We start from the raw sequence: 57,671 nt of genomic DNA, 5'->3' as shown, positions 1-57,671 counted from the left end.
GGCTGAAGTGACAACAATGCGGAAGATGGTTTGGAAGCGTCCACCTCCCAAAGCGGCTGAGGCGAGGCGCTGGTGGGTAGGAACCAGTTTTAAGGCTTCTTCTGTACTCAGAGCAATAATCGGCAGCATGATAACACCGAGAGCAAATCCACCTGCTAGAGCGGAAAACCCACCTGTTTGAATTTTGAAGTTTAAAAGGGGAATGGGAATAGTGATTTTGGTAAGAACGATGACAGCGTAGGCAAATACACCAACAACAATGGAAGGAACGCTGCTCAGAATGACGGTGAAAAAGCGAATTACATTTGCGATCGCAGAATTTTTGCCAATTTCCGCTAAGAAGATTCCCGTCATGACACCAAACGGAACACTAAATAGGCAGGCAACCCCCACCATCATTAGAGTTCCAACAATCGCATTAGCAAAACCATTAGCTCTGTCTTGTACTCCCTCTGGTGCTGGCAGGGAAACCAACACTTCCGGGAGCGGAACGGGTATTCCTAAAAGGCGCACCTCTTGCAGCTTCATCAGCGCTGGCAACCCTTGACGCAGAATCTCAAATAAAATTGCAAATAGGGGCACTAGTGCTGCTGCTGTGAGAAGGAGGGCAAGAACAGTCATGCCACCGCTAAACAACATTCGAGCAACTGGCAGTGGTTGATGAAGTTCTTTGCCTAAAGATTCGTCAAAAATAGTTTGGTTAGTCCTCATTATTCATATCCTTTGGGAAGTGAAAGCACTGACGCATCAGCCAAGCCGTGCCCCTCCACCATCACTCGCTGAGGATAAAGGACTAATCGCACTTTTATTACCTCGTCTGCCAATTAGCTGAACCAGCACTACGGCAACAATATTAACGACGAGTGTTATGGCAAACAAAATCAGGGCTAAGTACATCAATGCCCCGATGTGCAATTTATCCAAGGCTTCTGCGAATTGATTTGCCAAAATAGCGGGAATTGTGTATCCCGGCGCTAATACCGACGGGCTGATTTGGATGGAGTTACCAATCACCATCGTTACTGCCATTGTTTCCCCTAAGGCACGTCCCAAAGCCAGGATAATTGCTCCGATAATGCCTGAACTCCCAGCAGGAAGCAAAACTTTTCCAATCGTTTCCCAGCGTGTCGCGCCTAAAGACATGGAAGCACTCCGCAAATCTTGAGGAATGACCAGCAAGATTTCTCGACTAATAGCAGCAACCGTTGGGAGAATCATAATCGCTAGCACAATTCCAGCAACTAGCATTCCGGGACCATAGGGTTCAAAGCTAAACAAAGGAAACCAACCCAACTTGGTAAATAACCATTGTTGAAAGGGTAAAAGAAAGGGAATCAAGACAAAAATTCCCCACAAACCAATGATTACGCTGGGGATAGCGGCGATGAGTTCAACCAAAAATCCCAAAGGCGATCGCACCCAGATCGGTAAAAAGTCTTCGCTTGTAACAATTGCGACGGCAAGTCCAGTTGGAACCGCTAGCAAAAGTGCAACAAAGGAACTCACCAGCGTCCCATAGATGAAAGGCAGCGCCCCAAACTTTTCTTGCCCGACATTCCACGTTTGGCTCCATAAAAAACCGAGACCAAATTCTTCAACAGCGGGTCGAGCTTCTTTAAAAATGATCCACGATAACCAGAACAACACCCCGGCGGTTGTGATAGCCATCAGCCAAACTAAGCCAGTAAATCCGTACTCTAGCCAAACTCCTTCTCCCTTTGTGCTAGTCAGATCTGTGTCAAAATCTGCTGCGATGGGTAGCTGAGTCAAGTTATCAGCTTGTTTAGAGAAATCAGTCATCGGTCGCTTTACACTACTGCGTTACTAGCCATACAGAAAATGATGAAAGGACATCCCTCTACTGGAGATGCCCCCACAACTAAATCCGAGGTTCAATCTAGGGTTTGAAATAGGGGAAACCTAAAAAGATGTGAGATACTCTCTTTTTGCTTTAACCCTTCCCCTCTCGCACCAGAAAGTTTCAAGACTTACCTGTAAAAAGTGAGCTTATCGACACACTTCTATCGCGTCACAGCAACGTCACTAGATACGGCTTGGCTAGCGCGAGTCGCAACGTTTTGAGGAATCCGGGTATAACCTAAGTCGTCGTTGAGTTCTTGACCTTTCGTGAGAATCCACGAGACCATCCGTTTAACCGCATCAGCTTTGGCTGGGTCTTCGTACTGCTTCTTGATCAAAAGCCAAGTGACACCTGCGATTGGATAGCCATCAGCTGGATCTTCGGCACCTGTAACGTTGAATTCAGGGGTGAATGTGACAGCAGATAAGGCTTTGTTCGCTTCAGCTAGAGTTGGTGAAACGAATCGACCGGCTTTGTTTTGTATTTGTGCTTGCTGGAGGTTGTTCTGAGCCGCAAAAGCAGCTTCAACATAGCCGATAGAACCTGCGGTTTGTTGTACCAATGCAGCTACACCAGGATTTCCTTTTCCACTCAGAGGGTTTCCTAACCAAGTTGGTGCTGAACCTGGCTCAATTTTGCTTTTGAAGGCTGAACTAATCGCACCTAAATGTTTTGTGAAGATGCTAGTGGTACCGCTTCCATCTGAACGTACAGCCAATCGGATTGGCTGGTTGGGTAGATTTACGCCAGGGTTATCGGCTGCAATTTTTGCGTCGTTCCAGCGAGTAATTTCGCCCATAAATATTGCAGGCAATACCGAGCGAGATAGCTTGAGATTAGTAACACCAGGAAGATTGTAAACAACTGAGACAGCACCACCAGCGGTAGGAACAAAAATCACACCCTTGGTCATTTGGTCGCTATCTTCTTTCTTGGGATAGGCATCGCTACCTGCAAAGTCAACGGTGTTAGCAATGAATTGCTTGATACCGCCACCGCTACCAATTCCTTCGTAGTTAACTTGAATATTGGCTTCCCTTCTGAAAGCATCAAAGTAACGGTCATAAAGGGGTTTAGGGAACGTTGCCCCTGCCCCATTTAAAGTGACTGTCTGAGCAATTGCCGCACAGACAGAGCCGAATGAAAAAGCAATCGTTGCGGCTGAAACTGTAACAGCACGACGCAAAGTGGTCGAAGAGAGAACCATATTTCCTCGTTACTTAAGCAAAGACAGACCAGTAATTAAGCAATCAATGACTACACTACAACTGGAATAACTAAGCTTAGGTAATGATGAAAATAATTTAAGGTTAAATCCGGATTAATGAATAGTTAAACGCAAAAAAATGATTGGGGTTGATAATTCTCAGCTAGTATTTTTAGTAACTTCTAAATATTCCTAGCCTTCGTAATATCAAGTAGGTTTGAATTGTTAAACCTACCAATGGATAGAGTTTTGATTATTGCCTTGTTTAGTAAGCAGGTGAGAGTGTTTGGGGTTTCATCAAGCCTTAGCTGTCACAAAACCTAGTGATTTTTCACTCAATGCCCAATGCTCAACGGTGTATTGAGTAGTATTTGTTGGTTTTGAATTGAGTGCGATCGCGTTTTATTTGTCTAAATCGTATTTGCCATCCTCAGGAGCATTCTTGCAAGAGCCAAACCGATGAACCAGTCTTACTTCTTGAAAAACTTGCCTGCTCCCTTACAGCCTTGGGTACGTCCGATGCTGCTAATCTCAATTGCTTTGCACGGCTTGTTACTCGCTATCCCTATGCCACCCAAGCCAAAGCCTGAAGCCCCTAAAAAAGAACCAGAAAAGGTAAAAATTACCCAAATTCCAATAACACCACCAGCGCCAAAACCCTCTGTTCGTCCCTCACCGCGACCAACTCCTCTAGTACGTCAGTCACCTCGTCCCAAGCCTACACCGATTCGCCGACCATCAACGATACCCCCCATAACTCAAGCCAGGACTATTCCTCGACCTCAGCCGCAGCCATCTCCACAGCAAACGCCACAGCAAACACCATCACCAACGGCACAGCAGACACCACCGCCGCCAACACCAGAGCAAACACCCTCCCCAGTACCAGAACAATCACCCAATTCTGAAGTACAGAACCCCTTTGCCGATTTCCCCTTTCCCAATAATGCTGAGATTGGGTCATTAGGCTTACTGTCAGGAGAAACAGACAAATCTGCTCGAAATACAGCCGATGGCATTGATCAAGTCGTTTCTTTCTATAACAGCCAACTGCCACTAAAGAAATTTACTTCTTCATCTGTTACTGATGAACCTGAACTCAAGGTGTATCAAGTGAATAAAGAGGGGGGTGACTCTCAGTTCCTCCATTTAATTTCCAAACAAGGAAAGACAGTAATCGTGCTTGCTTCTCAGCCAATACCAAAAGAAGATTTAAAGAGTTTAAAAGATGCAGAAGCACGAAGCCCGGAAGAGATTGCCTTTTACGATATCATTAAACAACTAGAAAATAATGAAGATTTAGCTTTAGCGGCTGTTGAGCCTGGAGATATTACTAAGTTTCCTGAACCTGATAAATTTAATGACACTAGTAAGTTTGAGTTCCGAAGTAAAACAGTGTCATTTAAGCCAATGTCTCCTCAGGAACTTTTTGCCGAGGTTGAAGCTAGCCTCACAGGAAATGGATTTACACAGATTTCTCAGGAAGGCAATTATGGCGGCACTAATGTCCTGACTTACAAAGTGACGCAAGGGAGTTTTTCCAGATACCTGTATTTTGTACCGACTAGCGATAATCGAACAGTGATTATTTTGTCAAAGGATTCACCTTTCTAAACACCTAAGGGAGTAGAGCCATTTCTACCCGTTAAAATTAAGCAGGAGTCTTTGTTACTCAAACGCTTACGCTTACCATGACCTCACCCTCCCTAGTAGAATTTCAAGACGCTTTTGATGTCATTGTTGTCGGTGCCGGACACGCGGGTTGTGAAGCGGCGCTGGCGGCAGCACGGTTAGGCTGTCGCACCCTACTCTTAACGCTTAACCTTGACAAAATTGGTTGGCAACCGTGTAACCCAGCAGTAGGGGCACCCGCAAAGTCTCAATTGACTCATGAGGTGGATGCTTTGGGGGGAGAGATTGGCAAAATGGCCGATCACACTTACTTGCAAAAGCGGGTACTCAATTCCTCACGGGGCCCAGCGGTTTGGGCTTTACGGGCGCAGACGGATAAGCGGGAATATGCATCTCTAATGAAGGGGATTGTCGAAAACCAAGAAAACTTGTCAATCCGCGAAGCGATGGCGACAAATTTAGTCTTGGGTGCCAATGATGAGGTAATTGGTGTTGAAACCTACTTTGGTGTAGCCTTCCAAGCACCTGCTGTCGTTCTGACAACGGGTACCTTCCTCGGTGGGTGCATTTGGGTAGGGAATAAGTCGATGCCAGCCGGACGTGCTGGAGAATTTGCGGCGGTTGGTTTGACGGAAACCCTGAATCGGCTGGGATTTGAAACAGGACGGCTAAAGACAGGAACCCCAGCGCGAGTAGACAAGCGCTCAGTAGACTATAGCAATCTAGAACCTCAGCCAGGTGATGCAGAGGTGCGTTGGTTCAGTTTTGACCCTGAAGTGTGGGTGGAACGGGAGCAGATGAATTGCTATCTTACCCGCACTACAACTGAGACTCATCGGCTGATTCGAGAAAATCTGCACCTATCGCCTGTTTATGGGGGTTGGGTGGATGCTAAGGGACCGCGTTATTGTCCTAGTATTGAAGATAAGATTGTGCGCTTTGCGGATAAGGAAAGCCACCAGATTTTTATTGAGCCAGAAGGACGAGATATTCCTGAACTTTATATCCAGGGATTTTCAACAGGATTACCAGAGAATTTGCAGTTGCAGATGTTGCGATCGCTTCCTGGATTGGAAAACTGTACAATGCTACGTCCTGCCTATGCGGTGGAGTATGACTACTTACCCGCAACGCAGTGTTACCCTACCCTGATGACGAAGAAGGTTGAAGGACTCTTCTGTGCAGGGCAAATTAATGGCACCACGGGTTACGAAGAAGCAGCGGCTCAAGGTATTGTCGCAGGAATTAATGCTGTACGGTATGTACGGCATCAGGAAATGATTGTGCTTCCTCGCGAGGAGAGCTATATTGGCACGTTAATTGACGACCTGTGTACGAAGGATCTACGAGAACCTTACCGGATGCTCACAAGTCGTTCTGAGTATCGCCTGCTACTACGTTCAGATAATGCTGACAGGCGCTTGACTCCCTTAGGGCGAGAGTTGGGGCTAATTGATGACCGACGCTGGAATCTCTATACGCAAAAGCAAGCAAAGATTGCGGCAGAAAAAGAGCGATTGCAGGAAGTTCGCGTCAAGGAGCATGATGAGTTAGGAAAAGCGATCGCATCTGATACTCAGCAAAAAATTAAAGGTTCCATTACCTTAGCTGACTTGTTGCGGCGACCCGGCTTTCACTATGTCAATCTTGACCAGTATGGACTCGGTAACCCAACACTAAACCAAGCGGAACGCGAAGGTGCTGAAATTGACATTAAGTATTCAGGTTATCTCCAACGTCAGCAAAACCAAATTGATCTGGTTTCCCGCCAAGCGCACCGGCATCTACCGCCTGATTTAGATTATGCAACGATTGACACCCTATCGAAGGAGTCTCGTGAAAAGCTCACTAAGGTAAAACCTTTAACAATTGGTCAAGCCTCCCGAATTGGTGGTGTCAATCCAGCAGACATCAATGCTTTGCTGATTTATCTAGAAATGCGTACACGGACTGAGACTCCAACTAGCGTTCGGCAAGAACCCTCAGCAGAAGCAGGTGTTCCCGCCTAATGTTTCTAGCTATTAACGAGTGTTGCGCTTCTCCTCGGTCGAGTTAAGTTTAGTCCAACGCTGTGTTGCGATAAGTCTCACCCGATCTTTCCCACCCGAAATGTTATCACTGTGTAAACCTCTGTCTCATTTGTTCCCCTTTGATAGCGGTGTATTACGATGAGCGCAGTGGTTTTCCAGTGCTGCTACTTGATTAGATTCCGTGTGAAATACAACAAGATTGGTTACTGCAATTGTGGCAGCCAAAGGTGTTTTCTTGAATTCTTGAGAGTGGCAAACAATGTGCTAGTGAAGATGGTGCTGTCAGGACTTGTTTATGAGTAAGTTTCACGGACTTTAACCAAGATTCTTAATGGAGATTTAAGTTTTCTGACATCTTCAGTCATGGGAAGCGATCGCCCCTATTGTAGAAAGTGGCAAGTTTTAATGAAGGCACCTACGTCCCTCAACCTGTAGTCCAATGCAACTTATGAGCATTTTGCCTAACTTTCTCCGTTCCCTTGTACTAACCATCCTGCTGAGCTTTGTTGCTCCGATTTTACTGATGACAGTGTTGTTAGCCACTCTCTCAGTAATTGGCTGGGTTCCTGGCTTGGAAGCAATAGGTCAGGCTGGAACAACACAACTTCTTAAGTTTCTCGCTGTCTTTGGCAGTGGCAATCCCTTTGAGGGAATCACAGTCATTGGCTTCACCTGTAGCCTTGTCGGAGCCTTATTTGATGCTTACAGCTTTTACCGTTATCAAAACCTCAATGACCATTAAGTTAAATGTACGGTTATTAGCCTAATTCTTTGGTGCGGAACCGAACCCCTCGACTTTTGTGTCTTTGATACTTTAGTACCAGGTTCAGTAAATCAAAGTGGTTCATTAATAGATGACTCAGCTCTATCACTTTGAGATTGAACCAAAAAAAGTGATCTAAACCGTAAGGAAATTTCACTATCGGAGGGATAAATTATGGCACTCATTCGTTGGGAACCGTTCCGGGAAGTTGAAAGTTTACAACGAGAAATGAATCGGCTGTTTGAGAGCCTTGCCCCTACAGCAGAAGGTGGTAATAATGCCATTGCTTTCATGCCTGCCGCAGAAATGCATGAGACATCAAACACCATTGAATTGAGATTAGAAATTCCTGGCATGGAAGCCAAGGATATCGATATTCGAGTAACCGAGCAAGCCGTTGCCCTTACTGGAGAGCGTCAGTCTGAAACCAAGACAGAACAAAGTGGTATGACTCGCTCAGAATTCCGTTATGGTAAGTTTCAGCGAGTGATTCCTTTACCCGCGCGAGTTCAAAACGACCAGGTAAAGGCTGATTACAAGAATGGTGTTTTGAGCCTGAGTATGCCCAAGGCAGAAGACGAAAAGAATAAAGTCTTCAAAGTTAACCTTGACTAATCTTCTTGCTCATTTTCCTTGTTAGTTAGCCATTGAGCTACAGACTAAATCAACACCTTGTTGCTGATGGCTCAAACACTTAAGAACTTCTAAATCAAACCAACTAGGGTTGGCAGAAACATCCGAAGTAAACGGATTTCCTGACAACCCTTTTGTTTGTCATGATAAAAACCTCGCCTTCTCTATCCCCAGTCACTAATCTCTGCCCCTAACTAGCTAGTCCAACGCTCACTCTACTTGATAAAACGAAGCTTGCTGTTATGCTTGGCATAGATAAGATTGCCCAAACAAGTTTTGGAAAGAGAACACGCTATCGACCTGAATCCTGATGAATACCGAAAGAAGGCAAGAACAGACTCAGATTTTGGCAGGCTTTCGGGTAATGAGCAGTTTCAGGCTTTAATTCAGGGTGGAAGAGATTAATACTCATCCGGGTGCAGGATTTCCTCTCTTAGTGGCACAATAATAGTTTCCAATAATTTCCGGATGTCCAAGCACTTAGCCGAGTTCCCTTGTTGTGGAAGATTCTGGCAGTGAGCCAGTTAGCCAACGGCGAACCTCGTCAGGGTTAGTCATCTCCCTACGGGATAAAGCTTTGCAGCGTCGCGTCAAATTAATAGGCTCACTCTAAGAGCTTAGTTGTCAACCCAGCTGCAAGCACCTTCAGTGTCGGGGAGATTTTCCTTTTCGGTTGTCAGGTGTACATTTACTAATTTACGAAACACGACACACAACATAAAACCAGTATTTAAGCCTCAATCCCCAACCATGCAGACTACCGAAAAGACCGAACCGAAGCTTTCAGAACTCAAAACCCGCCTGAGTGAGATTAATGACATCGAAGCCGCTGCCTCGCTTTTGTACTGGGATCAGGCAACTTATATGCCTCCCGGTGGTGCAGCGGCGCGTGGACGACAACTGGCTACTTTACAACAAATATCTCATAGCAAATTTACTGAGCCGTTAATTGGTCAGTTATTAGAAGATTTACGTCCCTTAGAAGAAAGTCTTCCTTATGACTCAGATGAAGCTAGCCTGATCCGTATTACGAGGATAAAGTACGAGACAGCGGTGCGGGTGCCAGCGGAATTTATGGCAAAGTTCTCAATGCATCGGACTCAATCCTATGAAGCTTGGGCAATGGCGAGACCTCGCAATGACTTTGCGCTTGTGCAGCCTCATCTGGAAAAAACGCTTGACCTCAGCCGCGAACTGGCAAACTTTTTCCCTGGTTATGAGCATATCGCTGATCCCTTAATTGACTTTGCTGACTACGGCATGAAAGCTTCATTTTTGCGATCGCTTTTTGCCGAATTGCGTCAGGAACTGGTGCCAATTGTTGAAGCGATTACCTCCCAAAAACCCTTTGATGATGATAGCTTCTTATACCAGTTCTACCCAGAAGCTCAGCAACTCGAATTTAGCCTCAAACTAATTGAGCAACTAGGTTACGACTTCCATCGGGGACGGCAAGACAAAACTCACCACCCCTTCATGACCAATTTCTCGATCGGGGATGTGCGAATTACTACCCGTGTTTATGAGAATGACTTGAGTCAGGCACTCTTTAGCACGATCCATGAGATGGGTCATGCCTTATATGAACAGGGGATTAATCGGAACTATGAAGGCACACTTCTCGCCGCTGGTACCTCTTCAGGTGTCCACGAGAGCCAATCACGGCTTTGGGAAAACATGGTAGGACGAAGTCTCGGCTTCTGGAAATTCTTCTACTCCCAACTGCAAAGCACCTTCCCCAAGCAATTAGGTGATGTATCACTTAATACCTTATACCGAGCGATCAATAAAGTTGGGAAATCATTAATTCGTACCGATGCTGATGAGGTAACCTACAACCTCCACGTCATGATTCGCTTCGACTTGGAATTGCAAATGCTAGAAGGAAGTCTGGATGTAAAAGACCTCCCAGAAGCTTGGAACGAACGCTACCGCTCTGACTTGGGAATTGTTCCAGAAAGTGACACTGATGGTGTATTACAGGATGTTCATTGGTACACTGGTCAAATAGGGGGGATGTTCCAAGGCTACACCCTTGGTAACTTAATGAGCGCACAGTTTTTTGAAGCGGCACTCCAATCTCATTCAGAAATCTTAACAGAGATAGAGCAGGGACACTGTATTACACTACATAATTGGTTGAAAGATAAAATCTATCAACACGGTTGCAAATATACGGCAACTGAACTGATCAGGGGCGTCACTGGTGCTAATCTACGCATCGAGCCATTCATTCGTTACATCCGACAAAAATACGGGCAACTTTACACTTTGTAAGCGTTGTCCGCGTTGACGTGTGCCTATCTACACCTCAGGGAATAAATCTTCCTGACAACAGTTTCTAAAAATTGTTGTCAGTACCGTTCAATTTACTTTTTGGGAGTTGCAATGATCAATCTGATCCAGGATGTTATTGATAGTGACGAGAGAAGTGATTTACGGCAATTTGCCAGACAGTTACGCAACTCGGAAACCAAGTATCTACTGCGAAACGACATTATTACCGCTTTTTCTCAATACTGCACCAGCCACAATAAACCGGACTATTTTTATCAGTCGTCTCATCTAGGACAACTGGTGTATTACACCCAGGAAATCATTAAGGAGGACGAAACCCTCTACTTGATCATCCGACCCAAAATTGCCTCCCAGGAAGTTTTCCGAGTCTTAGAAGACTTGACAGTTGAGCCAGTGAGTGTGCAAGAACTGTTAGATTTACGCGATCGCTTGGTCAACCGTCACCATCCCAATGAAGGTGATCTCCTCGAACTTGATTTCCGTCCCTTTTACGACTACACCCCAACCATTCGCGACCCCAAAAATATCGGTAAAGGAGTCCGCTTCCTCAACCGCTTTCTCTCCAGTAAATTATTTCAAGACCCTCGCGAGTGGCTGGAGTCTTTGTATAACTTCTTAAGTCTCCATCAGTTTCACGGTACTCAGCTACTGATTAACGGGCGGATTAAGAACCAGCAGCAACTCTCAGATCAGGTAAAACGGGCTTTGGCGTTTGTCAGCGATCGCCCAGAACAGGAACCTTACGAAGAATTTCGCTACAAGCTTCAAGAAATGGGCTTTGAAGCAGGCTGGGGTAATACTGCCTATCGAGTCAGGGAAACTTTGGAAATTCTGGATGAACTGATCGACTCCCCTGCTGATGAGGGGCTTGAACGATTCATCTCCCGCATCCCGATGATCTTTCGGATTGTCCTCGTCTCAATCCACGGTTGGTTTGGGCAAGAAGGTGTCTTAGGGCGTCCGGATACGGGCGGCCAGGTTGTCTACGTCCTTGACCAAGCACGGAGTTTAGAAAAGCAACTGCAAGAGGACATTAAACTCGCGGGATTGGAAGGATTGGGCGTTGAACCCAAGGTTATTATCCTCAGCCGCCTCATTGCCAACAGTGATGGGACACGTTGTAACGAACGCCTGGAAAAAGTACACGGTACTGATAATGCTTGGATTTTGCGGGTACCATTTCGGGAATTTAATCCCAAAATGACCCAGGAGTGGATTTCACGATTTGAGATTTGGCCATATCTGGAAACCTACGCGATCGATGCGGAAAAAGAACTCCTAGCAGAATTCCAAGGTCAACCTGACTTAATTGTCGGTAACTATTCTGATGGCAACTTGGTTGCCTTCCTGCTTGCCCGACGATTGAAGGTGACCCAGTGTAATGTTGCCCATGCTTTGGAAAAATCCAAATACCTGTTCAGTAACCTCTACTGGCAAGATTTAGAAGACAAATACCACTTCTCGCTGCACTTCACCGCTGACTTGATTGCGATGAATGCAGCGAATTTCGTCATCAGCAGTACCTATCAAGAAATTGTCGGAACGCCGGACAGCATTGGTCAGTATGAGTCCTACAAGTGTTTCACAATGCCAGAGCTTTATCACGTTGTGGATGGGATTGAACTCTTCTCTCCCAAGTTCAACGTTGTGCCACCAGGAGTAAATGAGACTGTTTACTTCCCCTACACTCGTGAAGAAGATCGGATACCGGATGCTCGTGAACGGCTTGAAGAACTGCTCTTTACGTTAGAAGACCCATCTCAGGTTTATGGCACCCTCGATGATCCTAGCAAGCGCCCTATCTTCTCAATGGCGCGTCTTGACCGGATTAAGAACCTAACAGGTTTAGTAGAATGCTTTGGTAAGAGCGAAGCCTTGCAGGAGCGTTGTAACCTAATTATCGTCGCCGGGAAGTTACGTGTTGAGGAATCAACTGACAACGAAGAAAAAGACGAAATTGTCAAGCTCTATCGCTTGCTTGAACAATACGATCTAAATGGTAAATTCCGCTGGCTGGGTGTCCGTCTAGCTAAGAGTGATTCAGGCGAAATTTATCGCGTCATTGCTGACCATCAAGGTGTTTTCGTTCAACCCGCACTGTTTGAAGCGTTCGGTCTAACAATTTTGGAAGCAATGATTTCTGGTGTACCAACCTTCGGTACGCAGTTTGGTGGACCATTGGAAATTATTCAAGACAAGAAGAACGGCTTCTTAATCAACCCCACTCAGTTGGAAGAGATGGCTCAGAAGATTCTGGATTTTGTCTCCAAGTGTGACCAAAATCCGAGTTACTGGGAAGAAATTGCTCATCAGGGAATAGAGCGGGTCTACAGTACTTACACCTGGAAAATTCACACAACCCGGCTACTGTCGTTGGCGCGGATTTATGGATTCTGGAACTACAATTCCAAGGAAAACCGTGAGGACATCATGCGTTACATTGAGACGTTGTTCCATCTAATCTATAAGCCACGGGCACAGAAGATTCTGGAGGAACACGCACAGCGGTAAGTAGGTTTCGAGCGAAAGTGATGCGTCGGTGTAGCGCTTTCGCTCATTGCTGATGAAATGCGATCGCCTCTTACCCGTTCTACAGCAGAAGTTGCCTTCTGTTGTACCAGAGCGATCGCACCAAGACGAAGGGGGAAGAAGCCATTTCCCTTGATGAATCAGTCACCCACTTGATTCCTTGAGATTGCCACTAAATCAGCGTACTCTGTCGCTAGCTCTGCTTCAGTGAGTGTATCGCTTTCTACTTGGGGAGACCAAAGCAACTCAAACACCATCAAATAGTCAGTTCGCATTGATGCTAATTTCTTCAGCACTTCCTGCACGGCTTGTGCCGAGTCAAGTTGAGCAAATAACGGTCGATCATCCGCTGTCCCAACCAGTAACGTTACCACAATGTAAGCGGCTGGCCCTTCAGTTGGGTCAGGTTCGACTACGGCTTGCTGCCGGATTTCGCCACCCACGTTAGTCAGTGTTTCAGCGCTGAACTTACTGCGTTCCTCAAGAGAAAGCTTGTTAAACACGATTTCGGCTTCCTCACGACTAGGAATCGTATGCGATCGCCCCAAGACATGAGTCCAGCTCTCAGAATAGTTTAATAGTACTTGTGCAGAAGCTTCTAGTAACTGACTTAACCCTTCTATCGTTTCTGTATCAGCTTTCAAAGTGAGTTCAGATAGTTCAGATTGAAGAGAACGAGCAGAACTACGCAAGGCAATCTGGAGCTTGCTGACAGTGACAATATCGTTATCAAGTTCATTTTCCATGAAATAGGCGGCTCCTGTTGCCAAACTCCAATCCAAGTCTCTTCACACAATCTGAATCATATCTGTATAGTGGCTCAATAAGTCATCGTAGCTCAGGCTGTCTTCCTCTGCCTGAGGACTCCAGAGCAACTCAAACACCATCAGATAGTCAGATGGCATTGAGCCTAATTTTTCCAAAGCTTCCTTCAGTGTCTCTACCGAGCGGACATCACCAAATAAAGGTTTGTCATCTGCCGTACCGACTAGTAACGTCACGACAATATAATCCGCTGACGCCTCGTAACGGTCAGAGTTAACTGCATCTCTACGGTTTACTCGTCCACCCACATTTGTAAGGGTTTCCGCACTGAATTTACTCCGCTTCTGGAGCGAGAGTTTCTTAAATAGAACTTCCGCTTCTTCTCGACTTTGAACAGTTTGTGAACTCGCTAGAACATGCGTCCAGCTCTCAGAGTTCCGTAGCAGTACCAACGCTGATTCTTGTAATAACTGTAATAGTCCGAGAGTAGTCTCAGTATCAGCCGTAAGCGTTAGTTCAGATAACTCTGATTGAAGCCCTTGGGTTGTCCCCAAAAGCGCCACCTGTAACGTGCTAACAGTTACAACATCATTATCTTGCTCATTAGCAGCACTACTCCGTTTTTTCTGCTTCAGGATGAAATAAACCAAAAGGACAATTCCTGCTGATAGCCCTAAGATTATGAAACCGACGATTCCCCATCCTATGACTACCGACCAAAAATCATCAGATGAGTCATTCGAGTTGGAGGAATTACTAGAATTGCTCTCGGAATTTGACTCAGAAGATGAATTTGTTTTGCTCGTTGAACCTGCTGTTGAGGAATTTGGAGCAATTTGATTGGGATTGTAGTCTTCGCCTTCGTTCTCTATATCAATATCAACATCAATGCCCCTTGGCACAATCACAGGCTGCTGCCTAGCAGGGCTGATAGGTTTAGTTTGAGGCGAGTTAATCTGTTTAGGATTAGTTGTTGTACTAGAGCGCACCGGAGCCTGGGACGGTGTTGGTTTCTGGAATGAACCACCGCTTGCTCGTCCTCCTGTGCGGCTGGCGCTTGCTCGGCTAGGAGTAGTACTGGAGCTTGAAGAGGAATCCCTCGGAGTTGAACGGCTGGAACTTGAGCTGGAAGAGGATGACGGTTTTCCAGATGAACTGCTGCTGGAACTGCGAGAACTAGAGCTTGAAGAGGACGAACGGCTAGAACTACTAGAACTACTGGAGCGCGAAGAAGATGAGCTACTTTTTGCAAAAACTTCGTTGCTGATATCCAGCAGTGCTTCTGAATTATTACTAGGTAACTGAATATCGATACTATTAATTAATGCAAAAGAAAGAGCTGTAGCGAAGAGGAACTTATAGTTAATTTTGGCTAACATTTACGTCTTTAGGAATACTTGGGTGTTCCAAACCTAGCCTTTAAACCTCAACCCTGTCGAGTAAAATGACAATTATTTTATATTTGTTTTAAATTTTTCTTGATAATTTTAAAATCAAGCTTCTCCTTTGGCTAAGTATGAATGTTCCTTTACAAAACTGCTAATAAAATTACAGTTAAATTGCGTTGAAAGCATGGGAGAATAGAGGAACTGGCTGGAGTCCAGAAGGCATTTGAGAAAGGGATTCTCATCCTACCTCAATAGCAGCCACTGAATACTCCATGGGGATTGCGACCAAGAACTCTCCTCGAATGGTCGTTCTTATCTCTCCTCCGTTCCTCTAAAGTTTAGGCTTCTCCTGAACACCGCCACTCCTGAACTTCTGTATTCTTCTTATTTAACGCTTCATCCTAAGCAATCTGAACCATATCTGTATACTCGGTCAGTAGTTCATCATAAGTCAGGCTATCTGCCTCTACTTGCGGACTCCAGAGGAGTTCAAATTTCATTAAATAGTCAGCTGGTACCGAAGCAATCTTTTCTAAAGCGCCCTTTAATTCTTCTATTGAACGAACATCTTTAAACAGGGGTTTGTCATTTGCTGTACCAACTAGCAACGTCACTACAATGTAAGCTCCTGGGTCTTCTTCTAAACCCGGAATTACAGCTTCTTTTTGTCTGACTGCACCCTTCACATTTGTAAGAGTTTCAGCACTAAATTTGCTACGCTCTTGCAGAGAAAGCTGATTAAAGATTGATTCCGCCTTATCTATATAGACGCTTTGTGAGTTTGCAAGAGCATGGCTCCAGTACTCAGAATTTCGTAACAGTGTCAGGGCTGATTCTTGCAAAAGTTCTAATAGTCCTTCGGGGGTATCGGTATCTACACTAAGTGTCAGTTGCGATAGCTCAGATTGAAGACCTTTAGTTTGAGCAAGTAGTGCTACCTGTAATTTACTGAGAGTTACTGTGTCGTTGTCTCGTTCACTAGTTTGAGTGGTCAATCCAGATGCAAAGTAGGAGTCATTGCTGTAACTTCTGTAAGATTGCAGCCGATTTGAAATTACAAATAGAGCAATTAGACCAAACATGCCCAGTATCAGGAGCATTGGGAAAATCCCACCTCCCGTACTATACCCACCGCCGTAGTAACCACCGCCTCCCGGAGCAATAATTACGGTATTGCCACCAGAACCATAACCAGGATTGCTGCGGTAGTAACCACCACCATCATTGGAACCAGAAGGACGGCTGCGAGAACCGCCTGAATTAGAAGGTCGGCTAAATCCACCGCCGCCACCACGCCCTCCACTACTTCTGGCAGAGGCTTCGTTACTAATATTGAGCCAACTCGCAAAATTGCTACTAGGTTTTGGCAATTCAATGCTGTTAATCAACACTAAAGACAAGGCTGTAGCGAAGAAGAATTTACCGTTTAGTGTTTTTAACATTTTAAAGATGACCTCGCGATCGCGTGCTGCTGAGTAACGTCACGTCACCCCTCTAGCTTTCGTTATGTCGCTTGGAGTGAATGAAAGTGAGACATCACACCTCACTTATCACTACTCTATTCGCGATCGCCTTTTGAATTCTTCACCCAATCGGTGTATAAATCAGGGCGGCGATCGCGTGTTCTTTCAATCTGCTGTTCTTTGCGCCAACGGTCAATTTCGGCATGATTTCCTGAGAGTAATACATCCGGAACCTTCCATCCCCGAAACTCTGCTGGTCGTGTGTACTGGGGATAATCAAGCAATCCAGCTTCAAAGCTTTCTGCTTTGAGCGACTCAACTTTCCCAACCGTTCCCGGTCGCAACCGCACAACTCCATTAACTAACGCCAGTGCGGGAATTTCTCCACAAGTCAAGACAAAATCCCCTAAAGACACCTCCCGCGTTACCAAGTGCAGTACCCGCTCATCAACGCCTTCGTAATGCCCACAAATCACCACTAACTGGTCATAACCTGTTGCCAAGTCTACCAACAACCTCTGATTCATTGGTTGCCCTTGAGGTGTCATCAGGATGACCTCACGTCGGGGTAAAATCGGCAATGACTCCACAGCCGCAAAGATTGGCTCTGGTTTCATCAACATCCCCACACCGCCGCCATAGGGTTCATCATCGACTCGTCGGTGCTTGTCGGTAGTAAAATCGCGGGGATTGACTAAATTGACTTGGGCGATTTGTTTGGCTAACGCTTTACCGAGTAGCCCGGAACACAGAGGAGACGTAAAGAAATCGGGAAACAGCGTAACAATATCAAATCGCACAGGGGATTCATCGGGTGCCGAGCGTCGAGCGTTAGGAGAAATTGCCTAAAATTCTTGAATGACAACGGTCTGTGGCTCTCAAACAACAATAATTTGCCGTTGCTCAAGTCAGAGAACATTGAAGATATTATAACAAATTATTCACATTATCTGGCATTATGCATAGATAGTACTGCTTCAAAATAAGAAGATTGCCGACGTAAGCTGGCATTTCTTCATCAACTGGACAGTCAAAAGCTTAGATTGTTCAGGGAATTAGAGTAAAAGCTGCTAGTTACTGAAGCCGTCAAAGTTAATGGATAGAAGCTATTAGCATTCTTTCCACCACAATCGACTGAGGAGTTGAGCCAGAATAAAAATTGCGATAGAGTGCCATTTCAATAAAAGGGGATTAGGGATTAGAGATTGGTGATTGGGGACTGGGTAACGTATGCAGGTACAGACTCTGTATTTTACAAACGCTCCGAACACGTCGGAGCCTTCTCCACAGTGGAAGGTGGATGCCCCTCTATGAAGAGAATGTCTTGCACAGTCCTCCCTCCTTAATCCTTATGCCCCTTGATAAGCAACACTCAATTATTTGACTTACCTCATTGATATGCCCAAAATCGACATTATGTTGCAGTTAGACTCTCAAGCCCACGAAACTAAGATGCCTCAATCGACTAAAACCGCGATTTTAGTGATCGGCGGTGCTGAAGACAAGGTTCATGGACGAGAGATCTTACATACGTTTTTTGGGCGTGCTGGGTCAGGTGATGCGCGAATTGGGATCATTCCGTCAGCTTCGCGAGAACCCTCTGTGATTGGCGAACGCTATCAGCGGATTTTTGAGGATATGGGGGCAAAAGAAATCAAGGTATTAGACATCCGCGATCGCGTCCAAGCGGAAGATCCCCAGTTACAGGATTACGTTGAACAATGTACTGGTGTTTTCATGACGGGTGGTGACCAGTTGCGCTTGTGTGGGTTACTCGCCGACACACCCCTAATGGAAAAAGTGCGGCGACGAGTCCAACAAGGTGAAATTACTTTAGCAGGAACCAGTGCAGGTGCAGCCGTCATGGGGCATCATATGATCGCTGGAGGCGGTAGTGGGGAGTGCCCGAATCGGTCTTTAGTAGACATGGCAACGGGACTCGGAATTATTCCAGAGGTAATTGTCGATCAGCATTTTCACAATCGCAATCGGATGGCACGTTTAATGAGTGCTGTAGCAGAACATCCAGAACGATTAGGAATTGGTATTGATGAAGATACTTGTGCCTTGTTCGAGAGAGATGGCTTATTACAAGTAATGGGCAAAGGCACCGTGACAATTATCGATCCAGGAGAAATGTCTTATACCAACCAACCTGATGTTAGTGCTACCGACCCACTTAGTCTCCATAATCTCCGGGTGCATATTCTTAGCTATGGCGATCGCTACCATTTACACAAACGTAGTCTCATCCCGCAGGACTGCTAAGTCCTATAGTTTCTATATCTTCCAGTTGGTTAGAGACCGTATAACAATACAAATGGCATCCTGTACGCCCCTATACCTCCTCCTGGAAAACATATCTGCTACTTTGGAGAAAACTGTTACTGGTGAACAGTTTAAGGGCTTTTTAAAGCTAGAAACTAGATAAGACTCGAAACCTCGTCCATGCCTGTAAGTCAGGGTTTAAGCAAGGTAACTTAGGATGAAGCCGTTACCCACCGATCAAAACTACACCTTTTGTGAAAAGAGCGTATTCATGCCAGGTCGGAACCACCAAGCAATAGACTTAACAGCGCTCGACGAGGTTTTTGCTGAGCGAGATAAAAATTTTCTCTATCCTTGTTGTTATGGAGGCACCTCTGCTCAAGCCAGCTCTCAAGTCTAGCTCTTTCGTAGCGTCTCCCATCGAGCCTCGCTATGTGACAGCTGGCTTGAGTGTGACGATTGGAAGAGCAAACCCCTCTTACGCTTGTTTAAGGATTTTGGCACATCTTGACGACGTGTCTTTCGCTCACACCCTACAGGAGTAAGGAGTAAAGGCGCATTTTTTGTAATTGCTTCTTGATACTTTCTTTCTGATCCCAATCGTGAATCACCACCCTCAAAAGTTGCTATGAGAATTCTGAAAATCCAGACGTTACGCGGACCCAACTATTGGAGCATTCGACGCCACAACCTCGTCGTCATGCGTCTCGATTTAGAGGAACTAGCAGAAAAACCCTCCAACGAGATTCCTGGCTTCTACGAGGGACTGATTGCTACACTACCTAGTCTGGAGGAACATTTCTGTTCCCCCGGTGTTCGGGGTGGTTTCCTCAGCCGTGTGAACAGAGGCACGATGATGGGGCACATCATTGAACACGTTGCCCTAGAACTGCAAACAATGGCAGGTATGCCAGTGGGATTTGGTCGCACCAGGGAGACGGCGACACCGGGAGTCTACCAGGTTGTGATTGAGTACACTGACGAACAAGCAGGTCGTTATGCCGCACGGGCAGCGGTACGGCTGTGTCAAAGCATTGTCAGTACTGGCAGCTATCCCCAAAACGAATTAGCTCAAGATCTAAAAGACTTGCAAGACCTTGCTCGTGATGCCGCCCTTGGCCCCAGTACAGAAACGCTTGTCAAAGAAGCAGAAGCAAGAGATATTCCCTGGATGCCTCTGAGCGCTAGAGCGATGATTCAGCTCGGCTATGGTGTCCACCAGAAGCGAATTCAGGCAACATTGAGCAACTACTCTGGGATTTTAGGAGTTGAGCTTGCTTGTGATAAAGAGGGCACAAAACAAATCCTCCGGGATGCGGGTGTTCCCGTACCACGCGGTACAGTAATTCAATATCTGGACGAGCTAGAAAGCGCGATCGAAGAAGTCGGCGGCTTCCCAATTGTTATTAAGCCCTTGGATGGCAATCATGGACGGGGCATCACAATTGATATTAATAGTTGGGATGAGGCGGAACAAGCCTACGATGTTGCCAGAGATATCTCACGAGCCGTCATTGTAGAACGCTTCTATAAGGGTCGCGACCACCGCGTGTTAGTGATTAATGGCAAAGTTGTGGCGGTGGCAGAACGAGTCCCAGCTCATGTAATTGGGGATGGTAAGGCCACCGTTGAGGAACTGATTGAGACAACAAATCGTGACCCGAATCGCGGTGAAGGTCATGATAACGTTCTCACCAAAATCATCGTAGACCGCACCAGTATGGATTTGTTGGTACGTCAGGGATACAGCCTGGATACAGTACTAAACTCAGGGGAAATTTGTTACCTACGGGCAACAGCTAACCTCAGTACGGGAGGTATTGCTGTAGACCGGACTGACGACATCCACCCAGAAAATATTTGGTTAGCGCAACGAGTGGCTAAAACAATTGGTCTGGATATTGCCGGAATTGATATTGTCACCCCTGATATTACCCAGCCTCTGCGGGACGTAGACGGCGTTATTGTGGAAGTGAACGCTGCCCCAGGGTTCCGAATGCACGTCTGTCCGAGCATTGGTCTTGCCAGGAATGTCGCTGCCCCAGTGATGGAAATGCTCTTTCCCAATGGTAAATCCGGTCGGATTCCCATGATTGCGATTACAGGGACAAACGGAAAAACGACAACGACACGCCTAATTGCTCATATTTATCGGCAAACTGGACAAGTTGTCGGCTACACCACCACGGATGGCATCTACATTGATGACCATGTTGTGGAAAAAGGTGATACAACCGGGCCTCAAAGCGCTCAGGTTATTCTCAAAGACCCAACGGTTGAGGTTGCGGTCCTGGAAACAGCGCGTGGTGGGTTACTACGTTCTGGCTTAGCATTTGAGAGCTGTGATGTTGGCGTTGTCTTGAATGTTGCGGCTGACCATCTGGGTATTGGGGATATCGACACGATTGAGCAGTTGGCTCACCTAAAGAGTGTTGTCGCAGAGGTTGTGAGTCCTAAGGGGTATGCTGTCCTTAACGCGGATGATCCCCTGGTTGCCGAGATGGCGAAGCGGGTGAAAGGCCAGGTGGCTTACTTCTCGATGAACCCAGGAAATGAGCTGGTGCAAAAACACACGCGAGGTGGTGGTCTAGCGGCGGTGTATGAGAACGGCTATTTGTCGATTCTGAAAGGAGATTGGACTCTGCGAATTGATCAGGCTGTGCATTTGCCAGTGACAATGGAGGGACGAGCGCCCTTCATGATTGCGAATGCGTTAGCGGCAAGTCTTGCTGCTTTTGCTCAGGGGGTGCCGATTGAGGCAATTCGAGCGGCGTTAACAACCTTCCGGGCTTCTGTCAATCAGACTCCAGGACGGATGAATTTGTTTAATCTTGGTAGCTACCATGCGCTTGTTGATTATGCCCACAATGCGGCAAGTTATGAAGCGCTGGGTAGTTTTGTCCGCAATTGGCCTGGAGAACGCATTGGGGTGATTGGTGGCCCTGGCGATCGCCGCGATGAAGACTTTATTGAACTCGGCCGACTCTCAGCACAAATCTTTAACCGGATAATTATTAAAGAAGATGATGATCTGCGGGGGCGTTCGAGCGGTGAGGCATCTGAGTTGATTGCTAAGGGCATTAACCAAGAAAAGCCAGATTGCCCTTATGAAAAGATTCTCAAGGAAATCGAGGCAGTTAATACGGCATTAGATCAGGCAACACCGGGCAGTTTGGTGGTGATTCTACCTGAAAGTGCCTCCAGAGCCATTAGTCTGGTTGAGGCACGTCACCCCATACCAGAGAATGTCTATCAGACAGTTGCCATAGATACCCAAGTGAATTTGAGGACATCAGTGGTGAACAAGGTATAAGCAGGTAACAATAGTTCCTAGTCATAGGATAGGGTGCGTTGTAACGTACCCTACTTAACTACTCGACTACCTATGGAAAGGTGAGATGGAGTAAGGGACTGGCAAGAAAACAATAACTCGTTTCAGCCGTCTGACTCCTATAAATCGATAACTGCTCGCTGTAGGTGTTGAGAATGCCAAAGAGAATTGCGCTTGGGGAACCTTGACTGAATATAATCTGTCCAACCCTCAAGCCAGTCGTCTTTGTAGAAATTTAGTGTGCATGATTATCCGTAAGTTTTTCAATCGAGTCGCTTGTGAGGTACTCCTTTCCCCAGCCTTAAATATTTATGGGGAAGGGAGTAAATATGATTGCTTAGCGAGTTAAATGATTACCGGCGCTAGCCAGCCTCGTAAGTAGTAATAAAGCGAGGTCAGAAACTCCTCAACGATGCGTGTAGTAACGGTGAGTGCTTCAACAGTGGGGAGGAACGATTCGATCCGAAGGCGTAATCTCGGTGTTGCCCCAGCCTGAAATCCTACAAAGTCCGTAGGTCGAGAAATTACGTTGATTCCGACATCCGCAAAGGTTAGCCTCGCACGGCGGCTATTGAGTCCAGAGGTAACCAGGAGGACACGGCTGTTGCCGAGTTGCCGACTTCTTAAAATATTGTTTACCTCTATAGCACTGCTACGCAGATCTATCCCTCTGGGTTCAACCACAATCTGTTCACGGGGAACGCCTAGTTGCGTCAGTAAGGTGGCAATATCATTAGCCTCAGTTGTCTGGTCTTGATTGCCTTGCAAATCCGCTCTAGGACCAGCGCTAACAATTACTAGAGGTCGGGTACCTGCGGCAACCTGTTCCCGATAAAGCTGAGCGGCGTAAAGAATGCGATCGCCTGTATCGGTTAGCTGAATTTGTGTGCGGTAGGGTAGATTAGCTTGGGTTGTTCCCCGTCCTAGCACCACAATCGCCCCAACAGGAGCGGTTCCTGTCGGTGTCACATCAGCCGGACACACCCCCTGGCAAAGCTCTTGGCGTCGTTGCTCAGCTTGAATTGCTCCGAGTTCAGTCCGTTGAGCCAGCTGATTCGCCAAGATTGGGGTACTAGAAACTAGCAAAATCAGTAGCGCTGCCGAAACCAGATTCCTCGATTTGCCAAGTCCTTGGCGTAAGGCAATGATCAATAGCAAAATAGAAGCTCCAACGGGCTTCAGGGGAAATGCGAGAATGTTCCATGCTGCTGATACCAACCTATCGTTGGGAAAGAAAAACGCTAGCACGATGATTGCAAACAGAAATAACCCCCCAATCAGGGTAAGATACGCTCTAGGGATTACTTTCAGCAGCAGTTGGTAAAGAATAACTGTCAGCAGCAGCCACAGCAGTACTTGGGTAAGTAGTAGGAACATCGTTAAGAACCAGTGAGTGGTGAGTTGGTGGTCGTTGGTTGTTAATTGTCAGTCTGACCACTCAAAATAACAACTAACAATTAGTAGCTGGTAGTACCGTCGTTTCGGTGACGCCTGATCTCCCTAAACTAGGATTTGAATCGCTATTACACGGGCATTATACTCGCCATTGGAGCAATAATTGTCTATAAAATCAGCGTGGGTGCGTCAGGCTAGTCAATTGCTTCATGTCTTGTTACTTCCTGTCCCTGTGACTGTGCTTGATTATGAAGTTTTTCTAGGCAGGCTATATTGTTTAACTTAGGCAATGGCAACGGCTTCTGTGTTCGGCAAGTGATCGAAACGGCACGGCAAGTCACCAATCGGGACATCAACATCGTAGAATGCGATCGCCGCCCCGGAGACCCCCCGCTTTGGGTTGGCAGTTGCGACAAGGCACAAAAAATCCTTGGCTGGTATCCTCAATACTCAGACCTCAGTAAAATTATCAGCAATGCTTGGCATTGGCATCAACGGTGTCATCAATAAAGTCATTCGGGACAAGATGGATACCGTTTCGGCTCACGTTGTACCGTTGACTTTTCTCTCATAGACATGGCAATATGCCACTTTTCACACAAGAAGCGATTGTTGAGTTATTTTGCTTTTGGATCAGAAAAAATTGCCGGTGAATAGACACGCTCAGACAGGAGAGGCTCAAAGCAATTCAACTCCTACAAACAAGGAGGAACTTGGCGTGGAAACCCGAATCAATCGCTTGGAGTCAATTGTTGAACAAATTGGAGAGGCAGTCCTGGCAACTACTGAGACGATTGATCGTTTGGCTGACCGTGTGGATGCCCTTGCGATTCAGGTGCAGCACCAAGGGCACCAAGTTCAACAACAGGGCTATCAGCTCTTTGCTTTAAGTGACGCGGTGCAAACGCTTGCAGAAACTCAACATGATTCTCTCCAGCAACTGGGTCAACTAACAGAAACTTTGCAACGCATTGCTGCTGCACTCGAAGCAACACAAAAGTAAAGCTTTCAAGCACAGAGAAAATATGCTAGGACAACGAGAGTGCCCAAAATTCATTAGGAGAGCATTAATGCATTTTCCGAAGCGGTACTTCGTCCTTTTTTCTTTAACTACCGCCATCAGCTTGTGGACTGTTAGCTGCACCCAGAGCAAAGTCTCTGAGTGTAAAAAGATTATGGAGGTTGCCAACAGGGCTGTTAGTGAAGCGAAATCCGTCACTAAGGGTGAAAAGGCGAATGACCCTAAATCTGTCATGCAAGCCGCTGATGCCATGGAAAAAGCTTCTCGTGCCATGGAAGCCATCGATGTTAAGGACGAAAAACTCCAAGACTATCAAGCTGGTTTTATTAATGTCTATCGCGATACCAGCAAAGCGACACGCAACTTCATCGCCGCTTCACAAAAGAATGACCGTTCAGCAGCTGAAGCGGCTCGGCTTGGTGTGCAACAAGCCACGACCTTGGAAAAACAGATTGTCGCGGACTTTAACACCTACTGCTCCGGTAGCTAGACCTTCGCGGCGAAAGTTTTTGTTTTAGCTCTCAGCTTTAGGAGAGTAAAGGCTTGGTACTTAGAGCCTTGAGTTTTATTTTCAAAACCGAAAGCTGACCACTAAAAGCTGAGAGCCACCTGCCTCAGCTTGCGGTAAGCTCTTAGTCTGACAAGCATTATGGGTAAATGTCCTTGAAGTATGCCCTAGTTCATGAATGGTTGACACCCAAAGCAACTGGCGGGTCAGAACTAGTAGTTCAAGAAATCTTAAAGCATGTTGATGCCGATCTTTATGCCTTGATTGATTTTGAATCTACTAACCCCCAGAGTTATCTGTTTGGGCGTTCGATTGGCACCACATTTTTGCAACACTTACCCAATGCCTATAATGGGGTCCAAAAATATCTCCCACTACTCCCTCTAGCAATTGAACAGCTGGACTTACGCGAGTATGATGTCATCCTCTCTTCTTCCCACGCTGTCGCTAAAGGAATCCTAACCACACCGCAACAGCCCCATATCTGCTACTGCCACACCCCCATGCGCTACGCCTGGGATTTGACATTTGATTATCTCCGTAGTAGTCGCCTAGGCCGTGGTGTTCAAGGCTTTCTCACGCGGTATTTGCTGCATCGGCTACGTCAGTGGGATGTGCTTTCAGCCAACCGAGTGGATTACTTTATTGCTAACTCCCACCATACCGCACGTCGCATCTGGCGCTGCTACCGCCGTCAAGCTGAAGTCATTTACCCGCCAGTCAATATTGAACGCTTTCCCTTTCAGGCTCAAAAAGAAGATTTTTATCTCACGGTTTCCCGGCTAGTCAGTTATAAGAAAGTTTCGTTGATTGTCGAAGCCTTCAATCAACTAGAACGCCCACTCGTTGTGATTGGGGAGGGACCAGAGTTGGACACAATTCGTAATCTGGCACGACCAAATGTAAAAGTGCTGGGATTTCAGCCAGACTCGGTGGTTGAGCAGTATTTAGCTAAAGCCAAAGCTTTTGTGTACGCTGCAATTGAAGATTTTGGCATTGCTCTTGTGGAAGCTCAAGCCTGTGGAACGCCAGTTATTGCTTATGGCGCTGGTGGTGCGCTGGAAACGGTGCGGGATATTCGGCAACATTCAGACCGTGCAACGGGTCTATTTTTTCTAACTCAGAGTGCAGCAGCGTTAATCGAAGCCGTAAAAACCTTTGAGGAGTCAAAAGGAGTGTTTAGTCCCGAAATGAGCCGATTAAGCGCTGCTGAATTTGCCCCAAACGTTTTTAGCGATCGCTATTTGAGTTTTCTGGAGCAGTGCCAAGAGGACTTTCAATCTCGACTTTGAACTAACAAATTCGTGTTTCCAGGGCGAAGAACACCTTAGCAAGCGTCTTCTGGCTTTATGATCATGACGGTGTGGTGTGAAGTGAAGGAGTAAGATGACTGCCGAAAGCCAACTTATCTCCGTCAAGATGTTGAGAACGTTCGTGAAGCGAGGATTTCAGCCACTCGCGGCGCGAAACAGACAACGAGGTCTATCTCAACATCGCTTAGACGGAGATCTCGCCAAGCGGCTGTTTGATGTCATATTTTCGCTATTGGTTCTGATTTTGTTTTTGCCGATTTACCTGATACTTGCCCTGCTGATTGCGCTCAGTTCACCTGGACCAATTTTCTATGTCCAAGAACGTGTCGGGAAAGATTACAAGGCTTTTGGTTGTATAAAATTCAGAACAATGGTAGAAAATGCCGATGAGATATTAGACGATATTATGGCAACATCCCCGCACTTGCGTAATGAGTTTGAGGATAATTTCAAGCTTAAGCAAGACCCTCGGATTACTGCCATTGGAAAATTTCTACGGATTACTAGCCTAGATGAGTTTCCTCAATTTTGGAATGTTTTGAAAGGAGATATGAGTGTTGTTGGTCCTCGACCGTTAGTACCAGAGGAACTATCAAAGTACGGTTGTCATATGGACAAAGTTCTGAAAATTCGACCAGGTCTTACTGGCTTATGGCAAGTTTCAGGGCGTAATGACATTCCTTATGAGCGTCGGGTTCAGATTGACGTTTACTATGTTAACTTCCGGAGTTTTTGGCTGGATTTATGGGTGATAGTGAGAACTCTTGGTGTAATCATTGCTCCCAAAAATAATGGCGCGTACTGAGGGAGATACCAGGAATGTTCAGGCATTCTATAAATGGCGGATAGCTTTGCTTGTTGGGAAGATCGGGGATAGGATGACGGGAGAATGTGTTGCAGGAACTTGCTGGATCTGCCGCTTCCCTGCCAACTATCTCCTCATTAGTTTGTCTAAATGTTTAAATGTAGACCCACCTATCCATTTATCCCTTATTCTTGGTGTTCCGTAGAGTTCGCTAAAACCAACAGCATAAGTTATGCTATTGCACACTTCGCAATGGGAGAATTTTAAGTAAATTTAAAGTTAATTGATTTAGCTCCCAACTACTCTAGTTGGAGTATCGATTCAACAAAGCAAGCAGTTGTCGTGGGTGCCCACATTTGTCACAGGAAGATTTTTAGATGACGCAACGAAAGAAAGCGCTGATCACCGGCATCACAGGACAAGACGGTTCCTATTTGAGTGAGTTGTTGCTGGAGAAAGATTATGAGGTTCACGGAATCATTCGGCGGACTTCCACGTTTAACACCGACCGAATCGATCACATCTATGTAGACCCTCACAATGAAAATGCACGGTTATTTCTCCACTACGGTGACTTGACCGATGGTGTTACCCTGCGCCGGATTTTAGAGGAAGTTAAGCCAGTAGAGATTTACAACCTCGGCGCTCAATCCCATGTGCGTGTGAGTTTTGACTCACCAGAATATACTGTTGATTCTGTGGGAATGGGAACGCTACGCCTGTTGGAAGCGATTCGAGACTATCGCCAGCGCACTGGCATTAATGTGCGTTTCTATCAGGCGGGTTCTTCTGAGATGTTTGGCAAGGTACAGGATGTACCACAAAAGGAAACCACTCCGTTTTATCCAAGGAGTCCCTACGCTTGTGCAAAGGTTTATGCTCACTGGCAAACCGTGAATTATCGCGAGTCCTATGGGATGTTTGCTTCTAATGGGATACTGTTTAACCACGAATCGCCACGTCGGGGGGAAACCTTTGTTACGCGGAAAATCACGAGAGCGATCGCCCGGATTGTAGCAGGTCAGCAGAAAAAAATCTATCTCGGCAATCTGGACTCAAAGCGAGACTGGGGTTACGCTAAAGACTACGTCAAGGCGATGTGGCTGATGCTACAGCAAGATGAGCCGGATGATTACGTTGTCGCTACAGGCGAAACGCATTCGATTCAGGAATTCCTGGATATTTCCTTTAACTGCGTCAATCTGGATTGGCACGACTATGTGGAATTTGACAAACGCTATCTCCGTCCCGCTGAAGTGGATTTACTGATTGGTGACCCGACCAAGGCACGTCAGAAGCTTGGTTGGGAACCTTCCATAACATTTGAGCAATTAGTCGCCTTAATGGTGGAAGCGGACTTGCGAGCGCTGGGTTTGCCTTGGCTCAATGGCGAAGCTTCACAGCTAATGAGTGATAACGCTTATATTCGTCAGAGTGTGGGCAGTATGGTTGATTAAAGTACGTGAGGGGGCTTGCAGCAAGTCCGTTCGCAAAAAGTAACACTATCGAATTGCGACTGATTGAAGAGAAAAATTCAGCAGTGCTAGGCAAGGATGGCAACAGCAATGGCAAGTTTAGATTTGAGTAACAAAAGAATTCTTGTCACAGGTGGGGCAGGATTTCTAGGGCGTCAAGTAGTGGCGCAACTGTGTCAAGCTGGGGCAAAGCTAGACAAGATTAGCGTACCGCGATCGCATGACTATGACCTCCGTTCCCTAGAAAAGTGCCAACAAGCTGTTGAACAGCAGGATGTTGTCATTCACTTAGCCGCGCACGTTGGAGGTATAGGACTAAATCAAGAAAAACCTGCTGAACTGTTCTACGATAATCTGATGATGGGAACACAGCTAATTCATGCTGCTTATCAAGCGGGTGTGGAAAAGTTTGTGTGTATCGGCACGATCTGTGCCTATCCCAAGTTCACGCCAGTTCCATTTAAAGAAGATGACCTCTGGAATGGCTACCCAGAGGAAACCAACGCGGCATACGGAGTAGCAAAGAAAGCCCTACTCGTTCAACTCCAATCCTATCGACAACAATATGGGTTTAATGGTATCTACTTACTACCTGTGAACTTGTATGGGCCAGAAGACAACTTCGATCCCAAGAGTTCTCACGTCATCCCGGCATTGATTCGTAAGATACACGAAGCTCAGCTCATAGGAGAAAAGAAATTACCCGTGTGGGGAGACGGTAGCCCAACTCGTGAATTTCTCTACTCAACGGATGCCGCACGGGGGATTGTCATGGGGACGGCTGATTACAATGACCCAGAGCCAGTAAATTTAGGCACGGGTTATGAAATCTCTATTCGTGACCTGATCACCTTACTGTGTGAATTGATGGAATATGATGGCGAAATTGTCTGGGAAACCGATAAGCCCAACGGACAACCCCGTCGCTGTTTAGATACCGAACGGGCAAAGCAAACCTTTGGCTTCACGGCACAGGTGGATTTTCGACAAGGGCTAAAAAATACCATTGACTGGTATCGCCAAAACGCTGCCTAGTTTCTGTTTTATTCACTGTTGAGACCCTTGAGAGTTATAGCAGTAGCCACGACTGTTAGGACATTAACGGGAGCTTTCGTAACATAGCTAGAGCTGATTTGACCCAAAGCTGACCGCTGAAAGCTGACTGCTGATTGCTATAACTGTTAACAAAGTTAGTTTCTCACTCTCGGTAGCCCTCTCCTGTCTATAGTTAGTGAAGGAGAATTTATAGGAAATTTATTATGTTTGGTTTAGGATGGCCCGAAGTCGGAATTATTGCGATCATAGCGTTGATCATTTTTGGTCCTAAGAAAATTCCAGAAGTGGGCAGCGCTTTGGGAAAAACTCTCAGAGGCTTTAAGGAAGAGATCAATAAGCCGACATCTGAGCAAGAGGATACAGATCAAGATCGCTCATAACGATTAGGACTTTTCCGAAAATAAGTTCGGGGTTTTTCACGGGGAATCACTACGGCGTCTAACAAGTTGAGTGGATTACTGAAGCCAGAGCAACATAACCACAACACTTAGGTAATCCCACTTTTTGTGCAGGGAGCCAGGACTAGCCATCATCTACAATCGAAAATTGTTAGATTTGTAACATGGCTAACTCGCGTCTGCAAAAACTGCTAGCTTATCTGCGCCCTCACTGGCAGCAAGCTACACTAGGCATCGTTGCTCTACTAATTGTTAATGGAATCGGAGTTTATATCCCTCTACTAATTAGGGATAGCATTGACGAGTTGCGTCAAGCCGTCAGCTTTGACTACATCTGGCGCTTTGTGTTGCTTATCCTGATTCTCTCAAGCGTAATGTGGGTGATTCGGATGGCATCGCGCATTCTGCTGTTTGGATTGGGGCGTCAGGTGGAGTTTGACCTGAAGCAGAAAATTTTTCAACACTTGCTGACGCTGGAGCCATCCTATTTTTCTACCAATACAGCTGGGGATTTAATCAACCGCGCTACCAGTGATGTTGATAATATTCGGCGTTTGCTGGGGTTTGCTGTATTGAGTCTGGCAAACACAGTATTTGCCTATGCTCTAACACTGCCAGTGATGATGTCGATTAGCTTACGGCTAACCGTATTGGCGATCGCAGTTTATCCGTTCATGTTGATTACTGTCCAGCTATTTAGTGAAAATCTACGCAACCAACAGCTAACGGTTCAGGAAGAACTCTCAAGCTTGAGTGAACTGATTCAGGAAGATATGAGTGGCATCTCCCTGATTAAGATATATGCTCAGGAGCAAAACGAGCGCCGTGCTTTTCGACAGCTCAATGGACAGCTTTTGGGAGCAAATCTTAAGCTAGCAAGAACACGGAACATCTTGTTCCCTGTGATTGAAGCTCTTGCTTATGTCAGCTTGCTAGCGCTGCTGTGGGTTGGTTCTGGCTCGATCGCGTCTGGAGCAATTAGTATTGGGGACTTTATTGCGCTGGTTCTCTACGCTGAACGTTTAGTTTTCCCAACGGCGCTTCTCGGTTTCACGATTACTGCTTATCAACGGGGTGAAGTGAGTGTTGATCGTGTCGAATCAATTCTCATGGTCAAGCCACGGATTGCCGATGCTCCCGATGCGATTAGTCTACCTGAACCTGTGAAAGGTCAGCTTAAGGCGGTTAACCTAACTTACACTTTTCCTGGTTCAAAAACTCCAGCCCTTAAAGAGGTAACCTTCACGATTAATGCAGGTGAAACCGTAGCAATTGTGGGAGCAATTGGTTCAGGAAAATCTACGCTTGCCAATGCCTTACCCCGTCTGCTGGATATTGAGCCTCATCAGCTATTTTTAGATGGGCAGGATATTACAAAATTGCGCTTGCCTGACTTACGAAAAGCGATCGCTTATGTTCCTCAAGATAGCTTTCTCTTTAGTACCAGCATCAAAAACAATATCCGCTACGGTAATCCTTTAAGCGAACAGCCGGAAGTCGAACAGGCTGCTAAACAAGCGCAAATCCAGTCAGAAATTCTCAACTTTCCTCAACAATACGAGACAATCGTCGGTGAACGGGGAATTACCCTCTCTGGTGGACAGAGACAAAGAACGGCTTTAGCTAGAGCCTTGTTAATGGATGCACCTGTGCTGATTCTTGATGACGCTCTTTCGAGTGTTGATAATCAAACAGCGACTCAGATTTTGGAAAATCTCTCCCAAGGCGTTCAGCGCAAAACTGTAATTTTTATCTCTCATCAACTCTCGGCGGCGGCTACCGCTGACCGGATATTTGTTATGGAAGCCGGTCAAATTGTTCAAACAGGTACTCATGCTGAGCTTCTACAACAGCCGGGTTTGTATCACTCACTTTGGAATCAGCATCATCTCGAAGAAATACTCCGTTGACACTCCCCGTGCCAAAGCTGCGGGGATTCTTGATTCAATTAGGTAAACTCCAATTTCCAGTCATTGTGGCACTCCTTCTTCAGTGGTTGGAATCAAAAAGGTGTAGTCAGTGGCTTGCTTGTATACACTAAATACTGTATACAAGATACAGAATACAAATGAAATCCAGCTTTAGCGGTAATTCAACTGTATACGAAAGCACAATTCTGCCTTCAACCTATTTATCTGCGTTACAGAGGAGTTAGAGACACTATGAGTCAAACAGAGATCACAACCACACGAGTATTCATCTGTGGTTCTGCCCTTCGGGGTCAACCTGACCACGGCAACCTTGGGGAAGCTAAGTTCATCAGAGAAGCCAAAACGCGCCCACTTTATCGCTTACACGCAGCAGAAAATGGTTGGCACCCGGCAATTTACCAAGTAGCTGAGGGCGGTATTTCTATTCCAGGGGAAGTGTATGAACTGAGTTTAGAACAGTTTGAACACCTTGCGGCAACAGAGCCACCCCATATGTATGCCAGTGATGTCGTCCTAGAGGATGGAGAAGTAGTGACGGCTTTTCTGTATCCCCGTGAGTTAGTTGAGAAGTACAACTGGGTTGATATTTCTCACTACGGTGGATGGGCAGCTTACAAAGCGGGTAGTGTAGCCAATGCATCACTCTCATTAAATTAAGGGGAATGGCACTGACTTAAGCGAACAGTAATCATTCGTTGGAAAAACCTAGATTGGGGGACGTTGCCCCGCAAACCCCCCACTGGACAATGCTATTAAATTAAGGCGATCGCATCACGGCGACAGAACGATAAATCAAGGGTTTCAGCTTCTGAAATTGCCTTATTTCCGGCTTAGCTTAATAGCCTTGTGATTTGCTTCTGTATACAGAATGCAGTATGCGTAATTCAGTATCTGACAGTTGCGGAGGGAATTCAGAACTTTACACTTCCTGATTGTCCGTTTAGCTTCGTTAATTCAATTAAGTCACTCGTCTGACAAGCTTTCAGTTGCAGCTATCACGACAGTTTTAGCGAAGAACGCTATAGTCTCAAAGAACTGAAAAGAAATGAAATGCCCCAGATGTGGATCAAAGCAAATCCGAAAAAATGGTCATCGTTCTGGTAAACAAAATTATCTTTGTAAAAACTGTAGTCGTCAATTTGTAGAATCCTATTCTCTCAAGGGGTATTCTGATGATGTCAAGCAAATTTGCTTGAGAATGTATTACAACGGGTTAGGATTCCGTGAGATTGAGAGGTTCACTGGCATTAGCCATAATACAATCATCAATTGGGTTAGGCAAGCAGAATAATCGACTGATGACTCTGAATTTAATGAAATAAAAGAAGATGCAAAAACCGATGAATTAAGAGAATGCTTTAAAAGCCTCCCTTGCTACCAAAGTGCTTTTTGGGATGAAATAAAATCAATAAAAGAAAGATGGCTGCTTACTAGTCCCAAAGCTAGCAGGTGAGCCTCTTGATTCACCGCTATTATGCAACTCATGTACGGTTACATACTCTGAATTTCTGCCAAATGGCTGATTTCTCTCTGCATAATTACTGAAATTGCGGCAAACAGACATTAATTGTTTAGCCGCTTCATTATCCCGTTAAAACTGTTAGTTTCTTTGAATTAATTGCTGCTTACTAGGAATTAAATGGTCTCTAGCCGCTTGGACTGCGTTTCCGGGAAAAACCGACACACTGAACTGGCTGAGTGCAAGAATGCAGACAGCAGAGGGCAAACGGTAGGAAAGCTTGTACAGTAAGCTTTTTAACCTTTTTTAACTGGATAGTTGTTTCCGTGAGGCTGTACTTAGGAGTATATAGAAACCTCGGTAGCTATTTCCATAAATTAAAAAATTTCAAAGTTAGGAATTGTTGACAAATAGTTTTGACACCTTTTCATAATTTACCTTGCACAATCTAAGGATGCATCATACAGACCAATGTGTTTCACCCACATGTTGAAGTTAACCGAACCATGAATGCTATCAAAATCATCTCTTGATTGTGCGATCGCAAATCTCTACGTGTAGTTCATCAATCAGTCTCTCATCAAAGTGTAAACATGAATACAAAAGTGTTTTCTATCGCAAGCTATACCGAGTGTACAAACTTAAATTAAGTTTCCACAATACTTGCTGAGTTTTGCACTCGCCACTTCTGCTGAGAGCTGTAAGGAATCAAGCGGAACTCTTCCATAACCCCCAGAGATAGCAAGACGGCTCAGACCCATTGTAGGAGCTGAGGAGCCTAGCTTTTGTGTGTCCATATCTACACTTATTTAAATAAAACAAGCCATGACAATCGGAACTGGAAAAAACTCCATCAGGGCTAATACAACTCATCAACAAGCTCTTAGTGCCACTCAAGAAGCCTTGGCTAATGCGGCGGCAGGTGTTTCGCTACGGTCAGTCACCAAGAAGTATGGTCCGGTAACAGCAGTAGAGAACATCACGTTGGATATTCCAGCAGGCTATTACTGCTGTTTGCTAGGTCCTAGCGGATGCGGAAAAACCACGCTGCTGCGGATGATTGCAGGACACGAAGAGATTACTAGTGGTGATATTCTCATTGGCGCTCGCCGTGTCAATGACATCCCTGCTGCTAAACGAAACACCTCAATGATGTTTCAAAGTTATGCACTCTTTCCCCACATGAGTGTTTGGCAAAATGTGGAATTCGGTCTAGAGATGCAGCAAGTACCAACTAGCGATCGCCGCACTCGTGTCGGTGAAATGTTGGAGATGGTGGGATTGAGCCATCTAGCAGATCGTAAATCGAGTCAGTTGAGCGGTGGACAGCAACAGCGAATTGCACTGGCGCGATCGCTAGTCACTCGTCCTCAAGTGCTGATGTTGGATGAACCCTTAAGCGCCCTCGATGAAAACTTGCGGGTACAGATGCGGACGGAACTGCGCCGCATTCAAAAGCAATTTGGCATGACGTTTATCCAAGTGACTCACCACGTTGAAGAAGCGTTCTCCCTCTCCGATATGGTTGTGGTGATGAGTCATGGTCATCTCGATCAGGTGGCAACCCCATCTGAGATGTTCAAAACACCAGCCTCGCAATTTGTTGCCAAGTTCATGGGCGATAACAACATCTTCCAAGGCAAGGTGAGACACTATGCACCGGATTCCAACAAACTCGATTTGATTGAGCTAGAGGTTGAGGGCATTGGCTCCCTGTACTGCCGAGGACAAGCAGCTCCCATTGGATCGACAGCAGCCTGTTGCGTTCGCCCAGATTTAATGAAAATGGAGTCCTATTCCCCCGATCCAACAATTAAGCCGAGTCATCTAGCAAACCATATTTCGGCTCGCATCGTATCGATTGAGATGACAGGTTATGTCACGCGAGTTTGCCTATTAGAGGAGAAGACGGGGAAAGAGCTACTCTACAAAGTCCGTACCACAGATTGGGAAGAAGACCCCTATTCTGAAGGGCAACTCGTTACGTTGCGTTGGTCAGAAGGCAATTGCGTGTTCTTACCGCACTAAAGAAAGTCAAAAGTTAAAAGTCAAAAATTACTTTCTATGACTAGAATCAGTCGGCGAAACTTCGTCAGGGGTGGACTGGCGGTTGGGGCTGCGATCGCTACAACTCGATGTGCCTCTCCCCAAGCACAAGCTCCTCTCGGAACTCCCAACAACCCTGCTCGTGGACCTGAATTTAACGCTAACAAGATTAAAGATGTAACCTTGCGCTTTATCGGGACAGGCGTTGCTCAGGTGAATGAAATCCGTACACAAGCGGAGAAGGATTTGGGCTTTAAGCTCCGGATGCGGGCTTTGAGTACAGCAGAGAATATTCAGATAGCTGTAACCCAACCCAAGCAATACGACATCTTTGATGGTGAATTCTTCAGCTTGCCGTTGGTGATTCCCTCCGGTAATCTTCAGGGAATTGATGTCAACAAACTCAAGGACTTTGACAAAATTACGCCCATCTTCACTACGGGAGAACTGCGTCCAGGCGCTAGGGTAAATACCTCTCAAGGAACGGCTCCCCGTAAAGTGCTGTTTGTCAAGGATCAGAATTCAACCGAGTTTGCCGCGCAGCCAACCAACTGGGCAACCTTGATTCCCTACCAATATGGTGCTGATACGTTGGGATACCGTCCTGATTTGGTAGGTAGAAAAATTGAATCTTGGGCAGAACTATTTAATCCTGAATTCAAGGGCAAAACATCACTTCTAGACATTCCCTCCATTGGGATTATGGATGCGGCAATGGTGATGGAAGCGCAGGGGTTGATGACATTCAGCGATAAGGGCAATATGACCCGTGAAGAACTCAACAAGGTCACTCAACTCTTGATCCAGCAAAAGCAAGACGGTCAGTTTCGGGCTTTCTGGAAAACCTTTGATGAGTCCGTTAACTTCATGTCATCAGGAGAGGTGATACTGCAATCGATGTGGTCGCCTGCTGTTACCGCCGTGAAGGGTAGGGGATTGCCCTGCATCTATGCCGCGTTAAAGGAAGGCTATCGAGGTTGGGGTGGTGGGTTGGGTCTGTCCAAAAACCTCTCTGGCATTCAATTGGATGCTGCTTATGAGTATCTTAACTGGACACTAAGCGGTTGGCTGGGTAGTTTCTTGAGTCGGCAAGGTTACTACAGCGCCGCACCTGAAAGTGCCAGAAAGCTCATGAAGCCTGAAGAGTGGGACTTCTGGTATGACGGGAAAGCGGCAGCGATCGACATGATCGATCCATTTGGCAAGACGATTGAACCCAAAGGTGCCGTGCGAGATGGCGGCTCTTTTAATGAACGGGTTGGCAACATCGTTTGCTGGAACTCATTTATGCAAGAGCAAGAATATCTCGTCTACAAATGGACAGAGTTCATTGTGGCGTAACGATGTCGTACATCCAATCGCTGTAGGGGTAAGGCATTCAGGTGATCGATTTCCGGCAGACCCCCGACTTCTGAATTAGATTTATCCCCTAGCCATCAAGGTTTCAACAAAGAAGTCGGGGGTCTGAGTTGTCTTTTCATACTTCTAATCGGCAATGTAAAATGCTTCGCCTCTGCCGTTAGCAAACAATTTAATCTGTAGAACTCTTCCAATGTTGAACCCATCGAAAGATCTCCGAACGTATTTTCTCGTCGCGCCACAAACGCTTGTCTTTCTATTCGGCTTAGTGCTACCAATTGCAGTAATCTTGGTCGTCAGCTTTTGGGAATTCAATGGCATCGCTAGCATTCCCGCGTTTACGCTAAAAAACTACATCGGCATCTTCACCTCTCCGGTTTATCTGAAAACCTACGCCAACACGATCAGATTTGCTGCAATTGTGTGGTTCGTATGTGTGCTGATTAGTTATCCGGTAGCTTACTATCTTGCCTTTCATATTAAAAGTGCCAAGTGGCAAACCATTTTATTTTTGGTTTGTACCGTTCCCTTCCTTACCTCCAACATCATTCGGCTGATTTCTTGGGTTCCCTTCTTGGGACGAGAAGGATTGATTAACCAGGCACTGATGGCACTACATCTGACGAATAAGCCAATTGAGATATTCTTGTTCTCTGATTTTGCCGTGGTGCTAGCGATGGTGCATCTCTACTGTCTGTTTATGGTTGCCCCAATCTTTAATAGCATGATGAAGATTGATCGGGCATTGGTTTCAGCGGCAGAGGATTTGGGTGCATCAGCGTTTGAGATCCAAAAACGCATCATTCTGCCCTTATCTGCTCCGGGAATTGCGATCGGTTCTATCTTTGTTGTGACATTGGTTATGGGAGAGTTTGCCACGATGCGACTGATGAGTGGTGGCAAATCATCCTCTGTTGGATATCTCATCAAGAATCAAATTGACAGCTTGCAGTATCCCGCTGCCGCCGCTAATGCTGTCGTTCTTCTGATTCTCACCCTCTTAATTGTGTTTGCGATGCTGCGGGTTGTTGATATCCGTAAGCAGATCTAAGCTGTTTCACATTCATTTTTCACATAGCCAGTAGCCAACAATCTTGCAACTAAATTACCCATTTTTGACTTTTAACTTTGACTTTTGACTTTCTAAAGAATCATGGCAGAGAAAAAGCGTTCTACTTCATCTATTCTCCTCACAGCTTTCTTCGGTCTATTTGTTCTATTCCTCTACGGACCAATGTTTGCTGTTTTCCTCCTGTCGCTCCAAGGGCCAGAAGGACAGTTAACTTTTCCGATGCGAGGATTCAGTTTTCATTGGATTGGAGCCGTGTTTGGAGAGCAACGGGTTGGTAGTTTTGTCACAGCATTTCAGCGCTCGTTTACGTTAGGGCTGATTATTATGCTGGTTACTGTTGTTTTCAGCGTGATGGCAGGACTAGCCTTCCGGAAGCAATTTAGAGGGTCGAACATAGTGTTCTACCTGACTATTTCTAGCTTGATTGTTCCTAGTATCCTCGTTTCGTTAGGGATTGGGATTGTCTTCAGTGTCCTCAATCTACCCGCTCAGTGGTATTCCTCTGCACTTCTAGGACATTTAACCTGGACGTTACCATTTGCTTTCCTGATTATGCTCGGTATTTTTGGTCGCTTTAATCCATCCTATGAGGAAGCTGCTCGTGATTTAGGCGCTAGCGATCGCACTACTTTCTGGCGTATTGTCTTTCCTCTAATTGCCTCTAGTGTGATTGGTGTTGGGTTACTTGGCTTTACCCTCTCCTACGATGAATTTACCCGGACTTCGTTGATTTCTGGAGAAAACAACACCCTGCCCCTAGAAATTTTTGGCATGACAACCAACGTAACTACCCCTGCGCTCTATGCATTGGGTACGATTACGACTATTTTTTCTTTCCTGTTGATTGGCATTGCTCTGTTCACCATGCAGCAACTTGCTAAGCGCCAGGGACAACCACGGAAAGGATAAAGTAAGACTCTGCCCTTGACTCAGAAATGGTGCGAGAAGTGCTAGATGTAATGCGATCACTAGCTGAGTCTGGTATGACAATGGTTTATGTTACCCACGAAGTCGGTTTTGCCCATGAGGTTGCCGATCGCGTCATCTTCCTGGCAGAGGGACAGATGATTGCAGACACAACACCTGATGAGTTTTTCAACAACCCAAAAGGCGATCGCATTAAAAAGTTTTTGTCACAAATTTTGCACTAATAAAAGGCTCGTATACTTGGTTTGTCAACGTCTAACAAGCGCCTATTAGGGAAGCGTTAAAGGAGAACCGGAGTTCAAAGTCTCCCACGTCCAGGTTCTTCCAACCAACCAGCACTTTTAACGACCAATCTCAACGACACCGCGCTAATTCTAAGAATTATTGCGACAACACCCAAAGCCAGAAAAGAAATTAAGGTATGGTGATGCAGGCAACATTTTGAGGGTGCCGCACAAGTTTTAATACACTTCAGTCAAAAAAAATTGACGCTTAGAATACCGACGGCCTCATAACTAAACGTGCCGTCTCTTGTCCCAAACAAATGAGCAATGACCATTTGGCAGCAACAGCAACAGCAACCCACCTCAACGATTGAGACTCGTAAGCGCACAAATCTATTCGTTTTCCTATTTCCCGCAACCGCGTGGCTGCTGCTGTTTTTCATCCTGCCTTTACTCATTGTGCTGCTGTACAGCTTCCTAGAACGTGGCACCTATGGCGGCATCACTTGGGAATTCACCCTTCGGAACTATCAGCGCGTCACAAGTGAACTGTATTTAGGTGTAGTCTGGCGCTCAATATGGCTTGCCTTAATCACCACCATTGCTTGCTTGCTGATTGGCTACCCGTTAGCCTTCTTCATCGCCACGAGTTCATCCCGTTGGCGCAATGCCTTACTATTACTCGTCATTATTCCTTTCTGGACTAACTTCCTGGTGCGTACCTACGCCTGGATTGTTCTGCTGCGTACCGAAGGTGTTTTCAACGTTGCCCTCCAAAGTACGCAACTGATTGACGAACCACTCACTCTCCTCTTTACACCCTTTGCCGTTACCGTTGGCTTAATTTACGGCTACCTCCCCTTCATGATTCTGCCCTTGTACGCCACAATGGAGCGCTTTAACTTCTCGTTAGTCGAAGCTGCACAGGACTTAGGAGCAAATGACTTGCGTACCTTTTTTCGTGTAGTCTTGCCCTTAACAATGCGGGGAGTTATCGCGGGTTCGTTGCTTGTTTTTATCCCAGCAGTGGGCGCTTTCATTACACCCGATATTCTTGGTGGCGCAAAAACGTTGATGGTAGGAAACCTTATCCAAAATCAGTTTCTCAAAGCGCGTAACTGGCCTTTTGGTTCGGCGCTTTCGATGTTGCTAATGGCAGTTGTGTTAGTTCCAGTGCTGATTTACTTCCGGACATCTGAGGAGGTGAAATCCTGATGGCAATTATGGCAACAGGTAAGGGTGGAGAGGTAAGAGAGGAGAGGCAAAAAATAAAAACTGATTTACTAATTCGTTCGCTTGGGAGACAGGGGCTAAAGCTAGTCTCCTTGTTAGGGTTTGCCTTCCTCTACCTGCCCATTTTCATCTTAGTGATTTACTCCTTCAATACTTCCCGGTTCAATGCCGTTTGGCGAGGCTTCACCTTGGACTGGTATCGCAGCTTATTACAGGGAGTATCAGACGGAACTGCCAGTATTAGCGATGTCTTGATTTGGGATGCATTAAATAATAGTCTGCTAGTTGCCGCGATTTCTACGATATTGGCAACAATTTTCGGCACAATGATTGCACTGGCATTGGAACGCTTTCGGTTTCCAGGACGTGCGGCTGTGGAAGCATTACTGTTTCTGCCAATCATCATTCCTGAAATCACGATGGGCATTTCTTTACTCGTCTTCTTTAGCTTAGTATTTCAGCTAATAGAGAATTTAACGGGTATTCGTTTAGTATTGGGCTTGCCTACGGTAATTATTGGTCATGTAGCCTTTAATATTTCATTTGTTGCAATTACAGTGAGAGCGCGGCTAGCTGATTTAAATCCAGCCATAGAAGAGGCGGCAATGGATTTAGGAGCGAATGAATGGCGGACGCTGTGGCGCATCACCCTACCTCTGATTTGGCCAGGTATTTTTAGCGCGGCACTGCTTGCCTTTACTCTATCTTTGGACGACTTTGTCGTAACCTTCTTTACATCTGGTGTAGGGTCAACCACTCTACCGCTTTTTGTCTACGGAATGATTAAATTTTCAGTAACACCAGCGATTAACGCCATTTCTACTTTAATGTTGTTGGCTTCTATGCTACTGGTTGTGTCCTCGCTGGTTGTTGGACAACGAGAGCGTTTGGGATAACACAATATTCTTACTCTTGGAATAACTATGAGAAAACGATTACTTCTTTTCCTATCCTTATTTTTACTTGCCGTCTTGTTACCACTCGGTTGTAGTGGTAATCGCCCAACTGTTTCAGAAATGGGGAGTGAAAATGCGAATAATGTCCTCAATGTCTATAATTGGACGACTTACATCGCAGAGGACGCTATTACCGAATTTGAGAAAAAGTTCGGGGCAAAAGTCAAGTACGACACCTTCGAGAGTAATGATGCTCTCTACGCTAAACTTAAGCCTGGAAATCCTGGTTATGACGTGGTTTTTCCAAGTGACTATATGGTGACAACCATGAGGGCGGAAGGGTTGCTAGAAGAACTAAATTTAGACAATATCCCGAACATCAAGAACGTTGATTCTAAGTTTCTGAATCCCCCTTACGATCCAGGTAACAAATTTAGTCTGCCTTACCAGTGGGGGACGATGGGAATTGGCTACAACATCAAGGCAACAAAGGGTGAGATAAATAGCTGGGGGCAAATGTTTGACCCGAAGTTTAAGGGCAGAGTCGCGCTGCAAGATGAGATGCGCGTTACCTTGGGTGGGATTTTAATGTATCTCGGCTACGACCCGAACACAACAAACCAGGATGAACTCAATAAAGCGCGGGATTTTTTAATCAAGAATAAAGATGCGATCGCATCTTTTTCTCCGGATACAGGTCAAGCATTACTCGATCAAGGCGAGGTCGATCTCACCCTTGAGTATAGCGGTGATATTTTCCAGTTAATGAAAGAAAACAAAGATATCCGCTACGCAATTCCCAAAGAAGGAACAATTGTCTGGACTGACACCATGGCAATTCCCAAAGGTGCGCCAAATAAAGAACTTGCTGAAAAATTTATCAACTTCATCCTTGAACCAGAAATTGGGTCAAAAATCTCTAACTTTATCCAATATGGGACACCAAATAAAGCGGCAATAGATAAGGGCTTAATCGAGAAAAAAAACTTAGAAAATCCTTCAATATATCCAAAACAGGATGTATTTTCTAAGCTTAAATACATCCAAGATATCGGTGAAGCAACGCAGTTCTATGACGAAGCTTGGACAGAAGTGAAAGTTGGCATTGGTAAGTAATCTGTTCAATAAACACTCTTTGGTAACCCGTTCGTAGGGGCGCACAGCCGTGCGCCCTTAAAATTTATCTGTAACTTAACCAACATTCCTCTAACGACAACGAAGCCAATGGAATCTTATGCAGTCGAATTAAAAAACGTTTCCAAAGTATTTAAAGGCTCACAAAACAAAGACTTCCAAGCTGTAGATAACATCAATCTCCAAATTGCTGAAGGAGAATTTTTTTCCTTACTTGGGCCGTCTGGTTGTGGCAAGACAACAACATTGCGGATGATTGCTGGCTTCGAGATACCAACCTCTGGCGAAATCTACATCCACGGCTTACCGATGCAGAATCGCCCACCATTTCATCGTCCAGTCAACACCGTATTCCAGAACTATGCTCTATTTCCCCATCTTACGGTGACTCAAAATGTCGCCTTTGGGCTAGAAATGGAAAATGTGCCACGAAAAGAAATTCAGCGACGGGTGGCAGAGGCTTTGGCACAGGTACAACTTACAGGTATGGAAAAGCGCTATCCGCGCCAGTTATCGGGTGGACAGCAGCAGCGAGTTGCCTTGGCACGCGCCTTAGTCAAACAGCCAGCCGTACTACTTTTTGACGAACCTTTAGGTGCTTTGGACTTGAAGCTGCGAAAAGAAATGCAGCTAGAACTTAAGCACATGCAGCAACGCTTGGGGGTAACATTTATCTACGTCACCCATGACCAAGAAGAAGCGCTAACGATGTCTGATCGAATTGCTGTGATGAATCAAGGTCAGGTGCTACAGGTGGGAACACCAATGGAAATCTACGAAGACCCAACGTCTCGCTTTGTCGCGGATTTCATTGGTGAGACAAACTTTCTTACAGGTCGTGTCATCCAGCAGCTTGCTTCTGAAGTTGTGGTATTGGTGGATGAACAGTTACCCGTGTCTGTCGCTTGTACAGATGAGCTTCCAGTGGGTAAAGTTGTCACCTTGGTTATACGTCCAGAAAAAGCAGAAATTCAGCCGTCAGGCTACTCAGACGAGCCTTGTTTGCTAGGAACGCTGGAAGAAGCAGTCTACATTGGCACGGATACACGTTATGTTATCCGCCTGACTGAACAAAGCTCAATAGTTGTCCGTACACAGAACTTGCACCGCCGCAATCTGCACCGCTATGCTTCCGGTGAAATGGTACAAGTGTTGGTGTCGCCAGATAGCATTCGCATTTTGGACGAGGATATGTCAGCTTATGAGGGATATGCTCGTCAAATGGTGAAGGAGAGAGAGCCGAAGAATACTACCGCCTCAGTTTAGGGTGTTGCCTACTGAATTTGCCTATACCAAACTGGTAGGAGCCTATCCCACAAAAAGCTCTGCTTTTGCAATATGTACATGAGATGATTGTCAATTTAGTGGCGATCGCTTTTTGCATAACCCATACACTTTGCCTAAACGTGTTCTCCTCATCACGAAGTAGGTGAGACAAAAAAAATGGAGAACTGGTTCTAATGCGTCGGATTCGCTTTGTCGTTGTTGTTCTTGTCAGCTTTGTTGTTGCTTTAGCCGCATCGTTCTTCTCCCCAGGTACGTTCCTGAACCGCGCCCTCTCGGTTACTTTGTGCAGTGTCTTGAGCCTCAACTCGACGCTGTGTAAGGATTCTTTAGCGGAATCGCCTGAACAGGTACTAGCGGCGAATCAGCCTACTCTCGAAATCAGGACTCGCTCTGATGACATCCCGAAGGAACTTGTCCTTCAGGACGAGAACTCAGCCTTTGTGCCGCCTACTTCGGCTCTGGATGACTCCAATTTTGGTGCGAGAATCCAGCGTACTATGACGCTACTTGCCACGAGTACCCCAGAACACCACAACACTGTACGGATTCTGTTCTACGGACAATCAATTACGAAGCAGGATTGGTGGATTGATGTCGCGAATGACCTAAAAAAACGCTTCCCTTATGCAGATTTGGTTATCGAGAATCGTGCGATTGGGGGATTTGCTGCCCCACTGTTAATCCGTCCCGCAGAACACGATCTGTACCCCTTCTATCCCGATCTGATGATCTTCCATGTCTATGGGGGAGATGACGACTATGAGGCAATCATCGCGAACGTGCGCCGCCGCACAACGAGCGAAATTGCATTTCACTCCGATCACATCACCTGGTTACCCACGGGGACTTCTGCTGATGACTCAGAAAAGCTCAAGACTTACCAGTGGCACGACTACCACTCCACTCAATGGTTGCCCCAACTTGCCGATAAGTATGGATGCGAATTGATTGAGATTCGAGAACCCTGGAAGCGGTACCTGAAGGACAACAATTTACAACCACAAGATCTACTCTCTGATGGTGTTCACCTCAATGATCACGGAAATTTCCTGCTGGCAAGTCTTGTAAAGCCACACCTTCGCTACAATCAACAGTCACCTACTAACTCGTCGAAGGATTTGGTGCGAACGTACACAGTAGGAACGGATGTGGAGTGGAAAGATGGCAGACTTGTTCTGGAGTTTGAGGGTAACCGGATAGACGCGATCGCAGCCAAATCCACTGACGGCAACTCAAGTCAAGCGCGTGTTCTAATTGATGGCAAGAAACCCTCGGAATTTCCTGAACTCTATGCCATCACGCGACCGAGTGACACCGTGGGTGTTGATTGGCCTGCAATCATCCAAGTCTCTTGGGAGAAGCCACTGATCATAGAAGACTGGACGGCACGTATCACCGAGATCAACGACGATGCAAGCCTATTTAAGTTTGAAGTTTTCGGCTCCAAAACGGGGTTTGATGGTAGCGGTGTAAGCGATCGCAAGTTTGTCTCCAACTCTGGTCGTGTCGTCATCGAACCCAGTGACTGGTGGTTGAAAAGCGCCTTTGAATTATCTGGTAAACCTACCCCGGCAGGCTTTCAGATCAAGTGGCAGGTTAAACCGATGTTTGTTGATGTATACGTTGCGCCGAAAATTGAAGACGCTAGCCGTGAGTACTTCACGACGTTGGCACAGAACTTGAGCAACTCCAAACACACGCTTGAAATCATCCCTGACAAAAACGGGGTTGTCCCGATTGAAGCATTCCGCGTGTACCAACCACCCTTGAGATAAACTAATCCAGCTAGACTGTCACCTCTGCGCTTGAAGGGTTAAGAAGCGTGAATCTTTGGTTGACCAGTTCCGCCGCTAGCTGAATTGCCGCTTTCATACTCGTTGCATTCGCAATCCCAAGACCTGCAATATCAAACGCTGTGCCATGGTCTGGAGAGGTGCGAACAAAAGGCAAACCAATTGTTGTATTAATCGCCCGGTCAAATGCCATTAGCTTCACAGGGATTAAGCCTTGGTCATGGTAAAGCGCTAGGTAGGCATCAGGAACACCACTTGGCAAAGAAGGGTTATACCAAGCTTGACCAGCATTAACCCAAAGGGTATCCGGAGGCACGGGGCCATCCAGCCTTAACTCAGGACGTTTTTGGCGTTCTTGCTCTAGCCAGGGAATCAACCAATCCTCTTCCTCACGACCCAGTTGACCTTGCTCTCCACTATGAGGATTTAAGCCAGAAATCGCAATCCGAGGTGTCTTCAGCCCAAAATCAAGCTGCAAGCACTCCACGAGTAAGTCAAGTTTTTTTGTCATCAACTCAGGTGTTAGAGTATCCGCAACTTGACGCAAGGGAATGTGGGTAGTGGCAAGGAGGGTACGCAGTAGCCAATCACTATGAGGCGATCGCGCAACAAATAACATCCCAAATCTCTCAGCTTTTGCGTACTGCGCCAACACCTCCGTTTGCCCCGGATAGTGATGTCCTGCCGCTTTCCAGAGAGATTTTGCGATCGGGGCGGTAACAATACCATCAAATTCACCAGCAAGGGTGCGAGTAATTGCTGTTTCAAGATAGGAAAAACTTGCCGCGCCACTTGCCGCATTACCAACACCAGGAATAATTTGCTGTTCTGCTGATGCCTCTAGTTCAATATCAAGGATTGATAAGTCCTCTGGATCTGCCAGTGCCTCTCCTCGTTCAAGTCCCTTCTGTCGTAGTTGGGTGTAGGAGGATTGTAAAAGCGATCGGCTGCCAATCACAGTTATCTCATAGGCTTGAGTAACATCTGGGTCTGCCAATGCCTTGAGTACTACCTCTGGTCCTATTCCCGCAGGGTCTCCTAGGGTAACGGCTAACCGGGGACGGACTGGGTGTGAACCCAGTTGTTCTGTAAAGAAAGTTTTTTCTGTCTTCATTTTTTTGATTGCATCCCCAATTCGGTGCCGCTACAACCATTCCCAATGCTTGTCGTCGAGTATTAACTGCCTCACTGTTCTAAAATACCCCCTAGGGCGTGTTTTTAAACCCTTCGATTAGCCGTCAATATTCTTACCCTAGTCTAGATTTGCTGGGCGACAGGTAGTGTTGGGGGCGGTAAGGTTAACTTATAAACTTTTTTGCGCTTGCAGGAGATGAGAAACAATGAACACTGAAATTTTTAATGCAGCCGTGTTGTCCTTTACCCTGATTCTCGTGGGCTTGGGCGTGGGCTTTTTATTGCTCAACATCCAGAAGAAAATCGAAGGGGCTGATACAAAGATGAGAATCCAAGGGAACAAAGACAAGGCTTAAGGGCAGCGCCGATGTGGTTGGCGAGAACGTTGTTGCGTTTTTGTGCTACATCGGCATCCCTAGAGTAAAAGATTTTTGTTGAGCGATCGCATTTATTTGCCTTTCTCTGGGATCGCGCAAGTATTTCTGATAAGATCGTGTAGAAAAGTTAAGATTCTTTACTAAAACTCATAGATGAACTTGTTGGTTGTTGGTGCAACAGGCACCTTAGGAAGACAGGTGGTTCGTCGCGCCCTAGACGAAGGCCATCAGGTGCGCTGTTTGGTACGCAATCCGAGAAAAGCAACATTTTTAAAAGAATGGGGAGCCGAAATTTTTCAAGGCGACCTCACATCTCCAGAAAGTCTGCCTCCTGCCCTTGAAGGTATGACGGCTGTCATTGATGCAGCAACATCCCGACCTACCGACTCCTTGACCATCAAACAGGTGGACTGGGACGGTAAAGTCTCGCTAATTCAATCAGCAGCAACGGCTGGTGTTGAACGATTTGTATTCTTCTCAATTCTGAATGCCGAGAATTTTCCTGATGTCCCGTTGATGGAAATCAAGCGGTGTACAGAAGTCTTCCTTGCCGAGTCAGGATTAAATTACACAATCTTGAAGCCCTGTGGCTTTTTGCAAGGATTAATCGGTCAGTATGCGATTCCGATTTTGGATGGGCAAGCCGTTTGGATTACTGGTGATTCTTCTGGGATTGCCTACATGGACACTCAGGATATTGCTAAATTTGCCGTTCGTGCCCTTGAGGTTCCAGAAACGGAGAAGAAAACCTTTCCTGTTGTCGGAACCCGTGCTTGGGAACCCTACGAAATTATCCGCCTATGTGAGCGGTTGTCTGGTAAAGATGCCAAAATTGCCCGACTTCCCCTCAACCTTCTACGGGCAGTACGTCGGGTTGTACGATTTTTTCAGTGGGGCTGGAATGTGGCGGATCGGCTTGCCTTCACTGAAGTCCTAGCAAGCGGAAAACCTCTGAATGCCTCAATGGACGAAACGTATCAGGTCTTTGGGCTAGACCCTAAGGAAACAACAACCTTGGAAGCCTATATGCAAGAATACTTTAGCCGGATTATGAAAAAGCTCAAGGAAATTGATTTCGAGAAAAACAAAGCGAAAAAGCAGGCAAAGAAAAGATCTCCCTTCAAAACTAAATCTTAAAAGTTTTTGGGCAGAGCAAAACTGATGTAAGATAGGTCACGATAAGATTAGTTAATAAGCAAAAATACTGGAATATCAGCTAGAGGTGTCTTCTAAAAAAAGATAGAGCAGGACTTGTTTACTACTGTTTCTGTTGACACCTCTAGCCTTATAATCAGTAGCTTTTGGAGTGAATGGTTGTTTGGCTTCGCATTGCCAGGGAAACCGCTTGTCTAAAATCTAGGCATCATTCTAATTGTTCAAGACTATTTGACCCCTACGTGGACTAGTGAGCGTGCCCAAAGTAGGCATTATATACAACGACCTCAAACCCGTGGCTTGTCGTGTCGCGGTAGAGTTGGAAGAAAAACTCAGTGCTTCGGGTTGGGATGTCTATATGACTACCGGAATCGGAGGAATCTTAGGCTATTCACGGCCTGATTCTCCCATTTGTCATACGCCAATTGATAAGCTTGCCCCTCCCGGCTTTGATGAGCAAATGAGCTTTGCCATTGTGCTAGGCGGAGATGGTACAGTTCTCGCCGCGTTTCGCCAGATTGCTCCATTTGGCATCCCTCTACTAGCTGTAAACACGGGACACATGGGTTTCTTGACAGAAACTTATGTTAACGAACTGCCGTATGCCTTGGAACAGTTAAAGGAAGGAAAATACGAAGTTGAAGAGCGGACAATGCTGTCAGTTCAGGTCATGCGTAAGGATAACCTGTGGTGGGAAGCATTGTGTTTGAATGAGATGGTGCTGCACCGGGAACCCTTGACCTGTATGTGCCATTTTGAAATTGAGATTGGTCGTCATGCAGCGGTAGATATTGCAGCAGATGGCATTATTATTTCCACCCCAACTGGCTCGACGGCTTATTCTCTTAGTGCTGGGGGGCCAGTCGTAACGCCTGGAGTGCCAGTGCTGCAATTAGTGCCGATCTGCCCGCATTCGTTAGCGTCTAGAGCCTTAGTCTTTGCTGATAGTGAGCCAATCACGATTTTTCCAGCAACTCCCAATCAGATGGTAATGGTGGTTGATGGGAATGCCGGGTGCTATGTGTTGCCAGATGATAAGGTTCAGATGATGCGATCGCAATATAGTGCGAGATTTATCCGCTTGCAACCCCCAGAGTTTTTCCGAATTTTGCGAGAAAAATTAGGTTGGGGCTTACCCCACATTGCTAAACCTACTTCAGTTGAATTGCCGTAGCTGTTTGTCAGTAGTTTAGACTTAGTCATTCATATTTTTCTTAAGTCTACCCAGCCTGTCCAACGAGAATTAGGTCGGGCAGTAGATGCATTTGCCGAAGCAGGCGATAACCCTAACGGGACTCCTTTACCTGAAGAGTAATGCCTTCAGCTTCCAGATATTTCAAGGCTAACGCTGCCCCAATACTTAAATTGACTACAGGGGACGCTGTACTGACGATTCTTTCGTTGGCGCGATCGCACCTAAAAAAACCTGCTACAAGCATATCTTGACTAAGAGTCGAAAAACTAGGCATAAGTTGACCAGAAGATGAAAAGACAAAGGAAACGCAACTCTTTGAAATTTCCTACACGGGGATTGCGTCAATCTCTATCAGTGTTTCGCTACAGCGGACGAGCGTTGGGGTTGGTATGGACGACTAGCCGCACTCTAACTGTTGTGTTGGCGGGTTTGACGCTGACGGCAGGTTTATTACCAGCAGCGATCGCGTATCTTGGGAAGTTGATTGTTGATAGTGTTGTTTTGGCATCTGGGTCGGGTGTGGAAGCTCATCGCTGGACGGCTTTGAGCTTTGTGGGGTTGGAAGCGATCGCGGTGATGTTGCTGGCAGGTAGTCAACGGGGTTTGACGGTTTGTCAATCACTGCTGCGAGTACTACTGGGGCAACGGGTTAATGTCTTGATTCTGGAGAAGGCACTGACACTCGATCTTGTCCATTTTGAGGACTCAGAGTTTTACGACAAGCTGAATCAGGCGCGGCAAGAAGCATCGCTTCGTCCTCTCTCACTGGTGACGCGGACGTTTGGCCTGATTCAGAGTGCCCTGTCGCTGGTGACGTATGGGGGTCTGCTGCTGAATTTTTCCCTTTGGGCGGTTGTTGTCCTGCTTGTGGCGGCGTTACCTCCGTTTATTGCAGAGACTCGGTTTGCTGGAGAAGCGTTTCGTTTGTTTAAATGGCGATCGCCTGAAACCAGACAGCAGCATTATCTCGAAACGTTGATTGCTCGTGAAGACTATGCGAAGGAGGTTCAGCTTTATCAGCTAGGGGATACGATGCTGCGACGCTACCGCGATATCTTTGATCGACTTTACGGTGAAGATAGGGATTTGACGATCCGGCGGGGATTGTGGGGTTATCTCTTGGGCTTGCTGAGTACAGGGGTATTTTATGTTGCCTATGCCTGGATTGTGCTGGAAACGATTTTCGGTCGCATTTCCTTAGGGGATATGACGATGTACCTGATGGTATTCCGGCAAGGACAGTCTACCTTTACTGCTGCTTTGACTTCGATTGGGGGGATGTATGAGGATAATCTCTATCTATCAAACCTTTACGAGTTTCTAGAGCAGGATGTTCCTAAACCTCGTGGTAAGGCGCGTCAGGGGAGAATTCCGGGGGATGGTATTCGCTTCGAGAATGTGTTTTTTACCTATGCGGGAGGTTTGAAACCTACGTTGAAGGGTATTTCGCTCCACCTAAAACCGGGAGAGAAATTAGCGATCGTTGGTGAGAATGGTTCAGGCAAAACGACATTGATTAAGCTCTTGACCCGATTGTACAGTCCGGATTCTGGGCGTATCCTTCTGGATGGATTGGATTTGCAGGAGTGGGATGTTGAGGTGCTGCGGCGACGGATTGGTGTAATTTTCCAGAACTTTGTCCGCTACCAGTTCACAGTTGGGGAAAATGTGGGTGTAGGAGACGTGGAACATCTGGAAGACGAAGCACGCTGGGAAGTGGCGGCGGAGAAAGGTACGGCTCAACCCTTCATTAAAGCGATGCCAGAAGGGTTTGGCACTCAGTTAGGGCGCTGGTTCAAGGGAGGACAGGAACTATCAGGCGGTCAATGGCAGAAAATTGCTCTCTCGCGAGCCTTTATGCGGACTGGTGCAGACATCTTGGTACTTGATGAACCAACGGCAGCGATGGATGCGGAGGCAGAGGTGCAAATTTTTGACCACTTTCGTAAGATTACCCAAAATCAGATGGTTGTTTTAATTTCCCATCGCTTCTCTACAGTGCGAATGGCTGACCAAATTGTCGTGATGGCAGGAGGAGAACTTCTAGAACAGGGAACTCACGAGGAGTTGTTGAAGTTGGGAGGACGCTATGCTCGGCTTTTCTCAATTCAGGCGGCGGGATATCAATAGGGCATCATAGAAGGCTTGGTAGCTACCTGCGTATTGAGCTATTCCCAAGGCTAGAAGCCGATGGGATTCAGGCATCAGACAGAGATTGCAGTCTTAGACTGTTTCAGCTAACTGCATAGTCGGTAAACTGTCGCATGAAGGGCGAATGAAACCCAAGCACAATATCTTCTTTGGAAACACCGAGGCTGACTAACTCTTGGGCTAGGTCGGTTTCGGTCATGTTGTGCTGAATCCAGATCTTGCCATTTTTTATATCAATGTGGATAGTACAGCCATAAATGCGGCGATGCCCGTCCCAACCCATGTTTACAATTTGATAGTGGTCATTTTCGGTATCACAAACAAATTGCCGCTCGATTGTTTTGTTCAGGGACTTATAGCTGGCATATTCTGTTAGGAGTTGTTTGATATAGCTTCGGTATTGTTCTACTCGATCCATTGCTCGATCGCCTCCAAGTTTGGGTTATAAACTGCAATTTTGAGACGGTAAGCTTGAGTCATTTCTTGCACTGTCTCACGCCTGAAGAATGTTTCGTAAGTCTCAACTGGAACGGCAAGATAAAGTTCTCGCTCTGGCTCAACTTTGTTGAGGAGAAAGCGATAGTTGACAAACTGACCAACGGCGAGGTGAAATTCAAACAGCGTAGAAGTTCCCAAGAAGGTTTTGATTTCAATGGCGATTTTTTGGCTTTCTCGTTCGGCAGCCAAGAGCCTATCTGCTCCTAAGTCGATGTAGACCTCAATGTCTGGCAGTTCGATGTGAAGTGGGTCGTGGGTGACGATCCAGCCCTCCTGTTCCAAGGCGTGTCTGACTGCCTGATGAAAGCGATCTTTTGCTGGCATGGAGAAACGGATGGGCTGAACTGATATTACTCATCGTAATATCAGTTCCGTCTACTTGTTCAACGTACCCAACACGCCTTAATCGAAAAAGTGCTTTGGCGCATTCCAATACTTAGAAGCTTTCACCAGGGTGAACTTGAGTACTTTAGTGTTCCCAAGTTCTAAACGAGTTGTTGGCACTGGGAGTTCAATCGCTAACGCTGCAATAATTTGGCTACCAATGACTCTCGCGAGAAGAGGTGGCACAGCATTGCCTACTTGTCGAAACCCATGCCACTTGGTCGCATGGAAGCGGAACCAGTCAGGAAAGGAGTGTAGTCGCGCTGCCTCACGCACTGAGATGACTCTGGGGTACTGAGGATGAATTGGACGAGGAGAGGTATAACTACCACGCTCATAACCAGTACCAGCTCTTAAGGTATGGCAAGGTTTGTCCCAGTTGAGACGTCTGAGGCGACTGGTTGGTTCTAGCTTGCCCATGGGGGTGTTCTTAAAGCGCTCAATTGAAAGCTCAGTATGCTGGGTTTGTATTGAACTGGTTAATAGCTGGGGATTCCAGTAGCGAGGGTAAGCAAAGTCGCTTGGATCAGACATCATCCCCCGTAATTTTTTGACATAGGCGCTTGTCTGTTCGTGCAACTGATATAGCTGTTCTGATGTGAGTTGAATCGAGTCAGTTGAAGAGAGTTCAGTAAAATCATCCAGGTTGGGTAAATCTGCGATCGCATCTTTGACTGTCATCGGTTGAAAGCTTGCCTCTACTTCTGGGCAAGGATAATCAATTGCAACTGCCCCAACTTGAGTACCTAGTAAAAAGAACCGTCGTCGCTTTTGCGGTACACCAAAATTGGCAGCATTTAATACCTGCACTGGCTCTGTCAGCTTATATCCAGCCACCTCAAACTCATTCATCAGTCGCTCAAGGATAGAGGAATGTTTATTGAGACACAAGCCAGGAACATTCTCCATCACAAAGTAGCGAGGTTGGAGTTCTTTCACCAAGCGGCAAAAGTCAAACACAAGATTGTTACGAGCATCATTTGGTAGACGTTTGCCAATCATCGAGAAGCCTTGGCAGGGAGGCCCCCCAAAAACCAAGTCAATCTCACCATTCCAGTTGCTGTGTTGCCGATGCTCAACTGCCCACTCCGAGAGAGCTTGCTTGATGTCTAATCCTGATAGTTTAGCGATATCTGCACAGATAACTTTGCTGTGGGGAAAGTTAAACGCATACACCGCCGCATGAACTGGATCGTGTTCCACAGCTAAGGCAACATCAAACCCTGCTTGCTCAATCCCTAAAGAAAATCCACCAGCACCCGCAAACAAATCAATAGCTACAGGTCGGCGATAGAAGTCAGGCATGTCATCCACCGCCTTGAGAACTAGTTTTCTGGTCTATTGACGAGTTTGTATTATGTATGTAGTATATTATTACCACAACAAGCAATAAAAGGTTTAAAGGTCTAGAGTTTAGGCTTTGGAGCGGGTGTAGTGCAATAAAGGTGATTCCTATGCAAACAGCAGGTTGAAGCTAACTTTACTCCAATCTGCTTTTTAGAAGCTAAATAATAGGTAATTTAAAGGCTAAAGGCGATCGCTTAATACCAAGATTACAGACCTTCGTTATTAAAGGTATAGGTGCCAACCTTACAAAAATCAACCTGTCTGTCTTCCGTCTCTGCTCCATCTGAAAATATGCCTTTGATGTCAAACAGGCAGTCAGAGGCTTCGCCAACGTAATTTAACTCAGTGGATGCACCAGTAGGAATGCTCTTATCTAAAACGTTTTCACCCCAGGTAGTAGAACCGGACAATGAAACAAACAACGCTTTGAGAGTAGTGTTGGTGTTATTGACAACAGTAAAGTCGCGTTGGTCGTCTGCCAGGGCACTAGGGATGTTGAATGAAACGATTGGTAGCGATAGAACTGTCGCTACCATGATTACCTGAAGCGATGGAGTAGACATTTTGCATTTCCTCTGGAAAAAGCAATTTGAAGCGGAAACAATAAGCCAAGCCCTCAACCTTAGCTAGGCTGGGCTTCTAATTTTTTTTAATCTAACTTTGGGTAGATGCCTCGTTAACAAGTATAAAACTAATGCAAAGAGCTATCTGAACTTTATTGCTTAGTAAGCTAACAATGCTTTGAACAGATTGTTGAAAGCCAAACTCTAAATATCAGGAACTTACCCCAACTACTTGTAGTACAGTATAATACAATTACTGGTGCGCCTCAACCAGTAGCTTATAACGAAGGGTAGGGAGTCGTGGAGACGATATGGAACCGCATTGAAACCTGGCTTGCCATTAATGCACCAGAAATTCTCGATAGCCTACAACCAGGAGCAACTGATCAAGCCATCAACAAAGCCGAAGCCTTTTTGGAAAGTAAATTACCTGAAGATGTTAAAGCGTCCTATCGCCTTCACAATGGTCAATCTGAGCCAGAACATGGGCTAATCAATGCTTGGGAGTTTCTTTCCCTAGAACGAATTATGGATGAGTGGCAGATTTGGAAAGACTTACTAGACGCAGGAGAGTTTGATGGTACAAAAAGCGTACCCGTTGGTTCAATTCAATCAGACTGGTGGAACCAAAATTGGATTCCCTTGACTTATAGTGGCTCTGGTGACCATCATTGTCTGGATTTAGACCCAGCACCTGGAGGTCAAGTTGGGCAAATTATTATAATGTGGCATGACTGGGAACATAGAGAAGTCATTGCTAATAGCTTCAAAGACTGGTTAGGGCAGTTTGCAACTGACTTAGAGAGTGGAAAATATATCTTTGCCAAAGAGGATGGTGGACTGATAGCGGTTAATGAATAATTCTCGCCTAGTCAAAATCAGCAAATATCTTAGCAAACATCTTCGACACCAACCTGAGCGGATTGGCATTCAACTTGCGCCAGGTGGCTGGGTTAGTGTCGATAAACTCTTAGCCGCGTGTAAAAAACACGCCTTTCCCATCAACCACATTGAACTGAATGAAGTCGTCGCCAATAATGACAAAAAACGATTTTCCTTCGACTCAACTGGCAGCCTAATTCGTGCTAATCAAGGTCATAGTGTAGACGTTGATTTGCAACTAGAACCTGCAATTCCTCCTGACGTTTTGTACCACGGTACAGGTCACGGTGCCGTTGAGGCAATTCTCCAGGAAGGTCTTCGTAAAATGTCTCGCCATCACGTCCATCTTTCCCGTGATGTAGCCACGGCACGAAAGGTAGGCGCACGGCATGGTCGTCCCGAAGTATTTATAGTAGATGCGGCAACCATGAACAAAGTGGGTTATACGTTCTACTGTTCTGAAAATGGGGTGTGGCTGGTGGAGCATATTCCAGCCCAATATCTACAAAAAGCCTAATTTATCCTAAGAGTGAAACATCCTAACTATGCGACAAGTCAAATCTTGCGGCGTAATTGTGATGCGTACTAAACCGCAACTCAGCTTCTTGCTGATGCAGCATCCAACGCGCTATGACTTACCAAAAGGTCACATCGAAGCTGGTGAAGATGAGTGGAGTTGCGCCCTCCGCGAACTTTATGAGGAAACAGGTATTGAAGCGAGTTCACTACAGCTGGATGAGAGATTTCGTTTTACGATTACTTATCAAGCTTGCTACAAGCGTTTTGGTAGCGAAACCGTCGAAAAGACATTGGTAATCTTTCTAGGTTGGTTAGAACAGGATGTGACTATCAAGCTAACCGAACATAGCAGTTATACCTGGATAAGCTGGCATCCACCTCATGCCATTCAGGAACAAACAATTGACCCGTTACTCGAACAATTGGAACATTATTTAAGAAAAGAAAATTGAAATACAAGAGTTTAGCTAGAATATTTTTTTTACTCTTTTAACTGACTAACGTACTATTACAACACTAAGAAATTTCAATTATGCATTCAGGCGAATTTGCAAGCAATGAAAACCAGTTTACTCCTAATAATCCCCAGAGTCGAGGCTTGTTAGGAGCGGGTTGGCGACCCTTATCAAGGCAATTTGACTTGGACTTTTTTTTGCATCTTGTATCGAATGACCCTTGGGAGCTTAGTCAAAAGACTTTAAACATTGCTAGTGATCTTGCTGATGCCTTGGGTCGTAACTACTATACCTGGTGGGCAAATCTTTTAAATATTTTTTCGGAGAACACGCGATACGAACTCAATGATTTTTGGGATTATATTACCCCGGAACCGCCAGTTCCAGATCATCGTTATGGAGAGGTTCTAAGTGTTGAGACACCTGTGGCACAAGTCGTGACGCGCCAGAGCATCCCGATTAATTATGTTCTCAACCGATTAGAAGAGATTACAGTTTTCAAGATTTTGGATTTGTTGGGTAATCCAGAAATTATTACCCAGTATTATATGGAACGGCATTTTTATTTTCCAATCAGTCGCTTTGTGAGCTGGGAGCGTCTTGAAATCATTGGAACCGCTTTTGCTTATTGGCCTGGGCATCAAGTTTGGCTACAAATTGAGAATCTAGGTAAAGGGCGACGACATTATTCTTTAATTGCCAAGAACATCGCACCCCTAGTTAACAAAGCCACTTACAATTTAGCGGTAATGCTCAGTGGCTATCAAAGTCGGGTTGGACAGGTTCAAAGCCAGTTTCCAATTCGGACATTTCCTGCTGAGGTACAAAGCTTTACGGATTTAGTTCAGCAAGCAGTTCTGGACAAAAATCAGCTAGCAGTATTAGTAAGTGGAAAACCGGGTACTGGTAAAACAGCTTGGACGCAAGCTGTGGCAAAAGAAATTTTGATGCCTCTGGGGTTTGTCATCTTCATCTTAGACCATGACGCGGTTGAGAATTTTGTTCCACCGAGTTATTTGGAGCGGATTTGCCTGATTATTAATGAAGCGGATAATTTGGCTCAGGATCGGGCGACGCTTGCAGCTCAACACAGCAATAAAACTGAGCATATTTTGAGTTTACTGGATGGGACGTTGTATCAAAGCGTGGTTGATGAAGCGGCGATTCAAACGGAACAAAAGTTGGTGGTGTTGATGACTTGCAATACAACAGAACGTTTAGATCCAGCCGTGTTGCGTAAAGGTAGGGTGGATTTGATGTATGAATTTACTCATCGGTTCGTTTGATAGCTATGAGAGAACTCAGTTATTTCTACATGTGCGATCGCAAAATGAGGTGTTAAGCTAATGGACATTTAATTTACGCATGAAAATCTTTAGTGCATCTTTAGCTAGGAAATAGACCTATCCGTAAATGCGAAATGCTTGCTGTAAGACGGTTTGAGAGATAATGGCACCCGTGCGAATCGAACGTTCAATTGACGTAATAATCAAGCTTGGAGGGGAGAATTT

52 protein-coding genes and 3 pseudogenes (1 of these 55 running past the window's edge) are annotated in these 57,671 nt (G+C 45.9%); 40 read left to right on the top strand and 15 right to left on the bottom strand.

The window, feature by feature from the left end; all coding sequences use genetic code 11:
- The 3 genes from pstA to pstS all read right to left on the bottom strand — a co-directional run.
- Nucleotides 1-711, bottom strand: partial view of a phosphate ABC transporter permease PstA gene (gene pstA / locus H6F98_RS29575; protein WP_192222316.1) — the 5' portion only. Its footprint begins 276 nt before the window's first position; 711 of the gene's 987 nt are visible here — the first part of the coding sequence; it begins with the start codon at nt 709-711; its stop codon lies off the left edge, out of view.
- Nucleotides 712-747: 36 nt separating this feature from the next.
- The gene (gene pstC, locus H6F98_RS29570; protein WP_192222315.1) at nt 748-1,800 is read right to left on the bottom strand and encodes a phosphate ABC transporter permease subunit PstC; all 1,053 of its coding nucleotides are present in this window, start codon (nt 1,798-1,800) and stop codon (nt 748-750) included.
- 221 nt (nt 1,801-2,021) lie between these two features.
- Nucleotides 2,022-3,068 carry a phosphate ABC transporter substrate-binding protein PstS gene (pstS, locus tag H6F98_RS29565; protein ID WP_192222314.1) on the bottom strand — a complete coding sequence of 349 codons (1,047 nt, stop codon included), beginning with the start codon at nt 3,066-3,068 and terminating at the stop codon, nt 2,022-2,024.
- Between the two features lie 459 nt (nt 3,069-3,527).
- On the opposite strand from pstS, the gene H6F98_RS29560 reads away from it, so the two are divergent.
- Both H6F98_RS29560 and mnmG read left to right on the top strand, forming a co-directional pair.
- A complete protein-coding gene (locus H6F98_RS29560) occupies nt 3,528-4,682 on the top strand; it encodes a hypothetical protein (RefSeq protein ID WP_192222313.1) in 1,155 nt (384 codons plus the stop codon).
- 77 nt (nt 4,683-4,759) lie between these two features.
- On the top strand, nt 4,760-6,709 hold the full coding sequence (mnmG, locus tag H6F98_RS29555) for a tRNA uridine-5-carboxymethylaminomethyl(34) synthesis enzyme MnmG (protein ID WP_192222312.1): 1,950 nt from the start codon (nt 4,760-4,762) through the stop codon (nt 6,707-6,709).
- A 126-nt stretch (nt 6,710-6,835) separates the two neighbouring features.
- On the opposite strand, the gene H6F98_RS34720 is transcribed toward mnmG, so the two are convergent.
- Nucleotides 6,836-6,991, bottom strand: a complete 156-nt coding sequence (locus H6F98_RS34720) for a Rieske 2Fe-2S domain-containing protein (protein ID WP_396813956.1) — start codon at nt 6,989-6,991, stop codon at nt 6,836-6,838.
- Between the two features lie 187 nt (nt 6,992-7,178).
- On the opposite strand from H6F98_RS34720, the gene H6F98_RS29545 reads away from it, so the two are divergent.
- The 5 genes from H6F98_RS29545 (at nt 7,179) to H6F98_RS29525 (ending at nt 12,935) form a co-directional block, all read left to right on the top strand.
- Nucleotides 7,179-7,472, top strand: a complete 294-nt coding sequence (locus tag H6F98_RS29545; protein ID WP_192222310.1) for a hypothetical protein — start codon at nt 7,179-7,181, stop codon at nt 7,470-7,472.
- A 195-nt stretch (nt 7,473-7,667) separates the two neighbouring features.
- Nucleotides 7,668-8,108, top strand: a complete 441-nt coding sequence (locus H6F98_RS29540; RefSeq protein ID WP_192222309.1) for an Hsp20/alpha crystallin family protein — start codon at nt 7,668-7,670, stop codon at nt 8,106-8,108.
- Between the two features lie 279 nt (nt 8,109-8,387).
- Nucleotides 8,388-8,531: a TPR end-of-group domain-containing protein gene (locus H6F98_RS29535; protein WP_192222308.1), complete on the top strand. Its 144-nt coding sequence runs from the start codon at nt 8,388-8,390 to the stop codon at nt 8,529-8,531.
- Nucleotides 8,532-8,876: 345 nt separating this feature from the next.
- Entirely contained in the window at nt 8,877-10,403 is a 1,527-nt protein-coding gene (locus tag H6F98_RS29530; protein WP_192222307.1) for a carboxypeptidase M32, read from the top strand.
- A 111-nt stretch (nt 10,404-10,514) separates the two neighbouring features.
- Nucleotides 10,515-12,935 carry a sucrose synthase gene (locus tag H6F98_RS29525; protein WP_192222306.1) on the top strand — a complete coding sequence of 807 codons (2,421 nt, stop codon included), beginning with the start codon at nt 10,515-10,517 and terminating at the stop codon, nt 12,933-12,935.
- Between the two features lie 158 nt (nt 12,936-13,093).
- Here the strand turns inward: H6F98_RS29525 and H6F98_RS29520 are convergent, their stop codons facing one another.
- The gene (locus H6F98_RS29520) at nt 13,094-13,699 is read right to left on the bottom strand and encodes a DUF1517 domain-containing protein (protein ID WP_192222305.1); all 606 of its coding nucleotides are present in this window, start codon (nt 13,697-13,699) and stop codon (nt 13,094-13,096) included.
- A gap of 42 nt (nt 13,700-13,741) precedes the next feature.
- Entirely contained in the window at nt 13,742-14,707 is a 966-nt protein-coding gene (locus tag H6F98_RS34540; protein ID WP_192222304.1) for a DUF1517 domain-containing protein, read from the bottom strand.
- Between the two features lie 55 nt (nt 14,708-14,762).
- On the opposite strand from H6F98_RS34540, the gene H6F98_RS29510 reads away from it, so the two are divergent.
- Nucleotides 14,763-15,023 carry a hypothetical protein gene (locus H6F98_RS29510; protein ID WP_192222303.1) on the top strand — a complete coding sequence of 87 codons (261 nt, stop codon included), beginning with the start codon at nt 14,763-14,765 and terminating at the stop codon, nt 15,021-15,023.
- Nucleotides 15,024-15,507: 484 nt separating this feature from the next.
- On the opposite strand, the gene H6F98_RS29505 is transcribed toward H6F98_RS29510, so the two are convergent.
- The gene (locus tag H6F98_RS29505) at nt 15,508-16,548 is read right to left on the bottom strand and encodes a DUF1517 domain-containing protein (RefSeq protein ID WP_192222302.1); all 1,041 of its coding nucleotides are present in this window, start codon (nt 16,546-16,548) and stop codon (nt 15,508-15,510) included.
- A 116-nt stretch (nt 16,549-16,664) separates the two neighbouring features.
- The gene (trmD, locus tag H6F98_RS29500) at nt 16,665-17,369 is read right to left on the bottom strand and encodes a tRNA (guanosine(37)-N1)-methyltransferase TrmD (protein WP_192222301.1); all 705 of its coding nucleotides are present in this window, start codon (nt 17,367-17,369) and stop codon (nt 16,665-16,667) included.
- A 616-nt stretch (nt 17,370-17,985) separates the two neighbouring features.
- Here trmD and H6F98_RS29495 point away from each other — a divergent pair.
- The 3 genes from H6F98_RS29495 to cphA all read left to right on the top strand — a co-directional run bounded on the left by H6F98_RS29495 (nt 17,986) and on the right by cphA (nt 22,150).
- Nucleotides 17,986-18,837, top strand: coding sequence for a cyanophycinase (locus H6F98_RS29495; protein ID WP_199349090.1), 852 nt, complete (start codon nt 17,986-17,988; stop codon nt 18,835-18,837).
- A 217-nt stretch (nt 18,838-19,054) separates the two neighbouring features.
- Nucleotides 19,055-19,237 carry a hypothetical protein gene (locus H6F98_RS29490; RefSeq protein WP_192222300.1) on the top strand — a complete coding sequence of 61 codons (183 nt, stop codon included), beginning with the start codon at nt 19,055-19,057 and terminating at the stop codon, nt 19,235-19,237.
- Between the two features lie 228 nt (nt 19,238-19,465).
- Nucleotides 19,466-22,150, top strand: coding sequence for a cyanophycin synthetase (gene cphA, locus H6F98_RS29485; protein ID WP_192222299.1), 2,685 nt, complete (start codon nt 19,466-19,468; stop codon nt 22,148-22,150).
- Between the two features lie 363 nt (nt 22,151-22,513).
- Here the strand turns inward: cphA and H6F98_RS29480 are convergent, their stop codons facing one another.
- Nucleotides 22,514-23,545, bottom strand: coding sequence for a YdcF family protein (locus tag H6F98_RS29480; protein WP_192222298.1), 1,032 nt, complete (start codon nt 23,543-23,545; stop codon nt 22,514-22,516).
- A gap of 294 nt (nt 23,546-23,839) precedes the next feature.
- On the opposite strand from H6F98_RS29480, the pseudogene H6F98_RS29475 reads away from it, so the two are divergent.
- The 21 genes and pseudogenes from H6F98_RS29475 to H6F98_RS29380 form a co-directional block, all read left to right on the top strand.
- Nucleotides 23,840-24,073, top strand: a pseudogene (locus H6F98_RS29475) (UDP-glucose 4-epimerase GalE); the annotation flags it as partial.
- Nucleotides 24,074-24,281: 208 nt separating this feature from the next.
- The gene (locus tag H6F98_RS29470) at nt 24,282-24,566 is read left to right on the top strand and encodes a hypothetical protein (RefSeq protein ID WP_192222296.1); all 285 of its coding nucleotides are present in this window, start codon (nt 24,282-24,284) and stop codon (nt 24,564-24,566) included.
- Between the two features lie 172 nt (nt 24,567-24,738).
- Nucleotides 24,739-25,074: a hypothetical protein gene (locus tag H6F98_RS29465; protein ID WP_242058760.1), complete on the top strand. Its 336-nt coding sequence runs from the start codon at nt 24,739-24,741 to the stop codon at nt 25,072-25,074.
- A 167-nt stretch (nt 25,075-25,241) separates the two neighbouring features.
- Entirely contained in the window at nt 25,242-26,384 is a 1,143-nt protein-coding gene (locus tag H6F98_RS29460) for a glycosyltransferase (RefSeq protein ID WP_192222294.1), read from the top strand.
- Nucleotides 26,385-26,478: 94 nt separating this feature from the next.
- Complete coding sequence (locus H6F98_RS29455; protein WP_192222293.1) at nt 26,479-27,210, top strand: sugar transferase; 732 nt, start codon at nt 26,479-26,481, stop codon at nt 27,208-27,210.
- Nucleotides 27,211-27,587: 377 nt separating this feature from the next.
- Nucleotides 27,588-28,667, top strand: coding sequence for a GDP-mannose 4,6-dehydratase (gmd, locus tag H6F98_RS29450; protein WP_192222292.1), 1,080 nt, complete (start codon nt 27,588-27,590; stop codon nt 28,665-28,667).
- 108 nt (nt 28,668-28,775) lie between these two features.
- Nucleotides 28,776-29,720 (top strand): GDP-L-fucose synthase, encoded by a 945-nt coding sequence (locus H6F98_RS29445; protein WP_192222291.1) that lies wholly within the window; start codon nt 28,776-28,778, stop codon nt 29,718-29,720.
- A 224-nt stretch (nt 29,721-29,944) separates the two neighbouring features.
- Entirely contained in the window at nt 29,945-30,121 is a 177-nt protein-coding gene (tatA, locus tag H6F98_RS29440; protein WP_192222290.1) for a twin-arginine translocase TatA/TatE family subunit, read from the top strand.
- A gap of 182 nt (nt 30,122-30,303) precedes the next feature.
- The gene (locus H6F98_RS29435; RefSeq protein ID WP_192222289.1) at nt 30,304-32,049 is read left to right on the top strand and encodes an ABC transporter ATP-binding protein; all 1,746 of its coding nucleotides are present in this window, start codon (nt 30,304-30,306) and stop codon (nt 32,047-32,049) included.
- 252 nt (nt 32,050-32,301) lie between these two features.
- The gene (locus H6F98_RS29430; RefSeq protein ID WP_192222288.1) at nt 32,302-32,727 is read left to right on the top strand and encodes a gamma-glutamylcyclotransferase; all 426 of its coding nucleotides are present in this window, start codon (nt 32,302-32,304) and stop codon (nt 32,725-32,727) included.
- Between the two features lie 388 nt (nt 32,728-33,115).
- Nucleotides 33,116-33,358, top strand: a pseudogene (locus tag H6F98_RS34715) (IS1 family transposase); the annotation flags it as partial.
- A 996-nt stretch (nt 33,359-34,354) separates the two neighbouring features.
- A complete protein-coding gene (locus tag H6F98_RS29425; protein ID WP_192222287.1) occupies nt 34,355-35,557 on the top strand; it encodes an ABC transporter ATP-binding protein in 1,203 nt (400 codons plus the stop codon).
- Nucleotides 35,558-35,593: 36 nt separating this feature from the next.
- Nucleotides 35,594-36,916, top strand: a complete 1,323-nt coding sequence (locus tag H6F98_RS29420; RefSeq protein WP_192222286.1) for a PotD/PotF family extracellular solute-binding protein — start codon at nt 35,594-35,596, stop codon at nt 36,914-36,916.
- A 211-nt stretch (nt 36,917-37,127) separates the two neighbouring features.
- Nucleotides 37,128-37,985: an ABC transporter permease gene (locus H6F98_RS29415; RefSeq protein ID WP_192222285.1), complete on the top strand. Its 858-nt coding sequence runs from the start codon at nt 37,128-37,130 to the stop codon at nt 37,983-37,985.
- 102 nt (nt 37,986-38,087) lie between these two features.
- The gene (locus H6F98_RS29410) at nt 38,088-38,915 is read left to right on the top strand and encodes an ABC transporter permease (protein WP_192222284.1); all 828 of its coding nucleotides are present in this window, start codon (nt 38,088-38,090) and stop codon (nt 38,913-38,915) included.
- Between the two features lie 8 nt (nt 38,916-38,923).
- Nucleotides 38,924-39,157 (top strand): annotated as a pseudogene (locus H6F98_RS29405) (amino acid ABC transporter ATP-binding protein); the annotation flags it as partial.
- Between the two features lie 327 nt (nt 39,158-39,484).
- Nucleotides 39,485-40,372, top strand: a complete 888-nt coding sequence (locus tag H6F98_RS29400) for an ABC transporter permease (RefSeq protein ID WP_192222283.1) — start codon at nt 39,485-39,487, stop codon at nt 40,370-40,372.
- Between the two features lie 8 nt (nt 40,373-40,380).
- Complete coding sequence (locus tag H6F98_RS29395; RefSeq protein WP_192222340.1) at nt 40,381-41,286, top strand: ABC transporter permease; 906 nt, start codon at nt 40,381-40,383, stop codon at nt 41,284-41,286.
- 27 nt (nt 41,287-41,313) lie between these two features.
- Nucleotides 41,314-42,402 (top strand): PotD/PotF family extracellular solute-binding protein, encoded by a 1,089-nt coding sequence (locus H6F98_RS29390; protein ID WP_192222282.1) that lies wholly within the window; start codon nt 41,314-41,316, stop codon nt 42,400-42,402.
- Between the two features lie 108 nt (nt 42,403-42,510).
- On the top strand, nt 42,511-43,686 hold the full coding sequence (locus tag H6F98_RS29385) for an ABC transporter ATP-binding protein (RefSeq protein ID WP_192222281.1): 1,176 nt from the start codon (nt 42,511-42,513) through the stop codon (nt 43,684-43,686).
- 194 nt (nt 43,687-43,880) lie between these two features.
- Complete coding sequence (locus H6F98_RS29380; protein ID WP_242058759.1) at nt 43,881-45,482, top strand: SGNH/GDSL hydrolase family protein; 1,602 nt, start codon at nt 43,881-43,883, stop codon at nt 45,480-45,482.
- A 10-nt stretch (nt 45,483-45,492) separates the two neighbouring features.
- On the opposite strand, the gene pdxA is transcribed toward H6F98_RS29380, so the two are convergent.
- Nucleotides 45,493-46,614 carry a 4-hydroxythreonine-4-phosphate dehydrogenase PdxA gene (gene pdxA, locus H6F98_RS29375; RefSeq protein ID WP_192222280.1) on the bottom strand — a complete coding sequence of 374 codons (1,122 nt, stop codon included), beginning with the start codon at nt 46,612-46,614 and terminating at the stop codon, nt 45,493-45,495.
- A 226-nt stretch (nt 46,615-46,840) separates the two neighbouring features.
- Between pdxA and H6F98_RS29370 the strand changes: the two genes are divergently transcribed.
- From H6F98_RS29370 to H6F98_RS29360, 3 genes are all read left to right on the top strand, one after another.
- On the top strand, nt 46,841-46,990 hold the full coding sequence (locus H6F98_RS29370; RefSeq protein ID WP_192222279.1) for a PetM family cytochrome b6-f complex subunit 7: 150 nt from the start codon (nt 46,841-46,843) through the stop codon (nt 46,988-46,990).
- Nucleotides 46,991-47,164: 174 nt separating this feature from the next.
- The gene (locus H6F98_RS29365) at nt 47,165-48,148 is read left to right on the top strand and encodes an SDR family oxidoreductase (protein WP_192222278.1); all 984 of its coding nucleotides are present in this window, start codon (nt 47,165-47,167) and stop codon (nt 48,146-48,148) included.
- Nucleotides 48,149-48,422: 274 nt separating this feature from the next.
- Nucleotides 48,423-49,340, top strand: coding sequence for an NAD(+) kinase (locus H6F98_RS29360; RefSeq protein WP_192222277.1), 918 nt, complete (start codon nt 48,423-48,425; stop codon nt 49,338-49,340).
- 112 nt (nt 49,341-49,452) lie between these two features.
- Here the strand turns inward: H6F98_RS29360 and H6F98_RS29355 are convergent, their stop codons facing one another.
- Nucleotides 49,453-49,635, bottom strand: coding sequence for a hypothetical protein (locus H6F98_RS29355; protein ID WP_192222276.1), 183 nt, complete (start codon nt 49,633-49,635; stop codon nt 49,453-49,455).
- A 41-nt stretch (nt 49,636-49,676) separates the two neighbouring features.
- Here H6F98_RS29355 and H6F98_RS29350 point away from each other — a divergent pair, with 41 nt between their 5' ends.
- Entirely contained in the window at nt 49,677-51,491 is a 1,815-nt protein-coding gene (locus H6F98_RS29350) for an ABC transporter ATP-binding protein (RefSeq protein WP_242058758.1), read from the top strand.
- A gap of 103 nt (nt 51,492-51,594) precedes the next feature.
- On the opposite strand, the gene H6F98_RS29345 is transcribed toward H6F98_RS29350, so the two are convergent.
- The 4 genes from H6F98_RS29345 to H6F98_RS29330 all read right to left on the bottom strand — a co-directional run bounded on the left by H6F98_RS29345 (nt 51,595) and on the right by H6F98_RS29330 (nt 54,304).
- Nucleotides 51,595-51,930: a XisI protein gene (locus tag H6F98_RS29345; RefSeq protein WP_192222274.1), complete on the bottom strand. Its 336-nt coding sequence runs from the start codon at nt 51,928-51,930 to the stop codon at nt 51,595-51,597.
- Nucleotides 51,918-52,334, bottom strand: a complete 417-nt coding sequence (locus H6F98_RS29340; RefSeq protein ID WP_192222273.1) for an element excision factor XisH family protein — start codon at nt 52,332-52,334, stop codon at nt 51,918-51,920. The genes H6F98_RS29345 and H6F98_RS29340 overlap by 13 nt, the downstream gene beginning before the upstream one ends.
- A 78-nt stretch (nt 52,335-52,412) precedes the next feature.
- Nucleotides 52,413-53,699: a DNA cytosine methyltransferase gene (locus H6F98_RS29335; RefSeq protein WP_192222272.1), complete on the bottom strand. Its 1,287-nt coding sequence runs from the start codon at nt 53,697-53,699 to the stop codon at nt 52,413-52,415.
- A 248-nt stretch (nt 53,700-53,947) separates the two neighbouring features.
- Nucleotides 53,948-54,304 (bottom strand): hypothetical protein, encoded by a 357-nt coding sequence (locus H6F98_RS29330; protein WP_192222271.1) that lies wholly within the window; start codon nt 54,302-54,304, stop codon nt 53,948-53,950.
- A gap of 300 nt (nt 54,305-54,604) precedes the next feature.
- Here H6F98_RS29330 and H6F98_RS29325 point away from each other — a divergent pair, with 300 nt between their 5' ends.
- From H6F98_RS29325 to H6F98_RS29310, 4 genes are all read left to right on the top strand, one after another.
- Nucleotides 54,605-55,165, top strand: coding sequence for an SMI1/KNR4 family protein (locus H6F98_RS29325; RefSeq protein ID WP_192222270.1), 561 nt, complete (start codon nt 54,605-54,607; stop codon nt 55,163-55,165).
- The gene (locus tag H6F98_RS29320) at nt 55,158-55,703 is read left to right on the top strand and encodes an RNA 2'-phosphotransferase (protein WP_192222269.1); all 546 of its coding nucleotides are present in this window, start codon (nt 55,158-55,160) and stop codon (nt 55,701-55,703) included. Before H6F98_RS29325 ends, H6F98_RS29320 begins: the two co-directional genes overlap by 8 nt.
- A 28-nt stretch (nt 55,704-55,731) precedes the next feature.
- Nucleotides 55,732-56,157: a bis(5'-nucleosyl)-tetraphosphatase gene (locus H6F98_RS29315; protein ID WP_192222268.1), complete on the top strand. Its 426-nt coding sequence runs from the start codon at nt 55,732-55,734 to the stop codon at nt 56,155-56,157.
- A gap of 80 nt (nt 56,158-56,237) precedes the next feature.
- Nucleotides 56,238-57,446 (top strand): AAA family ATPase, encoded by a 1,209-nt coding sequence (locus H6F98_RS29310; protein ID WP_192222267.1) that lies wholly within the window; start codon nt 56,238-56,240, stop codon nt 57,444-57,446.
- Nucleotides 57,447-57,671: the final 225 nt, after the last annotated feature.

The organism is Microcoleus sp. FACHB-SPT15 (assembly GCF_014849525.1).
Lineage (GTDB): Bacteria > Cyanobacteriota > Cyanobacteriia > Cyanobacteriales > Coleofasciculaceae > Symplocastrum > Symplocastrum torsivum.
Note: the sequence above shows the minus strand (reverse complement) of the source record. Positions and strands in the feature narration are given on the sequence as shown.

Excerpts from the sequence above, each read along its gene's own strand:
- gmd (WP_192222292.1), top strand. The coding sequence starts at position 27,588 with ATGACGCAACGAAAGAAAGCGCTGATCACCGGCATCACAGGACAAGAC.
- tatA (WP_192222290.1), top strand. The coding sequence starts at position 29,945 with ATGTTTGGTTTAGGATGGCCCGAAGTCGGAATTATTGCGATCATAGCG.
- H6F98_RS29480 (WP_192222298.1), bottom strand. The coding sequence starts at position 23,545 with ATGTTCCTACTACTTACCCAAGTACTGCTGTGGCTGCTGCTGACAGTT.
- cphA (WP_192222299.1), top strand. The coding sequence starts at position 19,466 with ATGAGAATTCTGAAAATCCAGACGTTACGCGGACCCAACTATTGGAGC.
- H6F98_RS29495 (WP_199349090.1), top strand. The coding sequence starts at position 17,986 with ATGTTGCAGTTAGACTCTCAAGCCCACGAAACTAAGATGCCTCAATCG.
- H6F98_RS29415 (WP_192222285.1), top strand. The coding sequence starts at position 37,128 with ATGTTGAACCCATCGAAAGATCTCCGAACGTATTTTCTCGTCGCGCCA.
- H6F98_RS29545 (WP_192222310.1), top strand. The coding sequence starts at position 7,179 with ATGAGCATTTTGCCTAACTTTCTCCGTTCCCTTGTACTAACCATCCTG.
- H6F98_RS29320 (WP_192222269.1), top strand. The coding sequence starts at position 55,158 with ATGAATAATTCTCGCCTAGTCAAAATCAGCAAATATCTTAGCAAACAT.
- pstS (WP_192222314.1), bottom strand. The coding sequence starts at position 3,068 with ATGGTTCTCTCTTCGACCACTTTGCGTCGTGCTGTTACAGTTTCAGCC.
- H6F98_RS29435 (WP_192222289.1), top strand. The coding sequence starts at position 30,304 with ATGGCTAACTCGCGTCTGCAAAAACTGCTAGCTTATCTGCGCCCTCAC.
- H6F98_RS29425 (WP_192222287.1), top strand. The coding sequence starts at position 34,355 with ATGACAATCGGAACTGGAAAAAACTCCATCAGGGCTAATACAACTCAT.
- H6F98_RS29390 (WP_192222282.1), top strand. The coding sequence starts at position 41,314 with ATGAGAAAACGATTACTTCTTTTCCTATCCTTATTTTTACTTGCCGTC.
- H6F98_RS29330 (WP_192222271.1), bottom strand. The coding sequence starts at position 54,304 with ATGTCTACTCCATCGCTTCAGGTAATCATGGTAGCGACAGTTCTATCG.
- H6F98_RS29490 (WP_192222300.1), top strand. The coding sequence starts at position 19,055 with ATGAAGCCGTTACCCACCGATCAAAACTACACCTTTTGTGAAAAGAGC.
- H6F98_RS29520 (WP_192222305.1), bottom strand. The coding sequence starts at position 13,699 with ATGGAAAATGAACTTGATAACGATATTGTCACTGTCAGCAAGCTCCAG.
- H6F98_RS29310 (WP_192222267.1), top strand. The coding sequence starts at position 56,238 with ATGCATTCAGGCGAATTTGCAAGCAATGAAAACCAGTTTACTCCTAAT.
- H6F98_RS29530 (WP_192222307.1), top strand. The coding sequence starts at position 8,877 with ATGCAGACTACCGAAAAGACCGAACCGAAGCTTTCAGAACTCAAAACC.
- H6F98_RS29355 (WP_192222276.1), bottom strand. The coding sequence starts at position 49,635 with ATGCCTAGTTTTTCGACTCTTAGTCAAGATATGCTTGTAGCAGGTTTT.
- H6F98_RS29455 (WP_192222293.1), top strand. The coding sequence starts at position 26,479 with ATGACTGCCGAAAGCCAACTTATCTCCGTCAAGATGTTGAGAACGTTC.
- H6F98_RS29365 (WP_192222278.1), top strand. The coding sequence starts at position 47,165 with ATGAACTTGTTGGTTGTTGGTGCAACAGGCACCTTAGGAAGACAGGTG.
- H6F98_RS29380 (WP_242058759.1), top strand. The coding sequence starts at position 43,881 with ATGCGTCGGATTCGCTTTGTCGTTGTTGTTCTTGTCAGCTTTGTTGTT.
- H6F98_RS29400 (WP_192222283.1), top strand. The coding sequence starts at position 39,485 with ATGACCATTTGGCAGCAACAGCAACAGCAACCCACCTCAACGATTGAG.
- pdxA (WP_192222280.1), bottom strand. The coding sequence starts at position 46,614 with ATGAAGACAGAAAAAACTTTCTTTACAGAACAACTGGGTTCACACCCA.
- pstC (WP_192222315.1), bottom strand. The coding sequence starts at position 1,800 with ATGACTGATTTCTCTAAACAAGCTGATAACTTGACTCAGCTACCCATC.
- H6F98_RS29410 (WP_192222284.1), top strand. The coding sequence starts at position 38,088 with ATGGCAGAGAAAAAGCGTTCTACTTCATCTATTCTCCTCACAGCTTTC.
- H6F98_RS29395 (WP_192222340.1), top strand. The coding sequence starts at position 40,381 with ATGGCAACAGGTAAGGGTGGAGAGGTAAGAGAGGAGAGGCAAAAAATA.
- H6F98_RS29560 (WP_192222313.1), top strand. The coding sequence starts at position 3,528 with ATGAACCAGTCTTACTTCTTGAAAAACTTGCCTGCTCCCTTACAGCCT.
- H6F98_RS29335 (WP_192222272.1), bottom strand. The coding sequence starts at position 53,699 with ATGCCTGACTTCTATCGCCGACCTGTAGCTATTGATTTGTTTGCGGGT.
- H6F98_RS29315 (WP_192222268.1), top strand. The coding sequence starts at position 55,732 with ATGCGACAAGTCAAATCTTGCGGCGTAATTGTGATGCGTACTAAACCG.
- H6F98_RS29540 (WP_192222309.1), top strand. The coding sequence starts at position 7,668 with ATGGCACTCATTCGTTGGGAACCGTTCCGGGAAGTTGAAAGTTTACAA.
- H6F98_RS29370 (WP_192222279.1), top strand. The coding sequence starts at position 46,841 with ATGAACACTGAAATTTTTAATGCAGCCGTGTTGTCCTTTACCCTGATT.
- H6F98_RS29445 (WP_192222291.1), top strand. The coding sequence starts at position 28,776 with ATGGCAAGTTTAGATTTGAGTAACAAAAGAATTCTTGTCACAGGTGGG.
- H6F98_RS29385 (WP_192222281.1), top strand. The coding sequence starts at position 42,511 with ATGGAATCTTATGCAGTCGAATTAAAAAACGTTTCCAAAGTATTTAAA.
- H6F98_RS29460 (WP_192222294.1), top strand. The coding sequence starts at position 25,242 with ATGTCCTTGAAGTATGCCCTAGTTCATGAATGGTTGACACCCAAAGCA.
- H6F98_RS29430 (WP_192222288.1), top strand. The coding sequence starts at position 32,302 with ATGAGTCAAACAGAGATCACAACCACACGAGTATTCATCTGTGGTTCT.
- H6F98_RS29505 (WP_192222302.1), bottom strand. The coding sequence starts at position 16,548 with ATGTTAAAAACACTAAACGGTAAATTCTTCTTCGCTACAGCCTTGTCT.
- H6F98_RS29420 (WP_192222286.1), top strand. The coding sequence starts at position 35,594 with ATGACTAGAATCAGTCGGCGAAACTTCGTCAGGGGTGGACTGGCGGTT.
- H6F98_RS29345 (WP_192222274.1), bottom strand. The coding sequence starts at position 51,930 with ATGGATCGAGTAGAACAATACCGAAGCTATATCAAACAACTCCTAACA.
- H6F98_RS29465 (WP_242058760.1), top strand. The coding sequence starts at position 24,739 with ATGGAGGTTGCCAACAGGGCTGTTAGTGAAGCGAAATCCGTCACTAAG.
- H6F98_RS29525 (WP_192222306.1), top strand. The coding sequence starts at position 10,515 with ATGATCAATCTGATCCAGGATGTTATTGATAGTGACGAGAGAAGTGAT.
- H6F98_RS29340 (WP_192222273.1), bottom strand. The coding sequence starts at position 52,334 with ATGCCAGCAAAAGATCGCTTTCATCAGGCAGTCAGACACGCCTTGGAA.
- mnmG (WP_192222312.1), top strand. The coding sequence starts at position 4,760 with ATGACCTCACCCTCCCTAGTAGAATTTCAAGACGCTTTTGATGTCATT.